Consider the following 49,957-nt stretch of genomic DNA (forward strand, 5'->3'; position numbering starts at 1 on the left):
GCGGGTTTGCGAATAAGGGAATGGACGTGCAGCGAGTGCGGAACGACACATGATCGGGACGTAAACGCGGCCAAAAACATTCTCGCGGCGGGGCATCGCCGTCTGGCAGCAGGAATCCCCGTCCTTTAGGGCGGGGAGGATGTCAACTGCTCTACAGCACGCTGCTGCTGCTGGTGCTGAGCTCGCTCTACGAGTTCAACCTGCGCTACTGGGGCCCGCGCCAGCGCCAGGCGCAGTGGAGCGCGGGGCTGGTCTTTGGCCTGATCTGCGTGGTGGGCATCTCGCTGCCGGTCTCGCCGGTGGAGGGCGTGCTGCAGTCCGGCCGCCACGACGCCGCCTTCTACCAGGCCCTGTGGCACAGCCTGCACACCCAGGACCGCTGGAGTGGCGAGCTGTGGAACCGGCGCAAGAACGGCGAGGTGTTCCCGGTGCTCAGCACCATCACCGCCGTGCGCGACGCCCACGGCCACGTCACGCACTACGTGGCCGCCATGAACGACATCACCGAACGCCAGCGCCAGGACGAGGAAATCCGCCACCTGGCCTTCTACGACCAGCTCACCGCCGTGCCCAACCGGCGCCTGCTGCTCGAGCGCCTGCAGCAGGCGCTGGCACGCGCGCGACGCCAGCCGCACGGGGGCGCGCTCATGTTCATCGACCTCGACGACTTCAAGCGCGTCAACGACGTGCTGGGCCACCAGGCGGGCGATGTGCTGCTGCAACAGGTGGCCAGCCGCCTGAGCCGCCTGGTGCGCGACAGCGACACCGTGGCCCGCCAGGGCGGCGACGAATTCGTGGTGCTGCTGGAGCAGCTCCACCCCGGCACCGCGCACCAAGAAGCGGCCCAGGTGGCCGACAAGATCCTGCACGCCCTCTCGCAGCCCTACGACCTCAACGGCGAGGTGGGCCACGTGGGCGCCAGCATCGGCGTGGCACTGTTCAATGGCGCCAGCGCGGATACCGACCCCGCCAGCGCCACCGACCGCCTCATGCGCCGCGCCGACCAGGCCATGTACGCCGCCAAGCAGGCGGGCAAGAACAGCGTCGTGTTTGCCAGCGCGCCCGCAGCAGCGCCCGGCGGCGCTACACCACCTGGCCCAGCTTGAAGATCGGCAGGTACATCGCCACCACAATGCCGCCAATCACGCTGCCCAGAAACACGATGATGATGGGCTCGAGCAGGCTGGAGAGTCCCGCCACCATATCGTCCACCTCCTGTTCGTAGAAGTCGGCCGCCTTGCCCAGCATGTGGTCGATCGAGCCCGCTTCCTCGCCAATGGCGCACATCTGCAGCACCATCGACGGAAACAGGTTGGCGTTGGTCATGGCTATCGTCAGGCTGGTGCCGGTCGATACCTCCTGCTGGATCTTCTCGGTCGCGTCGGCGTACAGCGTGTTGCCCGAGGCCCCGCCCACCGAATCCAGCGCCTCCACCAGTGGCACCCCGGCAGCAAACATGGTGGCCAGCGTGCGCGTCCAGCGCGCCACGGTCGATTTCTCGACCAGCGTGCCAAACACCGGGATTTTGAGCAGCACGCGGTCCATCACGCGCTGCACCGCCACGCTGCGCTGCCAGGCCTGGAAGAAGAAATACAGCCCGCCCCCGATCACGCCAAACAGCAGCCACCAGTACGCCACAAAAAACTCGCTTAGCGCGATCACGAACAGCGTGGGCGCGGGCAAGTCGGCGCCAAAGGACGAAAACACCTCCTTGAACGCCGGAATCACGAAAATCATGATCACCGTCACCACAATGAACGCCACCACCACCACCGCCGTGGGGTACATCAGCGCCGACTTGACCTTGCTCTTGATGGCCTCGGTCTTTTCCATGTAAGTGGCCAGGCGGTCGAGCAAATCCTCCAGAATCCCGGCCGCTTCGCCCGCTTCCACCAGGTTGCAGTACAGCGCGTTGAAGTACAGCGGGTGCTTGCGAAATGCCGTGCTCAGCGAGGTGCCGGTCTCCACGTCCGAGCGCACCTCGTTGAGCAGGCGCGCCACGCTGGGGTTGGGGTTGCCCCGGCCCACAATGTCAAACGCCTGCAGCAGCGGCACGCCCGCCTTCATCATGGTGGCCAGCTGGCGCGTGAAGATCGCAATGTCCTTGGGCCGGATCTTCTTGCCCGACAGCATGCGCCGCTTCCTGATCTTGAGCGGCGTGATGCCCTGGCGGCGCAGCGTCACGCCCACCACGTTCTCGCTCACGGCCCGGGTCTCGCCGCGCACGGTCTTGCCCTTGCGGTCCTTGCCCTCCCACTCGAACACCAGCTCCTTGACGTTGTTTTTGCTTGCGGTGGCCATAAGAATCCTGTGTTTCAGTCGTTGGTGCAGGCCAGCACCTCTTCGAGCGAGGTGATACCCAGTTTCACTTTGCGCAGCCCCGATTCACGCAGCGTCGGCACTCCCTCCAGGCGCGCCTGGGTGGCAATCTCCTGCGCACTGCCCCCGCGCAGGATGATGCCCTGCATCGCGTCGCTGATGGGCATGACCTGGTAGATGCCGATGCGGCCCTTGTAGCCATTGTTGCAGGCGTTGCAGCCCACGGCGCGGTAGGGCTGCCAGCTGCCGTCCAGCTCTGTGCTGCGGTAGCCCGCTTTCAGCAAGGCCTGCTCGGGGTATTCTGCCGCCGTCTTGCACTGCTTGCACAGCCGCCGCACCAGGCGCTGCGCCGTGATCAGGTTCACGCTCGACGCAATGTTGAACGGCGCCACCCCCATGTTGAGCAGGCGGCTCAGCGTGGAGGGCGCGTCGTTGGTGTGCAGCGTCGAGAGCACCATGTGCCCCGTCTGCGCCGCCTTGATGGCGATGTCGGCGGTCTCCAGGTCGCGGATCTCGCCCACCATGATGATGTCGGGGTCTTGCCGCAAAAACGAGCGCAGCGCCGACGCAAATGTCAGCCCGGCCTTCTCGTTCACGTTGACCTGGTTCACGCCCGGCAGGTTGATTTCCGAGGGATCCTCGGCGGTGCAGATGTTGACGCCCGGCTGGTTCAGCAGGTTCAAAAACGTGTACAGCGACACCGTCTTGCCCGAGCCGGTCGGGCCCGTCACCAGCACCATGCCGTAGGGCCGCATGATGGCTTGCAGCAACTTTTCCTGCTCGTCGGGCGCGTAGCCCAGCGCCTCGATGCCCATCTGCGCGCTGCTGGGATCCAGGATCCGTATCACGATCTTCTCGCCAAACAACGTCGGCAGCGTGCTGATGCGAAAGTCGATCACCTTCTCCGGCCCCACCTTGAGCTTCATGCGCCCGTCCTGCGGCAGGCGCCGCTCGGCAATGTCGAGCTTGGAGATGATCTTGATGCGCGAGGCCAGTTTCTCTTTCACCGCAATCGGCGGGCTGGCCACCTCGCGCAACTCGCCGTCGATGCGAAAGCGCACCCGGTACGTGTGTTCGTACGGTTCAAAGTGCAAATCCGAAGCCCGCATCGCGTACGCATCGAGCAGCATTTTTTGCAGAAAGCGCACGATGGGCGCATCCTCCACCTCGGGCGCCACCTTCTCGGCGGGCTCCGCAGGGCCCAGCTCGATGCTGCCTTCCTCGAACACGAACTCGCCGCCCACGATGTGGTCCAGCGTCTCGCTGGCTGTCTTGGCGCGCGTTTCCACGCAGCGCATCAGCTTGTCGTACTCCACCACCACCCAGTCCACGTTGCACTGGGTGGCGAACTTGATCTTTTCCGCCGCCTGCTGGTCGGACGGGTCGGCGGTGGCCACCGTGAGGCGGTTGCCGCGCCGCGCCAGCGGCACCAGCTGCTGCAGATCCACCGCGTCCAGATCCAGCAGTGGCGAAGCAAACGCTTGCGCCATGGTGTGCGCCAGTTCGGTGGCCGACACCGCGCCGCTGTCAATCAGCTCCACCATGAAGCTGCTGCGCTGGCTTTGCGCCTTGGCGTACAGGGTCTCGGCGGCCTTGGGGTCGAGCGTGCCGACCTGGATCAGCGCCTTGGCCAGCCCCGGCAGCGCCATGCTGGCCAGGTTCAGGTCGTCCTCAGCCATGCGGGCGCGGCCTGTGCAGCACGGCCCACGCTGGCCCCGGCACCAAACCCGCCACGGTGTCCGGGAGGTGGGGCATCGTGTATATTCCGTCCAAAATTTACATCGTTGTGGAAAGTTTGTGGGATTTTAGATGCACCACAGGCTGGAGAAAAAAATCATGGATCTGCGCAAACTCAAAACCCTGATCGACCTGGTGTCGGAATCGAACGTGTCCGAACTCGAGATCACCGAGGCCGAAGGCAAGGTGCGTATCGTCAAGGCCAGCGCCCAGGCCTACGCCGTGCCCGCACCGGTCGCGCCCGCCGTGGCCGTGTTGCCTGCCGAGCCCGCCCCCGCCGCTGCAGTGGCCGCCGCGCCCGCACCCGCCGCGCCGGTGGTGGAGGCGCCCAAGGGCCACATCCTCAAGTCGCCCATGGTCGGCACCTTCTACCGCGCCTCCAGCCCCGGCGCCAAGCCGTTTGTCGAAATCGGCCAGGGCATCAAGGAAGGCGACGCCATCTGCATCGTCGAGGCCATGAAGATCCTCAACGAGATCGAGGCCGACAAGTCCGGCATCGTCACCCAGGTGCTGGTGGAAAACGGCGCGGCGGTCGAGTACGGCCAGCCCCTGTTCGTGATCGAATAAACCGGCGCCTGTCCCACCCATGTTCAAGAAAATCCTGATCGCCAACCGGGGCGAAATTGCCTTGCGCGTGCAACGCGCCTGCCGCGAAATGGGCATCAAGGCCGTGATGGTGTACTCCGAGGCCGACCGCGAGGCCAAGTACGTCAAGCTCGCCGACGAGGCGGTGTGCATCGGCCCGGCCGCGTCCAACCTGAGCTACCTCAACATGCCGGCCATCATCTCGGCGGCCGAGGTCACCGATGCCGAGGCCATCCACCCCGGCTACGGCTTCCTGAGCGAGAACGCCGACTTTGCCGAGCGCGTCGAGCGCAGTGGTTTCAAGTTCATTGGCCCCTCGCCCGAGTCCATCCGCATGATGGGCGACAAGGTGTCGGCCAAGCAGGCCATGATCCGCGCCGGCGTGCCGTGCGTGCCCGGTTCTGAAGGCGCCTTGCCCGACGATCCGGTCGTCGTCAAGCGCATTGCCAAGAGCATCGGCTACCCGGTCATCATCAAGGCCGCAGGTGGCGGCGGTGGCCGTGGCATGCGCGTGGTGCACACCGAAGCGGCGCTGCTGCACGCGGTGCAGACCACCAAGGCCGAGGCCGGGGCCGCGTTCGGCAACCCCGAGGTCTACATGGAGAAGTTTCTCCAGAACCCGCGCCACATCGAGATCCAGGTGCTGGCCGACCAGCACCGCAACGCCGTGTACCTGCACGAGCGCGACTGCTCCATGCAGCGCCGCCACCAGAAGGTGATCGAGGAAGCGCCCGCGCCGGGCATTCCGCGCCGCCTGATCGAGCGCATTGGCGCGCGCTGCGCCGAGGCCTGCAAGAAGATCGGCTACCGGGGCGCGGGCACGTTCGAGTTCCTGTTCGAGAACAACGAGTTCTACTTCATCGAGATGAACACCCGCGTGCAGGTCGAGCACCCAGTGACCGAGATGATCACCGGCATCGACATCGTGCGCAGCCAGATTTTGGTGGCCGCAGGCGAGAAGCTGCCTTTCACCCAGCGCCAGGTGCAGCTCAACGGCCACGCCATCGAATGCCGCATCAACGCCGAAGACCCGTACAAGTTCACGCCGTCGCCGGGGCGCATCACCGCCTGGCACGCGCCGGGTGGGCCGGGGGTGCGCGTCGATTCGCACGCCTACGCCAACTACATGGTGCCGCCCAACTACGACTCCATGATCGGCAAGGTCATCGTCCACGCCGACACGCGCGAGCAGGCGCTGGCGCGCATGCGCTCGGCGCTGTCCGAGGTGGTGATCGAAGGCATCAAGACCAACGTGCCGCTGCACCGCGAGCTGATGGTCGATGCCAGCTTCGTCGCCGGGGGCACCAACATCCACTACCTGGAAGACTGGCTCTCCAAGCGTGAACGTTAACCGGTTGTCAACCCAAAGGCCTGCCCATGTTTGAACTCGTGTTGTTGGCGCCGGAAGAGCGCGTCGAAGACCTCAGCGACGCGCTGGAGGCGCTCGACGCCCTGAGCGTGTCGGTGGAAGACGCCGACGCCCAGACCCCCGCCGAGCAGGCCCTGTTTGGCGAGCCCGGCATGCCCGCGCCCAAGCCGGGCTGGCAGCGTTCGCGCGTGGTGGCGCTGTTCCCCGACGAAGCCCCGGCCCGCGAGGCCGCCGACCTGCTGGCGCTGCAAGACTTCTTTGCCGGTTGCGAGACCGTGGGCGTGCGCCCGGTGGCCGACCAAGACTGGGTGCGCCTGACGCAATCGCAATTTGCCCCGGTTGAGATCACCCCCACGTTCTGGATCGTGCCGAGCTGGCACGAGCCGCCCGCCGCCGCCCAGCAGATCATCCGCCTCGACCCCGGCCTGGCCTTTGGCACCGGCACCCACCCCACCACCCGCATGTGCTTGCGCTGGATCGCGCAGCGTGACCTCAGCGGCCAGCGCGTGCTGGACTACGGCTGTGGCTCCGGCATCCTGGCCATCGGCGCGGCCAAGTTTGGCGCGTCCGAGATCGTGGCGGTCGACATTGACCCGGCGGCGGTGGAATCCACCCACATCAACGCCGCCAACAACCACGTCACGCTGCAGGCCGGCTTGCCCGACCTGGTGCAGGGCAGCTTCAACGTGGTGCTGGCCAACATCCTGGCCACGCCGCTCAAGGTGCTGGCGCCGCTGCTGTGCAGCCACGTGGCCGCCGGTGGCCAGCTGGTGCTGGCGGGCATCCTGGAGCGCCAGGCCGAGGAATTGCAGGAAGCCTACGCGCCGTACCTCGCGCTCAACGTGGCCGACACCGAAGACGGCTGGATCCTGATGACCGCCGCGCGCTGAGCGCATGAGCACCCGCGTCGTCCGCTGCCCCGCCTGCCAGACCGCGTTCAAGGTCACGCCGGAACAACTGGCCGTGGCCAACGGCATGGTGCGCTGCGGGCACTGCCAGCAGGTGTTTGACGCCGGTGGCACCGGGCCGGGCACAGCGCCCGACGGTGCGCCCACCGCTTCAGCGGCCAAGCCCGTACCGGCCTCGGCGCCCAGCGCACCTGCCACCCAGGTGCTGTCCTTCCTGCGCGACAACACCCCGTCCGCCACCGCGCTGGACGCCTGGCTGCGCCGGCCCCGCGTGCAACTGGGCCTCAAGGTGGCGTTGGGCGTGCTGGTGCTGGCACTGGGCTTGCAATGGCTGCTCTACGCCCGCGACCGCCTGGCCGCCAACGACCCATCGTGGCAACCCGTGCTCAATGGCCTGTGCGCGCCCTTTGGTTGCGAAGTGGCGCCGCTGCGCGAGCTGCAGGCGCTGCGCATCGAAAGCACCGTGCTGCAACGTCGTGTGCCCGACCAGTTCGTGTTCGAGCTGGTGCTGAAAAACACCGCCCCGCGCGCCTTGGCCACGCCCGCCGTCGAACTGAGCCTCACCGATGCCAGCGGCCAGTTGCTGGTGCGCCGCGTGCTGTTGCCCAGCGACTGGCAGACGCCCGCTGCGCCCGCCTTGCCCGCCGGTGCCGAATCCCCGCTGCAGGTGGCGTGGACCCTGCCTCCAGCCACCGCACAGGCCATGAGCAACTACCGCGCCCTGCTGTTCTACCCCTAACCCGCCCAAAACCCCCCTGATACCATGTCCATCTATATCTGCGGCTCGCTGGCCTTCGACACCATCATGACCTTCGAGGGCCGCTTTGCCGAGCAAATTCTGCCCGACCAGCTGCATATCCTCAACGTCTCCTTTTTGGTGCCCGGCCTGCGGCGCGAGTACGGTGGCTGCGCCGGCAACATCGCCTACGGCCTGCGCCAGCTGGGCGCCAGCGCGCACCCGGTGGCCATGCTGGGCAACGACGGCCAGGACTACCTGGCCCGCCTGCAGGCGCTGGGGGTGGACACGCAACAGGTGCTGCTGGCACCCGACCACTACACCGCGCAGGCCATGATCATGACCGACCGCGACAACAACCAGATCACCGCCTTCCACCCCGGCGCGATGGCGCAGGCGCACCTCAACTCCATCCAGGCCGACGGGGCGGGGCCACACATCGGCATCATCTCGCCCGACGGGCGCGACGCCATGCTGCAGCACGCCGAGCAGTTCCACGCCGCAGGCATCCCGTTCGTGTTCGATCCGGGCCAGGGCCTGCCCATGTTCAACGGCGACGAGCTGCTGCGCTTTGTCGAGCTGGCCGACTGGGCCGCATTGAACGACTACGAAGCCCGCATGCTGAGCGACCGCACCGGGCTGGACTACGCCGCCTTGTCGCAGCGCCTGCGCGGGCTGGTCATCACGCTGGCCGACCAGGGCTGCGAGGTGTGGGAAAACGGCCAGCGCACCCACGTGCCGGGCGTGACCGCCAGCGCGGTGGTCGATCCGACCGGCTGCGGCGACGCCTTCCGCGCCGCTCTGCTGTTCGGGCTGATGCAGGGCTGGCCACTGCAACGCTGCGTAGCACTGGGCAACCGCATGGGGGCGGCCAAGATCGCCTGCCGGGGTGGCCAGAACTACCAGCTGGACGCCAGCGCGCTGCTGGCCGAAGTGGGCGCCAGCGCGGCCTGACGCAGCTTCAGCTCAAGGCTTGGGGCCGGTGGGGAAGGGCCACGCCGCCTTGGGCGTAATCTGCGTCTTCACGCTGGAGTCCGTGGGTAGCATGGCCGCCAGCTTGTCGCTGGCCGACACCGCCTTCTTGCGGGCCGGGGCCTTGGGCTTGGTGATGGGAGCAGCGCTGTCGGCCACCACCACAGCAGCGGCCTTGGTGCTGCTGCGCGGGGCACGGGGCTTGCTGGCAGCGGGTGGGGTAGTGGTGGGGGAGGCTTTGCGGGTCGTGGTCATGGCGTGTGTTGGCGGTTCCGGAATGTGTCAAGTATGCCGCACCTGCACCGCAAGCGGGCAGCGTCGGGGTGGGGCGGCCCGTAAAAAAAGGCCTCGTGCCGAGGCCTTTTCCGTTCAGTCCCAGGACAGTGCGCCGCCCGACTGGTATTCGATCACGCGCGTCTCGAAGAAGTTGCGCTCCTTTTTCAGGTCGATCATCTCGCTCATCCACGGGAACGGATTTTCCTCGTTCGGGAACAGCGGCTCCAGCCCGATCTGTGTGGCGCGCCGGTTCGCGATGTAGCGCAGGTAGCCCTTGAACATGCTGGCGTTCAAGCCCAGCACGCCGCGCGGCATGGTGTCCTCGGCGTAGCGGTACTCCAGATCCACGGCCTTCAGGAACAGGCCCTTGATCTCGTCCTTGAACTCCGCTGTCCACAGGTGCGGGTTTTCCAGCTTAAGTTGGTTGATGAGGTCGATGCCAAAATTGCAGTGCATCGATTCATCGCGCAGGATGTACTGGTACTGCTCGGCAGCTCCGGTCATTTTGTTTTGGCGGCCCAGCGCCAGGATCTGCGTGAAGCCGACGTAGAAGAACAGCCCTTCCATCAGACACGCAAACACGATCAGGCTTTTGAGCAGCGTCTGGTCGGTCTCGGGCGTGCCGGTCTTGAAAGCCGGATCCATGATCGCCTCGATGAACGGGATCAGGAACTCGTCCTTGTCGCGGATGGACTTGACCTCGTTGTAGGCGTTAAAAATCTCGCTTTCGTCCAGCCCCAGGCTTTCCACGATGTACTGGTAGGCGTGGGTGTGGATGGCTTCCTCGAACGCCTGGCGCAGCAGGAACTGGCGGCATTCCGGCGCCGTGATGTGGCGGTAGGTGCCCAGCACAATGTTGTTGGCGGCCAGCGAGTCGGCGGTCACAAAAAAGCCCAGATTGCGCTTGATGATGCGGCGCTCGTCCTCGGTCAGGCCGTTGGGGTCTTTCCAGAGCGCGATGTCGCGCGTCATGTTCACCTCCTGCGGCATCCAGTGGTTGGCGCAGGTGGCCAGGTACTTCTCCCACGCCCACTTGTACTTGAACGGCACCAACTGGTTCACGTCGGTTTGGCCGTTGATGATGCGCTTGTCGGCCGCGTTGACGCGGTGCTGCGTCAGCGTGGCGGGTTCCAGCGGGGTCTGGGTCTGGGTATCGTCGTCAAAGGTCAACATTGTTTTTTCCTTCGCTAGGCTGGTACAGAATGCTTACTGGCAGGCTTCGCAGCCCGGGTCGTCAATGGCGCAGAACTTCACGTCGGTGGCGGGCACCTCGGCGGGCACGCTGGGCGCCACTGTGGCCGGAGCCTGCGCGGCGGTGGGCACGGCGTTGAGCTGGCCCACACGGCCGGTGGATTTCTCGATCTGCGTGGCGCTGGTGGTGCGCAGGTAGTAGGTGGTTTTCAGGCCCCGCACCCACGCCAGCTTGTAGGTCTCGTCGAGCTTCTTGCCCGATGCGCCGGCCATGTAGATGTTGAGGCTTTGTGCCTGGTCGATCCACTTCTGGCGCCGGGCGGCGGCTTCCACCAGCCAGTGCGTGTCAATCTCGAACGCGGTGGCGTACAGCGCCTTCACGTCCTGCGGCACGCGGTCGATGGCGCGCAACGAACCGTCAAAGTGCTTCAGATCCATCACCATCACTTCGTCCCACAGGCCCAGGCGCTTGAGGTCGCGCACCAGGTAACCGTTGATGATGGTGAACTCGCCCGACAGGTTGGACTTGACCGACAGGTTGCCAAACGACGGCTCGATCGACGCATCCACCCCGATGATGTTGGAGATGGTGGCGGTGGGCGCAATGGCCACGCAGTTGGAGTTGCGCATGCCATCGCGGGCAATCTTGGCGCGCAGCGCGTCCCAGTCCAGCGTGCTGGAGCGGTCCACGTCCACATAACCACCACGTTGGCGCGCCAGCAAGTCCAGCGTGTCGGGCGGCAGAATCCCTTGGCTCCACAGCGAGCCGTCGTAGGTGGAGTAGCGGCCGCGCTCGGCGGCCAGTTCGGTGCTGGCCCAGTAGGCGTGGTAGCAGATGGCCTCCATGCTGCGGTCGGCAAACGCTACCGCCGCGTCCGAGGCGTAAGGCACGCGCAACTGGTACAGCGCGTCCTGGAAGCCCATCAGACCCAGGCCCACCGGGCGGTGCTTGAGGTTGGACTCGCGCGCCTTCTTGACCGCGTAGTAGTTGATGTCGATCACGTTGTCCAGCATGCGCATGGCCACCTTGATGGTCTTTTGCAGTTTGGCGTGGTCCAGTTCCTTGCCGTTGGGGCCATCCTTCAAGTGCTGCGCCAGATTGACCGAGCCGAGGTTGCACACGGCGGTCTCGGTGTCGCTGGTGTTCAAGGTAATTTCGGTGTTCTTGGTGATCAGGCCGTTGACCGTCCAGGCGTGGGTGTCCGAATCCACCGACAGGCAATAGGCGTCCTCGTTGGGCAAAGGTGTCAGCCCGGTAAAGGTGGCGTACAGCTTTTGCGCGTAGCCCGGCTTGTGCAAGTTGGCCAGGTAACGCTGGGCGGCTTCCGAACCCCGGTGTGCCGCCAGACCGGTGACGGCTTCAGCGATGCGGCAACCTTGGATGGAGGTGATCAGCAAGCGGTACAGCGGCTTGCTCCAGTAGGCTTTCTTGCCACCTTGGCCGTCGGGCAGCAGGTGCTCCTCATGGCCACGCATCTGGTTGATCGAGGACTTGACCCCAAAGTTGGCCCACAGAATTTGCAGCTCCTGAATCAGCTGCAAATCGACCGAGGCCAGCGCCAGCGTCGTTACATCGTCGCTGCTGACGATGTTGCCATCGGCCAGATACAAGCCCTTGAGGTAGGCGGCCACCGTCTCGCGGTCGCCTTGCCACACCAGTTCCGGCACACGGGTTTTGGTGTCTTCGGTAAAACCATGTTCGGCCAGCAAGCGGCGCAACGGGGCCGATGACAGACGGGCCTTGCCCACCTTGGGGTCGATGCGGAACACCGGTGTGTTCACCGAGGTGGTGCGCAGCACCGCGTTGCCGTCCAGCAGCTCATGCACCACTTGGGTGGTGGGTTCGAGCAAGTCGAAATCCTTTTCCCAGATGTCGATGAAAACGCTGTGGTCGCCAAAGGTGCCATCGCCCGCAATCAGGCCCATCAGGTAGCTCAACTCGGGTGCGCGACGCTGGCCCCACAACCCTTCCAGTTGCTGGATCAGCAAATGGTCGCCCGCCACCAGATGCTGGGCTTCTACCCAACCACGGTCTTTGACCCAGACTTTGTGGTCCGGTGTGACCTTGTGCTGGTAGCCCTCTTGGGTTTCGATGCGCACGATGGGCGCATCGGGCCGGGGCAGGAGCATCTCGGAAGCGTCATAGACACCGTCCAGCCCCACCACCTTGTTCTTGCCGCCTTGGCGGAACAGCTCGCCCACCGTGACCAAGCCCCGGTCGGTCACGACGCGCTGGTCGGCGGTCATGCAGCACAGGTTGGACGAATGCACCACACCGGCGTGTTGTTGCGGGCTGCGGATGTTGCACGGATCCTTGAAGGTGATCCAGGGATGGCCGGTCTCGAACAGCATGGTCAGCATCTTGCGCCACAGGTCGGTGGCGGCCACCTTCTTGTACGGCTTGAGCTCACCGCGCGCGGCTTGTGCCTCATAAGCCAGATAGGCTTGCTCGAACTCTGTGCCGTACTTGTCGTGCAGGTCGGGCACGTTGTTGGGGCTGAACAAGCTCCACTCGCCACGTTCCATCACACGCTTCATGAACAGGTCGGGAATCCAGTTGGCCGTGTTCATGTCGTGGGTGCGGCGGCGGTCGTCGCCCGTGTTCTTGCGCAGCTCCAGGAATTCCTCAATGTCCAGGTGCCAGGTTTCGAGGTAGGTACACACCGCGCCCTTGCGCTTGCCGCCGTTGTGCGCCAGTCCGGCCACGGTCTGGTACGACTCGTCCACGTCCACCTTCAAGTCCACCACCAGCGGCTTGGGGGTTATGGGGCGCACCGCACGCACGCGCGAGAACACCACGCCATCGCGCACCAGCCAGTTGCGCTTGCCCACCGCCTGGCAGCCCAGGCGCTCGGCCAAGGCCGCAATGGCGGGGATGCGCAGATCAATGCTGGTGCCGGTGTGGTTGAACGCCACGCTGGAGCCGTCGGAACGCTGCCCGGTGTGCTGGTGCAGGCGGGTGCCCTTCTGGCCCGCTACCGGCACGCCCAGGCGCAGCATCTGGTAGCGCACGCCGTGCGCCAAGGCTTCGGAGCTGGAGGTGAAGGTCAGTTCCTTGCCACGCGAGACGCAGCCGTCGGTTTCCAGCAACCCTTGCACCAGCGCCAGCGTTTGCGGCTGCGGCAGGTGGCTCAGGCGCGGCGCAATGCGCTTGTTGTGCGCGTCGTCGTACAAATCGTCGTAACCAAAGGGCAGGGTGGGCGCACCCGCGCCGGTGATGCGGCCCGTGGTGCCATCGCGCAACGCGCCCCGGCCAGCAGCCCAGTGGATTTGCACGTAGGTGGTGCCACGGCCCGTTTCCCAGCTGTGGATGCCGCGCGCTTGCAGGTAGCTGCGCACAAAGGCCAGGTGGGTGTCGGCCTGCGGGTTGCCCGACACGCCCCATTGCATGCCATCTTTGGACAAATGGCCATCGCCCAGCAAGATGCCGTACAGGCGCGCGTCGTCTTCTGTGAAGCCGGGCACTGCCACCACCTCGGTCGGGATGGCAAAGCCGATGTAGTCGCCCGCTTGCAGGTGGCCGGATTCGACCCACTGCGGCACGATCTTGCCCTTGTCCAGCCAGGCCTCGGTGCGGGCGTTGGCTTGCCCCACGGGCACGCCCTGGATGGCCCAGAACGGGTGCGCGTCGGTGACTTCCAGCGGCTCGATGCTGTGCTTCACGTCCAGCGCCACCATCGCCTCGTGCTGGTTGTACACCATGCGTTCGGTCACGGTGCGGTATTGGCCGCTGTGGCCCAGCACCAAGTCGCCGGGGCGGATGTCGCGGATGGGACGCAGGCCCTGCGGGGTGTACACGCCCGTGTCGGGGGCAAAGCACTGGTTCACGGCCACGGCGGTGTCGTTCACCACCTTGAGGAACGGCACAACACCTTGCGATTCACCATTGGTGCCCTTGATGTGGCTGCCCAAGGCGCGCACGCGCGTCCAGTCGTTGCCCAGGCCGCCGGCAAACTTGCTCAGCAGCGCGTTTTCCTTGATGGATTCGTAGATGCCGTCCAGGTCATCGGGCACGGTGGTGAGGTAGCAGCTCGACAATTGCGAGCGCAGCGTGCCGCTGTTGAACAGCGTGGGCGTGCTGCTCATGAAGTCGAAGCTGGACAGCACTTCGTAGAACTCGATGGCACGCGCTTCGCGGTCTTGTTCCTGCAGCGCCAGGCCCATGGCCACGCGCATGAAGAAAGCCTGCGGCAGCTCGATGCGCTGCTTGCGCACGTGCAGGAAGTAGCGGTCGTACAGGGTTTGCAGGCCCAGGTAGTCGAATTGCAGGTCGCGCTCGGCCTTGAGCGCCGCACCCAGGCGGGCTAGGTCGTAGTTCAGCAGCTCGGGGTTGAGCAACTCGTTGTCCACGCCTTTCTGGATGAAGGCGGGGAAGTAGTCGGCGTAGCACGCGCCCATGTCGGCCTGCACCACCTCGTGGCCCACCACTTCCTTGAAGATGGTGTGCAGCAGCAGGCGCGCGGTGGCGTAGGTGTAGTCGGGGTCGGTCTCGATCTTGGTGCGCGCGGCCAGGATGGCGGCCTTGTACACCTCTTCCAGCGGCACGCCGTCGTACAGGTTGCGCAGGGTCTCGGCCACGATGGGCTCGGCCTGCACGTCGGCGCTCAGGCCGGCGCAGGCGGCGGTGATCACGGTTTGCAGGCGGGCCACGTCCAGCACGGTGCGCTGGCCGTTGTCCAGCACGTGCAGGGTGGGGTGGGCCGGGGCAGCGGCCTGGGCCTTGTGCGCGGCGCGCTCCTGGGCGTGGCGTTCGCGGTACAGCACGTAGGCACGCGCCACCTCGTGGTGGCCACCGCGCATCAGCACCAGTTCCACTTGGTCTTGCACGTCCTCGATGTGGAAGGTGCCGCCCATCGGGCGCGAGCGCACCAGACCGCGCACCACGGCTTGGGTGAGCTGCTCCACCGTCTCGCGCACGCTGACCGAGGCCGAGCCCTGTGCGCCATGCACCGCCAGAAAGGCCTTCATCAGCGCGATGGCGATTTTGTTGGGCTCGAACGCCACCACGGCGCCGTTGCGGCGCGCGATCTGGTAGTGACTGAGCGCCTCGTCGGTGGCCGTGCTGGCTGGGGATTGGGCAACAGTCGGGGTAGCAAACGCTTGGGTTGGCATAGTCGGGATGTAGGGTGCGGCGGAAAAAAGCACCGTACCTTGCGCAGGCGCAAGACAGGTGCGTCGGGTGGGGCCCACAGCGAACACTGGGGCCCAGATTAGGCAATGCTTTTCACTACCTATGGTGTGTGGTGTGGCGTTTGGCCACTACCGATAGTGTAACGGAGCCGGGTGGCCAGTTGGGCTGGCCCGCCAAAAAAACCCCGTTGGTGGGCGCCGATGGTACACCGACTGCGCCGCGCTGGCATCAGCCCCAGGCAAAAAACCCGGCGGGCCAGCCCAGCTCGCGCTGCAGTTGCGCCCAGTCAAAACCGGGGCCGGGGTCTTGCTTGCGCCCGGGCGCAATGTGCTCGTGTCCGGCCACGTGGGCGATGGGGTAACGCTGTGCCAGGGCGTGGCACAAGGTGGCCAGCGTGGCGTACTGGGCGGGCTCGAAGGTGTCGCCTTCCAGCCCTTCGAGTTCGATGCCGATGGAGTCGTCGTTGCAGTTGCTGCGGCCGCGCCAGCAGGATTGGCCCGCGTGCCAGGCCCGGTCCTGGCACGACACGAACTGCACCAGCTCGCCCGTGCGCCGCACGAAGAAGTGCGCCGACACCTGCAGCCCGCGCAGGGCGTCAAAGTAGGGGTGCGCGCCGCAGTCCAGCGTGTTGGTGAAGAGCTGTTCCACCTGCGGGCCGCCGTACTGCCCCGGTGGCAGGCTGATGGAGTGCAGCACCAGCAAATCGATGTGGGCATGTGCCGGGCGCGGGCCAAAGTTGGGCGACGGCACCGCGCGCGCGTGCCGGTGCCAGCCATCGGGGCCGATGAGGGGAGTAGCGGGCATATGGGCCAACTCCGGGGCGCTCAAGACGCGGCAGAGGGCGGCGGCGTGCCTTCGGCCAGCTGCCGGTGCGCGGTGCCGCAGTACCAGCCGAGATGACCGCGCACGGCGTCGGGCTGTGGCAGGTGGATGCCACAGTGCTGGCAGCGCACCATGTGCTGCGGGTCGGCGGGCGGGGCCGCCTGTTGCGTGGCGCCCAGGTTGGGTGGCGGGGCGGCGGCGGGGGGCGGACGCTGGTCGCGCATGGCCTGGCGGCGCTGGTGGCGCCACAGCGCGTAGGCCGCCCACAGCACCAGCAGTAAAAGCACATATTTCATTCAAATATCTTTTTAAAAGCAATTCAGACGCTGCGGTGCAGCACCACTTCCAGCACAAAGCGCGAGCCCACGTAGCCCAGCAGCAGCAGGGCGGCGGCGGCGTAGAGCATGTGCGCCGCACGGCGGCCACGCCAGCCCCAGCGCCAGCGGCCCAGCAGCAGCGCGCCCAGCAGCAGCCACGACAGCAGCGTGAACAGCGTCTTGTGGCTCCACAGCCAGCCCTCGGGGTGCAGCTGGCCCACAAACCACCAGCCCGCCAGCAGCGTGCAGGTGAGCAGCACAAACGCCGCGTTGACCAGCTTGAAGGTCAGGCGCTCCAGCGCCAGCAGCGGCAGGTCGTGCGAATCGGGCAGGCCCAGGCGCATGGTGCGCTCGGCGCGCTGCATCAGCCAGGCGTGCAGCAACGCGGCGGCCAGCAAGCCGTACGAGGCCACGCCCAGCGCGCCGTGCAGCGGCAACCACGCCGAGCGCAGCATGGGGTACGACGCGCCCGGAAACAGCCACGCCAGCAGCACCGCCGCCGCGCCCAGCCCCCCCAGTTGCCAGCCCGGTTGCAGGCGCGGGTAGAGCCGCAGCTCCAGCGCGTACACCGTCAGCACCAGCCAGGCGGTGACCGACAGCGCCGGGGCAAAGCCAAAACGCAGCGGCTGCTGTGCCAGCGCACTGCCCAGTGCCAGCGTGTGCAGCAGCCACACGCCCGCCAACACCCAGCGTGCCGGGCCAGCACCGGGGGCGCGCTGCAGGCAGCAACGCATCCACCACACATAGCCCAACGCCGCCGCCACCGAGGGCGCGCTATTCCACCAATGGCTCGCAGCTAAAATCATGGGCACAGTTTAACGGCCCTGCCGGGTGGTTGACTGTCTTTTTGTTTTCGCACTTTTGCAATCTGCCGCCAGCGGGCACGCGCCCGGCGCCGCGCGGCGCACCGAGCACACCCATGGCCTCAGCCCTTACCGAAAAACTGTCCCGGCTCGTCAAGGAGATGCGTGGCCAGGCCCGCATCACCGAGAGCAACGTCACCGACATGCTGCGCGAGGTGCGGCTGGCCCTGCTGGAGGCCGACGTGGCGCTGCCCGTGGTGCGCGAGTTCATTGCCCGCGTCAAGGACAAGGCGCTGGGGCAGGAGGTGGTGGGTTCCCTCACGCCGGGGCAGGCGTTGGTGGGCATCATCCAGCGCGAACTGGCCGCCACCATGGGCGAGGGTGTGAGCGACATCAACTTGGCCCAGCAACCGCCCGCCATCATTTTGATGGCCGGTTTGCAAGGGGCGGGCAAGACCACCACCACCGCCAAACTGGCCAAGCTGCTGGTGGAAAAGCGCAAGAAGAAGGTGCTCACCGTCTCGGGCGACGTGTACCGCCCGGCGGCCATTGAACAGCTCAAAACCGTGACCAAACAGGCTGGGGCCGAATGGTTTCCCAGCTCGCCCGACCAGAAGCCGCTGGACATTGCCCACGCTGCGCTCGATTACGCCAAAAAACACCACTTTGACGTGCTGCTGGTTGATACCGCAGGCCGCCTGGCCATCGACGAAGCCCTGATGGCCGAAATCAAGGCCTTGCACGCGGCGCTCAACCCGGTGGAAACCCTGTTTGTGGTGGATGCCATGCAGGGGCAAGATGCGATCAACACCGCCAAGGCTTTCAAAGAGGCGCTGCCGCTGACCGGCATTGTGCTGACCAAGTTGGACGGCGACTCGCGTGGTGGTGCCGCGCTGTCGGTGCGTACCGTGACGGGTGCGCCCATCAAGTTTGCCGGTGTCAGCGAGAAGATTGACGGGCTGGAGGTGTTTGATGCCGAACGCCACGCGGGCCGCATCCTGGGCATGGGCGATATTTTGGCACTGGTGGAACAAGTCACCGCTGGCGTGGACATGGCGCAGGCCGAAAAACTGGCGGCCAAGGTCAAGAGCGGTGAAGGTTTTGACTTGGAAGACTTTCTTGACCAGATCCGCCAGATGAAAAAAATGGGGGGTTTGGGCAGCCTGATGGACAAGTTGCCGACCCAAATGGCCGCCAAGGCCACCGAAGCCGACCTCAGCCGCGCCGAAAAAGACATCAAGCGCAAAGAAGGCATCATTTGCAGCATGACCCCCCACGAGCGTCGCAAGCCCGAACTCATCAAGGCCACTCGCAAGCGCCGCATTGCCGCCGGTGCCGGGGTGCATGTGCAAGAGGTCAACCGCTTGCTCAAAGAATTTGAGCAGATGCAGGCTGTGATGAAAAAAATGAAGGGCGGTGGCCTGATGAAGATGATGAAAAAACTGGGTGGCATGAAAGGCATGGGCCTGCCCAAGTTCCCCGGCATGTGACCCCCGCCGCCGCCCTGCGCCCATGACCGCCATTGAAATCGGCCTGGCCTTGCCCGCCTTGATGCTGGCGCTGATGCTGCGCCCGTGGCGCATGTTTGCCGGGCCGGGGGCCACGCTGCTCAGCCCCACGGCGGCGGCGCTGGCGCTGCTGCCCTGGCTGTGGCTGCTGCCCCACCAGTTGCCACAGGGGCTGCAGTTGCAGTTTTCCGGGGCCAGTTTGTTGGTGCTGATGCTGGGTTGGCCCTTGGCGGTGTTAGTGCTGGCGCTGGTGGCCGTGGCGGTGTGGGCCATCGGCCCATCCGACGCGGTGGCGGTGCTGTCGCAATGGGTGTGGATTGGGCTGGTGCCCGCCACGCTGGCGCTGTTGTTGGGCGCGGCCATGCGGCGCTGGTTGCCGCCACACCTGTTCATCTACACCCTGGGCCGGGGTTTTTTGGGGACGGCGCTGGTGGTGTTTGGCTCGGGCGTGCTGTACGAGAACCTGCACGACCTGCTGGGCGGTGTCACCTTGCACGATGCGCTGGTGGCGCGCTGGCTTATGGCCTGGGGCGATGCGTTTTTGACCGGCATCATCACCGCCGTGTTTGTGGCCTTTGCCCCGCAGTGGCTGGCCACGTGGTCGGATGCGCGCTATTTGGTCAAGCCGCCTGCAAAATGAACATGTTGCCAGATACGCCCAATCCACCCGAAGCCACTGCGCCACCGCAGGAGTCGTTGCCAGACTTTGTACGCCGTTCCCCATTGTGGGGAGCCGACGATGTGTTGCTGGAGCGCGATGCCAGCACTTGGCGCGAGGTGCCGAGCCTGTGGAGCGAGGATGCCTCCGACTAAAAAAACCGGCGCAGGTTCCCTTGCAAAGTGGGGTAAGAGTGGCAGAATGGCACCATCAACCCGCGCACTGTGCGCCGGGCATTTTCAACTCTAGGAGTTTGTTCCATGAACACATTCAAGCAAAAAGCCCAGCGCGGCTTCACCCTGATCGAACTGATGATCGTGGTGGCGATTATTGGTATTTTGGCGGCGGTGGCGTTGCCGGCTTATCAGAATTACGTAAAAAAATCGGCAGATAACGCCTGTTTAGCTGAAGCTTCATCTTTTGTCAAATCGTATGCTTCATGGCATACAGCTCAGATGGCTGATGCGGATAAGCCTGCATTGACAACAGGAGCAGGCAAATCTTGCACTGCGAGTACAGTTGGAACGCCGCCTGCTCAAACTGCTGCATTGACTGGGACATTTACCGCCGGTACCTCGCGTGGGTCAACTACGACTGCTGTTTCCTGCAATTGGGCAACGGCATCCTGTTCTATTCCTAGCTAATAAATATTGCGATATTCTTAGTGGTATGCCATCTGGTTTGTTTGACATTTTTAATCAAATTTGGTTAGAGTTTTTGGTGTTAACATGAATTTTTTGGTGGTGTATTTGCTTTGAAATTGTTGTTTGTAAATAAGGCCTCGATTGAGGCCTTATTTAATGCCTGATGTCATCCAATATCTAGGATATCCTCCTGAAAAGTTGGTTGTGCTTATTTGGGTTGAATTTTTATCTGTTGCGTATAATATAAAAATATAAAATATAAAATATAAAATATAAAATATTTTTAATTTTATATTTTTCGTTTCGTAATAAATAAAACTATAAAAATTTGAGGCAATGTTCTTGCCAATGAATATCGATAATAATATTTGAGAATAAGGCGTCACAAGAACACCATCAACCATAGATTGAATAAGTCCACCAAATAATCCAAAAATTAATCCAAATTTAATAAAAAATTTATTACTTTCTTTGTATTGATATATTTCTTGAAAACTTTGATATATAAAATAAAATAAAATAATAATTAGAGTTATTGCTGCCAAAATCCCCCATTCAGCTGCGACTTGTAAAAATGCTTGGTGTGGATGAGCTGCAACCTTGTTGGGTATGTCTGCAAAGCCCATCGGCCCAATGCCTAACCAAGGGTTCTGTCGTATGGCGTCCAGCGCCAAGCCCCAAATGACCTCTCGACTACTGAGTCCTGTCAGGCTTTCAACACTGGTTCTTAGTCCTTTGGCCCCTCCAGGCAAAAACTCCATCAGGGCTGGGGCCAACAGTAGCCCTCCCATTACGCAAGCCACCATCCAAAGCGCAATCCGCCGTAAGTTCGGCCCCCCAAACGCAAACACTACAGAAGTGATTGCCCATGCTGCCAAGGTGCCCCGCGTGCCTGCAATCACCACCATGCAAACGCCACTCAGCACCACCCAGGTGTCCAGCGCGCGCAAGGAGTTGGAGTAACGGGTTGGTTCGCCCCATGTTGCCACCAGCAAAACCGGCAAGGCCATTGTAAAAAATTGGCCCTGAAACCGGACATTGGAAAACCCATCAATCAGCATCCAGGGGTGAAAGTACAAGTCTGGATGCGACAAGGCGGCCAAGTAGGTCAGCCAAAACTGTAGCACCAGCCCGTAGCACGTCAACCGCAACGCCAGCAGAAAGCAAAACCGGGTTTCGGTTGGCCAGCGCGAGTGCAGTGTGGCGATAAAGGTTGTCAGTCCTATGGAGCACACCAGCAAGCCTACCTCGGTGAATCCTGCCACTTTGTTGGCCGACAGCGCCGAAGACAGCATCCCCAGTGCAATCACCGCAGCCCATGCCCAGCCCCACTTGCCGAAAAAGATATAAGGCCCTCGGTACAACAAGAAAAATACCCCAACCAGAAAAAATATGAATATCTGCCCTATTCTGTGCTGGTCGTACCACGATATTTCATAAAAACGCACCAGCGGCAACAGTGCCGTCAACCCCAGCACTGCCACCAGCATGCCGAGCGACAGGTTTTTTTCATTAAAAAAGTTCATCACGCACGGCTTTTTTTCAAGCACCCAAGTTCTCACCCCCACACCGCACTCCCCACCGTGGCCACGGCCCCAGCCAGCAGGCTCAAGCCCACCCCCAGCACCACTTTCTGGCCGATGACGCGGCCCCCAGTCGTCCAGGCGATGCCCGCTTTTACCAGCGTGTTGGTCAGCGCGGCCACGCCCATGGCGGTGGCAGTGATGATGCCGGGTAGGGCGGTTTCAGCCGGTTGGCGCGCCAGCGAAATCACGATGGCATCCACATCGGCCACGCCCGATAAGGCGGCCAGCGCAAACACGCCCCGGTTGCCCAGCCATTCTTGCGCAGCGGGCACCAACACGCCCATCAGCGCCAAAAACAGGCCAAAGCCCAGCGCCGTGCCCAAGTCGAATGAGGCGTTATCCCCGGTTGGCGGGGCGGTGGTGCTTGTGGCGGTGTTGTTGGCGGCGGTTTGTCGCCAGCCGTTCAGGCCCAGCAGCACCAGCACCAGCCCCGGCACCAGCAGCGTGGTCGCCAGGTGTTGCAGCAAGCTGGGCTGCATCAGGCCAATCACGGCCACCATGCGAAAGAACATGATGCCGCAGGCGCTCAGCGTGCCCGCAGCGGCGGCGTTGGCCAGTGCAGGCTCTTGCTTAGCGTAACGCGACAGGGCCAAGGTGGTGGCGGTGGACGATGCCAGCCCGCCCAGCAATCCGGTCCACAGCAGGCCGCGTTGCGCGCCGGTCAGGCGCATAGCCCAGTGCCCGGTGAGCGACAGGGCGGCAATCAGAATCACCGCCCACCACAGTTCATAGGGGTTGAGGGCGTTGTAAGGGCCGTACCCTTGGTTGGGCAGGTTGGGCAGAATCACCACCGACAGCACCAGCAGTTGCAGTGCTGAACTCAATTCTCGTTCCGCAATCAGGCGCAGCCAGCCATGCAGGGTGGGCTTGAGCTGCAGCAGGATGGTGGCCAGCACCGCCACCGCAAACGCCAACGCGTAAGCCCCGGTGGCGGCGTAGGCCCCCAGCACCAGCGTCAGCAGCATGGCCATGGCGCTGGTGGCGCTGAGGTTGTTTTGGTCGTCGGCGCTTTGCCAGTAGGCGGCAGCGGCCAGCAGTCCCACCGCCAGCAGCCCCGCCACCAGCGGCCACGCGCCGTACTTGGGCAGCAGTGTGCCCAGCACGCCCCCCAGCAGGCCCGTCAGGGCAAAGGTGCGCAAGCCCGCCACACGCGCACCGCTGGGCAGGTCGCGCGTTTGCCAGCCGCGTTCCAGTCCAATCAACAGGCCAATCACCAGCGAGGCCCCCAGCCCCAGCGCATCGGGTGGAATTCCGAGTGTGTTCATGGCCCGCATATTACGCCGCACTTGCCCGACAATCGCCCCCATGCACCCCAAAGTTTTGCTGGACACCTGCGCCGACCTGATTGCGCAAACCCTGACCTTTCAACACCCCGCCGATGCCACTGTGGCCCGGTTTTTCCGGGAACACCGCCAGCTCGGGCCGCGTGAGCGGCACACGCTGTCCGACACGGTGTACGCCGTGCTGCGCGAGAAGCCGCGCCTGCAATGGTGGGCCAAGCGCGCCCCTGCGCCCGCCGATGCCAGCGCCGCGCCCAAACCGCCCAAGGGCACCAAACCCAGCCCGCGCCCACCGCACAGCGCGCGTTGCTTGGCGTTGTTGGTGTGGCGCGATCAACAGCCCGACCTGCTGCCCGCCGTGGCCACCGAAGCCGAATTGACTTGGCTCGCCACCTGCACCGCTGCCACGTGGCAAGCCCCCGACGCACCGCCCGATGTGCGCCACCTGTTGCCGTATTGGCTGGCCCAACCCTTGCAAGCCCAGTTGGGCGATGGTTTTGCCGCCTTGGCCGTTGCCGTGAACGAACCGGCACCGCTGGACGTGCGCATCAACCCGCTCAAGGTCAAGCGCCCGGCGGTGCTGCAGCAACTGCAGCAGGCGGGGCTGGAGGCGCAGGCCACGCCGTACTCGCCGTGGGGCGTGCGCCTGCACGGCAAGCCGTCGCTGGCACGCCTGCCGTTGTTCACCGAGGGCGCGATCGAGGTGCAGGACGAGGGCTCGCAGCTGCTGGCCCTGCTGCTGGACGCCAAGCGCAACGAGCTGGTGGTGGACTTTTGCGCCGGTGCAGGGGGCAAGACGTTGGCCATCGGCGCGGCCATGCGCAACACCGGGCGGCTGTACGCCATCGACACCTCGGCGCACCGGCTGGAAGGCCTGCAGCCGCGCCTGCAGCGCGCCGGTCTGGGCAACGTCCACACGCTGGTGATTGCGCACGAGCGCGATGAACGCCTCGACCGCATGCACGCCAAGGCCGACCGCGTGCTGGTGGACGCGCCGTGTTCGGGCCTGGGCACGCTGCGCCGCAGCCCGGACGTGAAGTGGCGCCAGAGCCCGCAGCAGGTGGCGGAGCTGGCCGACTTGCAAGGGCGCATCCTGGCCAGTGCGGCGCGGCTGGTCAAGCCCGGCGGGCGCCTGGTGTACGCCACCTGCAGCCTGCTGGAGCAGGAAAACGAGGCCGTGGCACAGGCCTTTTCCTTGGCGCACCGCGACTTTGAGGCTGTGCCGGTGCCGGAGCTGTTGCAGCAGGCCGGCCTTGAGCCCGAAACCGCTGCCAGCCTGTGCCAGGGCGATCATTTGCGCCTGTGGCCGCACCTGCACGGCACCGACGGCTTTTTTGCCGCCGTGTGGCGCCGCAAGTTTTGACGCAGCGCAAAACAGTGCAAAACCCCGCCCCATTTCCGACAAGGGGTAGGGTCAAGCCATTGCCCGCAGTGGCCCGGATGCCTAGAATGAACCGCTTGTTTGAACGGTTTTGTTAAAGGTTAGTACATGTCTGGACTGGAATCGGGCTTTGGCCTGATGGTGGATTTTGTGGCCCATGGCCTGAGTGGCCTGGTGTGGTGGCAGGTGTTGCTGGTGGCGCTGGTGCTCACGCACATCACCATTGTGAGTGTGACGCTGTACCTGCACCGCTGTCAGGCGCACCGCGCGCTGGAGCTGCACCCGCTGGTGTCGCATTTCTTCCGCTTCTGGCTGTGGTTGACCACTGGCATGGTGACCAAGGAGTGGGCCGCCATCCACCGCAAGCACCACGCCAAGTGCGAGCAGGAGGGCGACCCGCACAGCCCGCAGATCTTTGGCATCAAGAAAGTGTTCTGGGAGGGCGCCGAGCTCTACCGCGCCGAGGCCAACAACGCCGACACCGTGCAGCGTTTTGGCCACGGCACGCCCAACGACTGGGTGGAGCACAACGTCTACACCCGCCATTCGCGCTGGGGCATCGTCATCATGCTGGCGCTGGACGTGGCGCTGTTTGGTGGCCTGGGCCTGGCGGTGTGGGCGATGCAGATGGCGTGGATCCCGATCTGGGCCGCTGGGGTGGTCAATGGCATCGGCCACTACTGGGGCTACCGCAACTTCGAGGCCGCCGACGCCAGTACCAATCTGGTTCCTTGGGGCATCATCATTGGTGGCGAGGAATTGCACAACAACCACCACACTTACCCCACATCGGCCAAATTTTCGGTCAAGCCGTATGAGTTTGACATTGGCTGGCTCTACATCAGCGTGCTGGCCAAGTTGGGCCTGGCCCGCGCCAAAAAGACCCCGCCCAAACTGGCGTTTGGTGCCGTGCAGCCGGTGGCGGACGAAAAAACCCTCGAAGCCATCATCACCAACCGTTATGAGGTGATGGCACGTTACGCCCGCCAAATGCGTGTGACCGTGCAAGCCGAGCTGGATGCGCTGCAGGCCAAAAGCGCCGATGTATCGCGCCTGGAGGCTGTGCGCCGCTGGCTGCACCGCGACGACGACAAGGTGCCCGCCAAGTACAAGGCCAAGGTGGAGCAGGTGCGTGCCCAGCACCCGGCGCTGGCCCAGATGCACGCCATGCGCGAGGAGCTGCGCCAGTTGTGGTCCAACACCACCCTGACGCGCGAGCAACTGGCCAGGAACCTGCAGGCCTGGTGCCGCCGCGCCGAAGAAAGCGGTATTGCCGCCTTGCGCGACTACGCTGTGCAGTTGCGAGCGGTGCGGGCGTAAATATACCTGCGCCTGTATTGCTTAGCGTATTCTTGCTAATATATCGCTGTGGCCGCGCCCGGTCTGGGCGCGGCTTTTTTTCTGGTGCAAGGTCGCGCTTGTTGTTTGTGGTGGTCAAGTAAAAAAAGGAATTTGGGTATGCATTGGTTCAATAACCTCAAAATCGGCGCAAAGCTGATCGTCGGTTTTTTGGTGGTAGCTGCGATTGGCGCTGTGATTGGTGTCTTGGGGTTGGTTAACCTGTCCCGTATCAACGACATGGCCGACACCATGTACGAAAAAGAGGTGTTGGGTTTGCGTTATGCGTCTCAGGCCCAAGCCGAGATGATGGTGGCCGGGCGCACCTTGCGCGGTGCCATCTTGGCATCTGATATCGAATCTCGCAACCGTTTCATCGACAACGCCCTGCAGCGGGTGCAAAACGCCCAACAACGCCTGCAAAAAGCCGAATCCACCATTTACAGCCCAGAAGGCAAGGCGTTGTTCCAGCAGGCCACGCAGGCGGTGCAAGCGTATGAGCAGAACCTGAAGACGGCGATTGGAATCATCCGCAGTGAGCCGTTGCAGCCGATGCGGGAATCTACCGCGTACGTGGTCGGCCCGATGCGCGACAGCGCCTCCCGAATGGAGGAGTTCCTGGACAAGCTGGCCAGCCTGAAGGAAAGCAATGCCAGCCAGTTCAAAGACCTGAGCACGCAGGTGTATGAACAAGCCCGCTGGATGTTGGTGTTGGCGGTGCTGGTGGGCGCAGGTGCCGGTGGTGTGATTGGTGTGCTGTTGACCCGCCACCTGACCCGCCAGTTGGGAGGTGAGCCCACCGATGTAGCCCATCTGGCGGTGCAGATTGCCGCCGGCGACCTGACGGGCCGCATCGACGCCAGCCAGGCCCAGCCCGGCAGCGTGGTGTACGCCATGCGCGACATGCAGGCCGCGCTGGTGCAGCTGGTGGGCAGCGTGCGCAAGGCCAGCGACCACATTGCCACTGGTGCGCACCAGATTGCCACCGGCAACGCCGACCTGTCGCAGCGCACCGAAGAGCAGGCCAGCAACTTGCAGCAGACTTCGGCCTCGATGGAGGAGCTCACCAGCACCGTGCAGCAGAACACCGAGACCGCGCAGCAGGCCACGCAACTGGTACTGACCGCCACCGACGCCGCCACGCAGGGCGGGCAGGTCGTCAACCAGGTGGTTCACACCATGGCCGAGATCACCGAGTCGTCGCGCAAGATTGGCGACATCATTGGCGTGATCGACGGCATTGCGTTCCAGACCAACATCCTGGCGCTCAACGCGGCGGTGGAAGCGGCACGCGCGGGCGAGCAAGGCCGGGGCTTTGCCGTGGTGGCGGGCGAGGTGCGCACGCTGGCCCAGCGCAGCGCCGAAGCGGCCAAGGAGATCAAGGCCCTGATCGAGAACAGTGTCAGCAAGGTGCAGGTGGGCAACGAGCTGGTGGTGCAGGCCGGTGTGACGATCGACGGCGTGGTGGAGCAGGTCAAGCGCGTAGCCGATCTGATGGCCGAGATCAACGCGTCCTCGCGCGAGCAGGCCAGCGGCATCGGCCAGATTGGCAACGCGGTGGCGCAGCTTGATACCGTGACGCAGCAGAACGCTGCGCTGGTGGAGGAGGCCTCGGCCGCCGCCGACAGCCTCAACCAGCAGGCCCAGACGCTGGTGCAGCAGGTGGGGGCGTTCCGCGTCTGACCGCTGTTTGGCCCCGCCTTGCAGCAGGGCCAGCCCGGGAGCAGGCATGAAAAAACCGCCAGCCCGGCAATGGGTGTGGCGGTTTTTTTGAACTTGGAAGCAGGCTGAATTACTTCAGCTTGATTTCCTTGTAGTCCACGTGCTTGCGGGCCACCGGATCAAATTTCTTGATCAGCAGCTTTTCGGGCGTGGTCTTCTTGTTCTTGTCGGTGGTGTAGAAGTGACCGGTGCCGGCAGTGGATTCCAGCTTGATTTTTTCGCGTCCGCCTTTGGTTGCCATGGTTGCAGCTCCTTAAAAATTAGGCTTGGCCACGTGCGCGCAGGTCGGCGAGCACAGCGTCGATACCGTTCTTGTCGATCAGGCGCAGTGCAGCGCCCGAAACGCGCAGGCGCACCCAGCGGTTTTCGCTTTCGACCCAGAAACGGCGGGATTGCAGGTTCGGCAGGAACCGGCGCTTGGTTTTGTTGTTGGCGTGGGAAACGTTGTTCCCGACCATGGGCTTCTTGCCCGTGACTTCGCAGACGCGTGCCATGATTGGACACTCCAGTGAAATGTTAGCGGCGCTCGGGCCGCACCTCGCCCTTGTCCTGTGTTGTGCCGCCTGCCAAACGGGGTGTGGTCTGGACGGCTCCGGCTCAAGGGCGGTGAAAATTGCCGCAAATTGCAGCAAACCGCGCATTATAGCCGCATGGGCGCGGTGGCACGCAGGGCGCGCAGGGTGGCGTGCAGCTCGGGCACTTGCAGCGCCTCGGGCAGGTCCTGCAGCGCGGGGTGCTGCAGGTAGCCTTGCAGGTGGTACCACTCGGGGTCGGTGGCGTCGGCTATCTGCAGCAGGCTCTCGGGCGTCCAGTCGTCGTTGCGGGTAATGCGTTCGCCCAACCGGATGCACAGGTAGCACAGGGCCAGCCGCACGCCGCGTACTTCGTCAAGTTCACTGGCGGGGGTGAGCACGGTGCGGTCGATGTCGCGCACCTCTTGCACCAGCTCGGCCGGGATTTGCCATTCCTGCAGCAGCAGGGCACCGATTTCGGCGGCGCTCAGGCCCAGGTGCTCGATTTCGGCGGCCATGCGCTGCGGCAGCGGCAGCGCCCAGGTGTGGGCCGCGTTATCGGCGTCGGCGCTGCTGGTGCCGGGCCAGAAGCCGTAGCCCACCAGCTGGCCCAGGAAGTACAGCACCACTTGCGTGACGAGCGTGCCGGTGTCGGGCAGTTGCAGCTTCTGGCCCAGGCGCACGCACAGCTCGCTGGCCAGGGTGATGCTCTGGCCGATTTGGTCCAGCACCGCCTGCCCGCGCGCCCCCACGCCGCTGGTGGGCGCCATCAGCATGTACTGCAGGCACAGGTTGCGCACGGTGTTCAGGCCCAGGAAGGTGATGGCCTGCCCGGTGTTGGTGACGGGTTGCAGCAGGCCGTACAGCGGGCTGTTGACCGTGCTCAGCACCTTGGCGGTGATGGCGGACTGGCCCTTGATCATGATGCTGAGGTCGATGGAGTTGGTGGTCTCCACAAAATCGGGCGACAGCACCTGGTGTACAGCCAGCGGCGGGCGGGGCAGGGCGCGCAGCCTGTCCACCAAGGCTTGCCGTCCGGGCTCGGGCAGTGCCTCGTGCGGCAGCCAGCGCAGTTCGGCCAGGCCAGCGGGAAGGGTGTTGGTGGCTGCGTTTTCAGCCTCTGCGTTGGGCGCTGGGGTGGGTTCGGGGGCTGGTACCGGGGCGGATGCCAGCGCCTGCTCCACGCCTGGAGCTGCACCTGCCGGGGGCGTGATGGGGGCGGAGGTGGCAGGCGTGTCGGCGGCACTGCCGATGGCCGCATCGTTGGCGGCCACGGTGCTGGCTGGTGCCACCACCGCCAGTGGCACGCTGGTCGCATGGCTGGCCTTGGCAGCCGCCGCTGCGCGCAGGGCCTGTGCATGCGCTGTGACAGGGGGTGCTGGTGGCACGGCCGATCCGGCAGCCGGTGCGGGTGGCTGGGCGGTGTGCCAGTCCATCTGCTGATCGCGCGCCTGGCGCTGCTTTTCCTCGCTCAGCCACCACCACATCCCCAGCCCGACCAGCAACAGGCCGATGCTCCACAGCAGTGCCACGGCGCGTCAGCCTGCGGCCTGTTCCAGGAAGCGTTGCGCGTCCAGCGCCGCCATGCAGCCGGTGCCCGCGCTGGTGATGGCCTGGCGGTAGATGTGGTCTTGCACATCACCCGCGGCAAACACGCCGGGCACGCTGGTCTGCGTGGCAAAGCCGTTCTGGCCGCCGTGCGTGACGAGGTAGCCGTCCTTGAGCGCGAGCTGGCCCTCAAACAGGCTGGTGTTGGGGCTGTGGCCAATGGCAATGAAGCAGCCTTGCACCGCCACGTCCTCGGTGGTGCCGCTTTGCACGTTCTTCAGGCGCACGCCGGTCACGCCCTGGGCGTTGCCCAGCACTTCGTCCAGCACGCTGTGCAGCTTGAGTTCAATTTTGCCTTCCGCCACCTTGGCCATGAGCTTGTCGATCATGATGGCCTCGGCCTTGAAAGTGTCGCGGCGGTGCACCAGCGTGACCTTGCTGGCAATGTTGGACAGGTACAGTGCCTCTTCCACGGCGGTGTTGCCGCCGCCCACCACGGCCACGGGCTGGCCCCGGTAGAAGAAGCCGTCGCAGGTGGCGCAGGCGCTCACGCCCCGGCCCATGAAGGCTTCTTCAGACGGCAGGCCCAGGTACTTGGCCGACGCACCGGTGGCAATGATGAGCGCGTCGCAGCTGTACTGGCCGCTGTCGCCGGTCAGCATGAACGGGCGCTTGGACAGATCGACGGCGTTGATGTGGTCGAACACGATTTCGGTGTTGAAGCGCTCGGCGTGGGCCTGGAAGCGCGCCATCAGGTCGGGGCCTTGCACGCCGTCCACGTCGGCGGGCCAGTTGTCCACTTCGGTGGTGGTCATGAGCTGGCCGCCCTGCGCCATGCCGGTGACGAGCAGCGGCTTGAGGTTGGCGCGCGCGGCGTAGATGGCAGCGGTGTAGCCGGCGGGGCCGGAGCCGAGGATCAGGACTTGGGCGTGTTGCATGGTGCTGTGCGTCGGAAGTGGTGGGATGAGCCCCGATTGTAGAAAGCCTGGGCCGCGTGTGCTCGGTTAAGCTTGCGCCCTTGCTCTATGACGTACTCCCTTAAAACTTTGAACAAAAGCGCCAGCAGCCGCCGCGAACCGTCCGGCCTGGCCCGTTTTACCCAAGAGATCGGCCTGACCGTGGGCGCCCTGAGCCTGCTGTTCTGGTTTCTGGCGCTGTACAGCTACGCGCGTACCGATCCGGCCTGGTCCACCTCGGGCACGGGCGAGCCGCTGCACAACTGGGGCGGCCACCTGGGCGCGCTGCTGGCCGATGGCAGTTATGTGCTGTTTGGCGCGTCGGTGTGGTGGTGTCTGCTGGTGGCTGCGCGTGCGTGGTGGGCGGCGCTGCTGCGCTGGTCGCGCCTGGAAAGCGCCAGCGCCAGCGACGAGGAAGGCCCGTGGTGGCAGCGGTTGGACCAGCGCCGCATCAAGTTCTGGTCTGGCCTGGCATTGCTGTTGTCGGCCAGCGCGATGATGGAGTGGACGCGCCTGTACCCGTGGGACGACAGCCTCCCTGCTCTGGCCGGTGGTGTGTGGGGCGGCTGGCTGGGTGGCGTGGCGCTGCGCTGGCTGGGCGACATTGGCTCGGCCATCATGGGCGCGTCGCTGATGGGGCTGGGGCTGGGCTGGGTGTTCCGCTTTTCGTGGGGGCAGGTGTGCGAGGTGGTTGGCCAGCGCCTGATGCTGCTGCTGGACGCCTGGCGTGGCCGCTGGAGCGCGCATCTGGACCACCGCATCGGGCTGCGTGCCGCACGTGAGCGCGAGGAGGCGCTGCACCCGGCGCCCGCCGCAACCCGGCGCCCGCGCCAGACCGCCGCCAAGGAAACCGGCAAGGAGGCTGCATCCACGGCGGCCGCCTCTGCGCCACCGCCCGCCGCCGCCCCCACGCCCGAGGAGGAGGCACAGCAGGCCCGCCGCCAGCGCCGCGAGAACCTGTTGCGCCGCGCCAAGGCCGTGGTCGGGCTGGACAAGGGCGAAGCCGTGCCCGAACCCGAACCGCCAGCGGCGGCAGAGCCTGCATCGGCCAGCGCGCCCGCCAGCCCCAAGCGTGCGCCCAAGACCCGGGCCGCCGGTGCCCAGCCGGAGGCGGACGGCCAGCTGGCGCTGTCCGACTCGCCATTGCCGCAGGTGGACTTGCTGGATGGGATCGGGCCACAGCAAAGCACGGTGTCGGCCGACACGCTGGAGATGACCAGCCGCCTGATCGAGAAGCGCCTGCGCGACTTTGGCGTGCAGGTGACGGTGGTGGCGGCGTTTCCGGGGCCCGTGATTACCCGCTACGAAATTGAGCCTGCCACCGGGGTCAAGGGCTCGCAGGTGGTCAATCTGGCCAAAGATTTGGCGCGCTCGCTGTCGCTGGTGTCGATCCGCGTGATCGAGACCATTCCGGGCAAGAACCTGATGGCGCTGGAGCTGCCCAACGCGCGGCGTCAGACCATCAAGCTCAGCGAAATTCTGGGCTCGCCGGTGTACCACGACGCGCGCAGCCTGCTGACCATGGGCCTGGGCAAGGACATTGCCGGGCAGCCGGTGGTGGCCGATTTGGCCAAAATGCCGCACTGTTTGGTGGCGGGCACCACGGGCTCTGGCAAATCGGTGGGCATCAACGCCATGATCCTGAGCCTGCTCTACAAGGCCGAGCCCAAGGACGTGCGCTTGCTGATGATTGACCCCAAGATGCTGGAACTCAGCGTGTACGAGGGCATTCCGCACCTGCTGTGCCCGGTGGTCACCGACATGAAGCAAGCTGCCAACGGTTTGAGCTGGTGCGTGGGCGAAATGGAAAAACGCTACAAGCTCATGAGCAAGGTGGGCGTGCGCAACCTGGCGGGCTACAACACCAAGATTGACGAGGCCAAGGCGCGCGGCGAGTCCATCGCCAACCCGTTCAGCCTGACGCCGGAGGCGCCCGAGCCGCTGCAGCGCCTGCCGCACATTGTGGTGGTGATTGATGAACTGGCCGACCTGATGATGGTGGTGGGCAAGAAGATCGAGGAACTGATCGCGCGGCTGGCGCAGAAGGCGCGCGCGGCCGGCATCCACCTGATTCTGGCCACCCAGCGCCCGAGCGTGGATGTGATCACCGGGCTGATCAAGGCCAATATCCCGACGCGCATCAGCTTCCAGGTCAGCAGCAAGATCGACAGCCGCACCATCCTGGATCAGATGGGCGCCGAGGCGCTGCTGGGCATGGGCGACATGCTCTACATGCCCAGTGGCACCGGCTACCCGACGCGGGTCCACGGTGCCTTCGTCAGCGACGAGGAAGTCCACCGCGTGGTGACGTACCTTAAGGCCAAGGGCGGCGAGCCCGACTACATCGAAGGCGTGCTCGAAGGCGGTGCCGACGGCGAGGGCGGCGACCTGTTGGGCAACGATGGCGAAGGCGCCGGCGAGAAAGACCCGCTGTACGACCAGGCGGTGGCGATTGTGCTGAAAGACCGCAAGGCCAGCATCAGCTATGTGCAGCGCAAGCTGCAGATCGGCTACAACCGCTCCGCGCGCCTGCTGGAGCAGATGGAAAAGGCAGGTCTGGTGAGTTCGCTCACCGCCAGCGGCCAGCGCGAGATTCTGGTCGCAGCGCGCGGGAGCGAGTGATGGCCGCAGCACAAGTTTTTACAACTGGTACCGTCCACACCGGAAACCTGGCCCCTGCGGCCAGAGTCCCAGATGCCATGACGACATCTTCACGTTTCATGCACCGCACGCTGCGCTGGCTGGGCATGCTGGCGCTGCCGTACGCCGCCGCCCACGCCGATGGCCTGACCGACCTGGCCACCTTCCTGCGCACCACGCAGCAAGGCCAAGCCAGCTTCACCCAGACCGTGACCGCGCCCCAGAAAGACGGTGCCGCCGCGCCGCGCAGCAAGACCAGCAGCGGCACATTCGAGTTCCAGCGCCCCAGCCGCTTCCGCTTTCAGTACACCCAGCCGTTTGCACAGACCATCGTTGCCGACGGCCAGCAGCTGTGGCTGTTTGACGCCGACCTGAACCAGGCCACCGTGCGCCGCCAGCAGGACGTGCTGGGCAACACCCCGGCGGCGCTGATTGCCGCCGCGCCGGACTTGCGCGGCCTGCACAGCGTGTTCACCTTGAGCAACGCCCCCGACGCCGACGGCCAGCAATGGGTGCGCGCCACGCCCAAGGGCAAGGACGGGCAGTTGCAGTCCATGCAGCTGGGTTTTAAGCAAGGCCAGCTGGCCACGCTGGAGATGCTGGACAGCTTTGGCCAGCGTTCGGTGCTGCGCTTTGGCCCCATGAATCTGCAGCCCGGCTTTGGGTCTGGGCATTTCGTGTTCGAGCCACCGCCGGGGGCGGACGTGGTGCGGCAGTGACGCCGCCCAACGTACCCCTGGCCGAGCGCCTGCGCCCGCGCACGCTGGCCGACGTGGTGGGCCAGGCGCACCTGCTGGGGCCAGGGCGGCCGTTGCGGGTGGCGTTTGAATCCGGCCAGCCGCACAGCTGCATTCTGTGGGGGCCGCCGGGGGTGGGCAAGACCACGCTGGCGCGCCTGATGGCGCAGGCGTTCGACGCGCAGTTCATCGCCATCAGCGCGGTGCTGGGCGGTGTCAAGGACATCCGCGATGCGGTGGAGCGCGCCCAGGCGGCTCGTTCCGGTTTGCAGCCGCAGGGCAGCGTGCTGTTTGTGGATGAAATCCACCGCTTCAACAAAAGCCAGCAGGACGCGCTGCTGCCGCACCTGGAAAGCGGCTTGTTCCACCTGGTGGGCGCCACCACCGAGAACCCCAGCTTCGAGCTGAACGCCGCCTTGCTCTCGCGCGCGGCGGTGTACGTGTTGCAACCGCTGACGCCGGACGAGCTGGCGCAGCTGGTGGCCCGGGCACAGGCGCTGGGCGATGTGCCCGCCCTGACGCCCGACGCGCTGCAGGCGCTGCTGGGCTACGCCGATGGCGACGCGCGCCGCCTGCTCAACACGCTGGAGACCCTGGCCACGGTGGCCCGGGTGCAAGGCGCGGCACTGATCGACGCCGACGGCATGCAGCACGTGCTGGGCGAACAACTGCGCCGCTTCGACAAAGGGGGCGACCAGCACTACGACCAGCTTTCGGCCTTCCATAAATCGATCCGGGGCTCGCAGCCGGATGCGGCGCTGTACTGGCTGGCGCGCCTGCTCGACGGTGGGGCCGACCCGCAACACATCACGCGCCGCCTGGTGGCCATTGCCAGCGAGGACATCGGCAACGCCGACCCGCGCGCCTTGCCGCTGGCCATGGCGGCGGCGCAGGCGCTGGAGCGCCAGGGCCTGCCCGAGGGTGAACTGGCGCTGGCGCAGGCCACCACCTACCTGGCGGTGGCGCCTAAGTCCAACGCGGCGTATGTGGCGTGGCAGCAGGCCAAGGCCTTTGTGCGGCAGGATGGCAGCCGCCCGGTGCCCGCGCACCTGCGCAACGCCCCCACCGCCTTGCTGCGCCAGTTGGGCCACGGCGCGGCCTACCGTTATCCGCACGATGAAACCGAGGGCTACGCCGCTGGCGAGCGTTACTGGCCCGACGGCGTGGCGCCGCCACCGTGGTACCAGCCGGTGCCGCGCGGGCTGGAAATCAAGATGGCCGACAAATTGGCCCGTCTGCGTGCGCTCGATGAGGTCGCAGCCACGTCGGCAAAACTAAAATAACGCCTTTGCGTGCCGGTTCGTGGTGCGCAGCCCCTGTCCAACCGATCCTCTTATGACCCAACACGCCGCTCCCGACGCCAAGACCCCGGCTGCCCCGCACGCCGACGACAACCAGCTCATCACCGAGCGGCGCGAAAAACTCAAGGCCCTGCGCGCGGCCCAGCAAGCCGGCCAGGGCGTGGCCTTCCCCAACGACGTCAAGCCCCAGCACCGCGCCGAGGAGCTGTTTGCCGAGTACGCCAGCATGAGCAACGAGCTGCTGGAACCCATGAAGATCAAGGTCAGTGTGGCCGGGCGCATGATGCTCAAGCGCGTGATGGGCAAGGCCAGCTTTGCCACGCTGCAGGACGCATCGTTTGGCCCCAGCGGTGGCCGCATCCAGCTCTACATCAACAACGACGGTGTGGGCGCCGAGGTGCACGGTGCCTTCAAGCACTGGGATTTGGGCGACATCGTGTTTGCCGAAGGCACGCTGTTCAAGACCCGCACCGGCGAGTTGTCCATCCACACCAGCAGCATCCGCTTGATTACCAAGAGCTTGCGCCCGTTGCCCGACAAGTTCCACGGCATTCACGACCAGGAAATCAAGTACCGCCAGCGTTACGTGGATTTGATGACCGATGGGCAGGCGCGCCAGCGTTTCATGGCACGCAGCCAAGCCGTCACCAGCATCCGCGAATTCATGGTGCAGCACAACTTCCTGGAAGTCGAGACCCCGATGCTGCACCCGATTGCGGGCGGCGCCAACGCGCGCCCGTTCGTGACGCACCACAACGCGCTGGAGCAGGACATGTACCTGCGCATTGCGCCCGAGTTGTACCTCAAGCGCCTGATTGTGGGGGGCTTTGAGCGTGTGTTCGAGATCAACCGCAACTTCCGCAACGAAGGCATCTCGGTGCGCCACAACCCCGAGTTCACCATGATGGAGTTCTACGCGGCGTACTGGAACTACCTCGACCTGATGGCCTTCACCGAGCAGCTGATCCGCCATGCGGCACACCGCATCTGCGGTGGCGCACGCCTGACCTACCAAGGCCGTGATGTGGATCTGGAGTCGCCGTTCGAGCGTTTGACCATCCGCGAGGCCATCCTCAAGCACACCGAGGCTGGTGACAACGTGGACAACCGCGACTGGCTGATCCAGCAACTGCGCAAGCTGGGCATGGACTTGGTGAAAGACCGATTGGAAAGCCGCAGCTTGGCCGGTTTGCAGGTGATGTACTTCGAGGAAACGGTGGAAGACAAGCTCTGGAACCCGACCTTCATCTGCAACCACCCGACCGAAATCTCGCCGCTGGCGCGTGCCAACGACAACGACCCGACCATCACCGAGCGTTTTGAGCTGTACATCACTGGGCGCGAAGTGGGCAACGGTTTCAGCGAGTTGAACGATGCCGAAGACCAAGCCGCGCGTTTCCACGCTCAGGTCGAAAACAAGCACGCCGGCGACGACGAAGCCATGTTCTACGATGCCGACTACGTGCGCGCATTGGAGTACGGCATGCCCCCGGCAGGCGGCTGCGGCATCGGTATCGACCGTTTGATCATGCTGCTGACCGACAGCCCCAGCATCCGCGACGTGATCCTGTTCCCCGCACTGCGCCGCGAGTGAGCGCGCGTTGAACTGGGCACTGGCGTAGCAGCATGGTACGGCGCAACTGGCAAGCCCAACTGCCCGAATGGGCACAGGACTGGCTGGAGGTCATCATTCCGGGTGGGCAGATCCTGCTCATCCTGGTGGTAGCGTGGGCGCTGCAGCGGCTGGTGGTGCGCGTTGTCGACCGGGCCGGTACGCACTACCAGATGCCGCTGGAACTGGTGGTGCCCATCAAGGGCCTGCTGCGCTGGACGCTGCTGGCCAGCGCGCTGCTGCTGGTGCTGGAGCGGCTGGGCGTGTCGGCAATGGTGCTGTGGACGGCCTTCACCGGCTTTGCCACGGTGGGGGCGGTGGCGTTCTTTGCCGCGTGGAGCGTGCTGTCCAACCTGTTCTGTGCGCTGCTGATCTTTACCGTCGGGCCTTTCAGCCTGGGCGATACGATCGAGCTGCTGGATACCGCTGAAAAGCCCGGCGCCAAGGGCCGGGTGGTCGACATCAATCTGCTCTATACCACGCTGGAGGACAGCGACGCTCCCGGCGCGCTGTTGCAGATTCCCAATGCGCTGGTGTTCCAGCGCGTGCTGCGACGCTGGAAGAGTGGCCAACCCGTGGGGGCTGGCCCTGTGGCCCCCAGGCCGACGCCAGCGCCCATGGCGGCACCCGCCAATGCCGAGGCACCGGCCCCAGTGCCACCGGCTCAGGCGTAGGCTTCGAGCGCCTTGCGCATCTTCTTCATTGCGGCCACTTCAATTTGGCGGATGCGTTCGGCGCTGACGCTGTATTCGGCGGCCAGCTCGTGCAGGGTCATGCCGCCGCTGCCGTCGTCGTTGACCTTGAGCCAGCGTTCGGCCACGATGCGACGCGAGCGTTCATCCAGACTGTTGAGGGCGTGGGTGATGCCTTCGCTGGCCAGCAGGTCGCGTTGGGTGGCCTCGATCACGGCGGTCGGCTCGTGGCGCGCATCGGCCAGGTAGGCGATGGGGCCGTAGGCTTCCTCGCCGTCGTCGTGCGGGCTGGGGTCGAGCACCACGTCGCCGCCCGACATGCGGGTTTCCATCTCCAGCACCTCTTCACGCTTGACGTTGAGCTCACGCGCCACCACGTCGATCTCGTGCTCGGTCAGGGTGTTGCGGTGCGCGTCGGCGTCGGTGGTGTCGGCCTTGAAGCCTTGCTTCATGCTGCGCAGGTTGAAAAACAATTTGCGCTGTGCTTTGGTGGTGGCCACCTTGACCATGCGCCAGTTTTTCAAGATGTATTCGTGGATTTCGGCCTTGATCCAGTGCATGGCGTAGCTCACCAAGCGTACGCCCTGTTCGGGGTCAAAGCGTTTGACGGCTTTCATCAGACCAACGTTGCCTTCTTGGATCAAATCGCCGTGCGGTAGGCCGTAGCCCAAGTACTGGCGTGAGATAGACACCACCAGCCGCAGGTGCGACATCACCAGTTTGCCAGCGGCTTCCAAGTCGCTGTGGTCGCGCAGGCGTTGGGCAAAAGTGCGTTCTTCTTCGGGGGTCAACAGGGGCAAGCGGTTGACGGCGCTGATGTAAGCGTCCAAATTGCCCAGCGGCGGCAGTACCAGCGAGGTATTAGACCAGCTGGCGGCGGGGCTGGGGCTTAAGGCGTAGGTAGCGGATGTCATGGTGTTCTGGTGTCCTCGGTCTGTAAGTCTGGTGTGGGACGGTCTTGATATTAGCACTCCGTTGGAGGGAGTGCCAACGCCAAAAGTTCCAGCCGGGACACGCTTTTCACACGCTGGCGGGTGGTGCGGCGGCAGCGGGCAGGGCGGCGCCGCAGTGCTGGCAAAAGGCGGCGTGCGCGCTGTGGTCGCCGCCACCGCAGGCGGGGCAGACACGGCCCGGGTGCAGTGCTTCGGGCAGGCGCACCGGTGGCACATGGAAGGCGTGTGGCCCGGTCTGGGTCTGGTCGCGCCGTTGCCACGACATTTCCGCTGTCACGATGCCAGTGGGCACCGCCAGCGTGCCCCAGCCCAGTAGCATCATCAGCGAGGCGATGAAGCGCCCGAGTTCGGTCTTGGGTGTGATGTCGCCAAAGCCGACCGTGGTCATGGTGGTGATGGCCCAGTACACGGCGGTCGGGATGCTGGTGTAGCCGTTGGCCGGGCCTTCGACCACGTACATCACGGTGCCCATCACGATCACGATCATGACCACCACCGACAGGAACACCATGATCTTGCGCCAGCTCGCGGTCAGGGCGGTGCCCAGCATCTGGTATTCGGAAATGAACGCGGTGAGCTTGAAGATACGGAACACGCGCAGCAGGCGCAGCACCCGCACGTCGATCAGCGCGTGCAGCTCCGGAAACAGCAGCGCCAGGTAGGTGGGCAGCACCGCCAGCAAATCGACCAGGCCAAAGAAGCTCAGCGCGTAGCGCAGCGGCTGGCGGATGCAGACCAGGCGCAGCACGTATTCGAGCGTGAACAGCAGCGTAAAGCCCCATTCCACCGCCGTGAATGTGCCCGCCCAATGCGCGTGCAGCGACTCCACGCTGTCGGCCATCACCACCAGCAGGCTGGCGATGATGAGGCCCATCAGGACCTTGTCGAACAGCACGCCCGCCGGGGTGTCGGACTCGAACACCACCTGGTACAGCCGCCCGCGCCAGCCTGGCCACGGCTCGCCCCAGCGGCTGAGCTGGGCTTCGGCCAGGGTACGTTCGGGGGTGGGGCGGGGCGTGGGATGTTGCGTTGAGGTGCGTGACATGGTCGGTGCCGTGGCAACAAAAAAGCCCTTGCGCGGACACAAGGGCTTTTTGAATGTATGTGGCGGAAAGAGAGGGATTCGAACCCTCGATACAGCAAAAACTGTATACCGGATTTCGAGTCCGGCGCATTCGACCACTCTGCCATCTTTCCGCAGCCGAAGCCGGGATTCTAGCAGATGTCAGGTGGCATCCCGCAAGGTTTGCAGGGCGGTGTCGGCATCGGTGGCGCTGGTGCCATCGCTCAGCTGGCATTGCGGGTGCAGCGCGGGGCTGGCGCTGTAGCCGTGGGTTTTGAGTTGGGCAATGGCCTGGCCGCACTCTTTGGGAGCGGCAAAGCCGCTGCTTTGCAGCAGGACGTGGCCTTGGGCGCTGGCGAGCTTGAAGTAGAACAGGCCATCCTTCTCGCGGTATTGCTTGAAGGTGGGCAACGCGGCTTTGTCGGCCTTGGCGGTGGTGCTGGCGCTGGCGGCTTGCAACGGGCGCAGGCCCACGGCGTGCTTGACCCGTGCCGCCAGTGGCGTGGCAATGGCGCGGGCCTTGGCGGCACCGGCTTGCAACAGGGCTTCCACGCGTTCTGGGTGGCCCATCAGGTCGTCGTAGGTGGCGCGCAGCGGGGCAATTTCGCGGTCGATGCGGTCGAACAGTTGCTGCTTGGCCTCGCCCCAGGCAATGCCATCAGCAAACGCTTGCGCAAAAGCGGCGGTTTCTGCCGGGGTGGCAAAGGCTTGGTAGAGCTGGAACAGCGCCGAGCCTTCGGTGGCTTTGGCTTCGCCCGGCATTTTGGAGTCGGTGACGATGCCCAGGATGAGCTTTTTGAGCTGCTCGCGCGGCGCAAACAACGGGATGGTGTTGTCGTAGCTTTTGCTCATTTTTCGGCCATCCAAACCGGGCAGGGTGGCCACGTGGTCGTCCACCAAGGCCTCGGGCAGAGTGAAGTGCTCGCCGTAGAGGTGGTTGAAGCTGCTGGCCATGTCGCGCGCCATCTCGATGTGCTGGATTTGGTCGCGGCCCACGGGCACTTGGTGCGCGTTGAACATGAGGATGTCGGCGGCCATCAGCACCGGGTACATGAACAGGCCGGCGGTCACGCCGTCGTCGGGTTCGGCACCGCTGGCGGCATTTTTGTCCAGCATGGCTTTGTAGGCGTGGGCGCGGTTGAGCAGGCCTTTGCCGCAGATGCAGGTCAGGAACCACGTCAGTTCCGGGATTTCGGGGATGTCGGACTGGCGGTAGAAGGTGACCTTGGCCGGATCGAGGCCACAGGCGATCCAGGTGGCGGCAATTTCCAGCGTGGAACGCTGGATGCGGGCTGGGTCGCCGCTGGTTTTGATGAGGGCGTGGTAATCGGCCAGGAAGTAGAAGCTCTCGACGTTGGCCTGCTGGCTGGCCCGCACGGCGGGGCGGATGGCACCGACGTAGTTGCCCAAGTGCGGGGTGCCCGAGGTGGTGATGCCGGTGAGAACGCGCAAGGTGCTCATAAGGGGGACAAAGAATCAGCGGAAAGGTTGCAAGAAAGGGGTATGGCAGCCACGGATGGGTTCACAGCAGCAGCCAGCGCAACGGGGCCAGCAAGGTGTGGATCAGGCCAGCGGTCAACGCCATCAGCGGGCGCAGCCACAGGTTGCCCACCACGCCGGTGATGACCAGCGCCATGACGATGAAAAAGCCCCACGGTTCCACGCGCGACACCAGCAGCGCCTGCCGCATGGGCAGCAGCCCCACCAGAATGCGACCACCGTCCAGCGGCGGCAGCGGAAACAGGTTGAATGCGAACATGACCAAGTTCACCATCAGGCCTGCGCGGGTCATTTCGAGAAAGAAGCGTTCTTCCACTCCCAACGCCACCAGCAGGTAGCCCAGCACCACCCATGCGATGGCCTGAGCCAAGTTGGAACCCGGCCCGGCCAGTGCCACCCACACCATGTCGCGCTTGGGGTGGCGCAAGCGGCCAAAGTTGACCGGCACTGGCTTGGCGTAACCAAACAGGAACGCCCCTGAGGTGGCAAAGTACAGCAGCAGTGGCATCAGCACCGTGCCCACGGGGTCGATGTGCTTGAGCGGGTTGAGCGTGATGCGGCCTTGCAGCTCGGCGGTGCGGTCGCCAAAGTGGCGCGCGGCGTAGCCGTGGGCCGCTTCGTGTACGGTGATGGCGAACAGCACCGGCAGCGCGTACAGCGCCACGGTCTGGATGATCTGGGCTAAGTCCATCGTCACAGGCCCAGTGCGCTCAGGGGCCCTTGGCCTTCGCGCAGCACTTCGGGTTCGTCACCGTGGCCCATGGGGGTCAGGTCGACCACCGTGGTGGGCTGGATGGAACAGGCCCCTGCGTCCACCACAGCGGCCAGCTCGTGTTCAAAGCGTTCGCGGATGTCTTGCGCATCGTTCAGCGGTTCGGTGTCGCCCGGTGCGATCAAGGTGGTGGCCAGCAGCGGTGCGCCGTGCAGGGCCAGCAGTTCTTGCAAGGTGGTGTGTGCAGGCACGCGCAGGCCGATGGTCTTGCGCGAGGGGTGGCTGACGCGGCGCGGCACTTCCTTGCTGGCTTCGAGCACAAAGGTGTAGGGGCCGGGGGTGCCGAGCTTGAGCAGGCGGTACTGGCGGTTGTCCACCCGCGCGTAGCTGGCCAGTTCGCTCAGGTCGCGGCACAGCAGCGTGAGGTGGTGCTTGTCGTCCACACCCCGGATGCGGCGCAGCCGGTCGGCGGCGGCCTTGTCGTCGAGGTGGCACACCAGCGCGTAGCTTGAATCGGTGGGCACGGCCAGCACGCCGCCTTTGTGCAGCAGTTGCACGGCCTGCTTGAGCAGCCGGGGTTGCGGGTTGTCGGGGTGGACTTCAAAAAATTGCGACATGGTGGGCTACGGAACCAAACAACACGGACGGGAGGACGGGCGGTCAGCCCGGCGGCGGGGTTTTGCTGCGGGCGGCCAGCCATGCCCCGCTGGCACCGCACACCACAATCAGCGCAATGCCCAGCAGCTCCAGCGGGCCGGGTACGTGGTCAAACACCAGCCAGCCCGCCAGCATGGCAAAGCCAATTTGGGCGTACAGGTAAGGTGCCAGTGTAGCGGCTGGGGCGCGTGCAAAGGCCAAGATCAGCACAAAGTGGCCCACGCTGCCCATCAGGCCGGCCACAAACAGCCACAGGCCCATGCCGTCGGGGATGGGGTGCCACAGCCAGGGCAGGGCGGCGGTCATGATGAGGGTGCCCACCCAGCCCGTGTAAAGGTGCATGGTAATGGGGTCTTCGGTGCGGGCCATGCGGCTGGTCAGGATTTGGAACAGCGCGTACACCGCCACCCCAGACAGTGGCAGCAACACTTTCCAGTCCATGTCGGAGTTGCCCGGCTGCACCACCAGCAGCGCGCCGGTAAAGCCACCCGCCACTAGCAGCCAGCGCAAAGGGCTGACCTGTTCGTGCAAGAAGATGGCCGCCAGCAGCGTCACCGCCAGCGGTGTGAGCATGATGATGGCGGTGAATTCGCCCACCGGCATAAATTTGAGGCTCAGCACGCCAATGGCACTGGTCAACAGCAGCAACAGGCCACGCAGTAGGTGCTGCCACGGGTGGGCGGTGCGCCAGACGCTGCGGCCCCGGGTCGGCAACACCACGGCGGTGGTGGCCACGGCCTGGAACAGGTAGCGGAACCACACCGCCAGCAGCACCGACACGCTGGCGCTCAGGTATTTGATGCTGCTGTCGAGCACCACAAAGCAGGCGGTGGCCAGAATCAGCAGCAGCACGCCTTGCAGTTGGCGTGCTTGCGCGGCCAGGGCCGTGTTCACCGCAAGACGCGCCCGTGCAACAGTTCCCACACCGGGGTCAGGCGGCCTTCGAGGTGGGGCAGGGCACCGAGGTCGGTGTAGCTTTCGTCCGGGCTGTGGAAGTCGCTGCCGCGCGAGGCGGCAAAGCCGAATTCGAGCGCCATGTCGGCGTACTTGACGTATTCGCTGGCACTGTGGCTGCCGGTGACGACTTCGATCGCCTGACCGCCGTGGGCCTGGAATTCGGTGAACAGCGCGTATTCTTGCGTGGGGCTGTGGTCGTAGCGTGCGGGGTGGGCGATGACGGCCACGCCACCGGCATCGCGGATCCAGCGCACCGCGTCGCCCAAGCTGGCCCAGCGGTGGGGCACAAAACCGGGCTTGCCCTCGGTCAGGTATTTGCGGAACACTTCGTTGGTGTCTTTGCAGATGCGGTTTTCGACCAAAAAGCGCGCAAAGTGGGTGCGCGAGATCAATTCCGGGTTGCCCGCGTGGTGCAGCGCGCCTTCGTAGGCGCCCTGGATGCCGACCTTGGCCAGGCCGTCGCTCATTTCCTGCGCGCGTTGGCCGCGTCCGCCCCGGGTCTGGCGCAGGCCCTGTTGCAGCTGGGCGTTGGTGTGGTCAAACCCCAGCCCGACGATGTGTACCGTGACGTGGGCAAAGGTAACGGAGATCTCAACCCCGGTCAGGTAAGGCAGGCCCAGCGCGCGGGCGGCGTCGATGGCGCGTTGCTGGCCGCCCACCTCGTCGTGGTCGGTCAGGGCCCAGAGCTCGACCCCGTTGGCGTGGGCGCGCTCGGCCAAGGCTTCGGGCGTCAGGGTGCCGTCGGAGACGGTGGAGTGGCAGTGCAGGTCGGCGTTGAGGATGGAAGTCACCAAACCATTGTAGTGGCGCGGCTAAACTCGCGCCGTGTCACTGTTCAAATCCGCCTCCCTTGTTTCCCTCCTCACGCTGGCCTCGCGCATCACCGGGCTGGCGCGGGAGTTGCTGATCGCGTCCAGCTTTGGCGCCAGTGCGTTGACCGATGCGTTCAACGTCGCGTTTCGCATTCCCAACCTGTTGCGGCGGCTGTTTGCCGAAGGTGCGTTCAGCCAGGCCTTTGTGCCGGTGCTGGCGGCCAGCCGTGAAAAGCACGGCGATAACGACACCAAGGTGCTGATCGACCAGGTGGCCACGGTGTTGGCTTGGGCACTCACGGCCACGTGCATTCTGGGTGTGGCGGCAGCGCCGGTGTTGGTGTGGCTGATGGCCTCGGGCTTGCAGCAGAACCCGCAGGGCTTTGAGGTGGCGGTGGTGCTGACGCGCTGGATGTTTCCGTACATCGCGTTCATGTCGCTGGTGGCGCTGGCGGCGGGGGTGCTCAACACCTGGAAGCGGTTTGCGGTGCCAGCGGCCACGCCGGTGTTGCTGAACGTGGCCATGATTCTGGCGGCGGGTGTGGGTGCGCCGTGGTTCAAGAGCTTGGGGGTGGAGCCGATCTACGCCCTGGCCGGTGGCGTGATGCTGGGGGGGCTGCTGCAACTGGGGGTGCAGGTGCCCGCGCTGTGGCGGCTGGGGCTGTTGCCGCGCATCAGCTTGCGCTGGGCGGGCGTGCAGGCGGCGTGGCAGCACCCGGGCACGCGGCGCATCACCACGCTGATGGTGCCCGCCTTGCTGGGGGTGAGTGTGGCGCAAATTTCGTTGCTCATCAACACGCAGATTGCCTCGCATCTGGGCACGGGCAGCGTGAGCTGGCTGACCTACGCCGACCGGCTGATGGAGTTCCCGACCGCGTTGCTGGGCGTGGCGTTGGGCGTGGTGCTGTTGCCGCAACTGTCGGCGGCCAAGGCGGCCAACGATGCCGCCCGTTACAGCGAGTTGCTGGACTGGGGCCTGCGCTGGGTGGTGCTGCTGGCGATGCCGTGTGCCGTGGGTTTGCTGGCGTTTGCCCAGCCGCTGGTGGCGGCGCTGTACCACTACGGCGCCTTCACCCAGGCCGACGTGCAGCAGACTTCCATCGCGCTGATGGGTTACGGCGTGGGCCTGCTGGGGTTGATCGCGATCAAGGTGCTGGCGCCGGGTTTCTACGCCAGCCAGAACATCAAGACCCCGGTCAAGATCGCGGTGGTGGTGCTGCTGTGTACCCAAGGGTTCAATCTGTTGCTGGTGCCGCTACTGGCGCACGCCGGGCTGGCGCTGGCGATTGGGTTGGGCGCGTTGCTTAACGCATCGTGGCTGCTGTGGGGCTTGCTGCGGCGCCAGATCTACCAGCCGCTGCCAGGCTGGGGCCGTTTTGTGGCGCAGGTGGTGGCGGCCAGCGCCTTGCTGGCGGTGTACTTGCTGGCGTGGGTGCGCTACATCGACTGGCTGGCGCCCAGCCACTGGGCGCTGCGCCTGGGCTGGCTGGCGCTGGCGCTGCTGGGTGCGGCGGTGCTGTACTTGGGCCTGTTGCACCTGACGGGCTTGAACTTGCGCCGTTTTGTGCGAAAGTAGGGCATGGCGCTCACTTTTTCTTCCCCCTCACCGCTGGACTACTTTGCCACCCTGGTGGCCAGTGATACGGAGTTTCCGCTGCTGGAAGCCATCGCGGCGGTGGCGCTGGACGACCACCCCGACCTGGACGTGCAGCAGGTGCAAGACCAGCTCGACGAGTGGCTGGAGCGCCTGCGCCGCCGTTTGGCCCCCGACGCCTCGCCGTTGCAGCGGCTGCGGCTGCTCAACCGCTTCTTCTTCATTGATCTGGGCTTTGGCGGCGACGTCAACCACCAGGTCAACGACCCCAGCTACAGCCACCTGCACGTGGTGCTGCGCACGCGCCGTGGCGTGGCGGTGGTGCTGGCGGCGTTGTGGCTGGAGCTGGCGCGCGGCATTGGCCTCAAGGCGCAGGGCATCAATTTTCCGCTGCACTTCATGCTCAAGGTGACGCTGCCGCAGGGGCAGGTGATCATGGATCCGCTCACGGGCCAGTCGCTGGCGCGCGACGACCTCAACGAGCGGCTGGAGCCGTTCAAGCGCCACCACGGCCTGGTGGGGGAGTTTGATGTGCCGGTGGACTTGTACCTGGTGCCTTGCACACCGCGCGAGATGGTGGCATCGCTGCTGCTGCACCTGAAGATTTTGTACCACCAGCACCGCGACTGGCCGCGTCTGCTGGGTGTGACGCAGCGCCTGGTACTGCTGCTGCCCGAGGCCTGGGACGAGCGCCGCGACCGGGGCTTGACGTGGGCCGAATTGGATCGGCCCGAATTTGCCTTGGCCGACTTGACTGCCTACCTGGAGCACACCGAGGATCCGCCCGACCTGGACGTGATCACCACCCTGGTGGCGGAGCTGCGCCGGGTGTCCCGCATCCGCTGAACACCTGACCGAACAACACTTGCGGGCCAAATGAAAAACGGGGCAGGGGCTTATGGCCCCGTGCCCCGTTGTGCTGCTGGTGAAAGCGGTGCGGCTTACGCCACCACCACCTGCGCGCCGTCGCCCTGCGGGGCAATCACGCCGATGTCGTACACGGTCTCTCCCAGCTCGTGCAGGGTGGCGGCGGTGGCCGCAGCGTGGGCGGCATCGACCACCACCACCATGCCGATGCCGTTGTTGAAGGTGCGGTTCATTTCGATGTCGTCAATGCCAGCGGTGGCTTGCAGCCACGCGAACAGTTCGCTTTGCGGCCAGCTGCCTTTGGTCAGGTGCGCGGCGGTGCCTTCAGGCAGCACGCGCGGGATGTTTTCGAGCAAACCACCGCCCGTGATGTGGGCCAGCGCCTTGATGGGGTGCTGGGCCAGCGCGGCCAGCACGTTCTTCACGTACAGGCGGGTCGGGCGCATCACCGCTTCTTTGAAGGGCATGCCGTCCAGCGTGGCGGGCAGGGTACCGGCGGCCTCGGCACGTTCGATGCACTTGCGCACCAGGCTGAAGCCATTGGAGTGCACGCCGTGGCTGGCCAGGCCCAGCACCACGTCGCCCGCTTGCACGTTCTGGCCGGTCAGGATCTTGGATTTCTCGACCGCGCCGACGGCAAAACCGGCCAGGTCGTACTCGCCCGCCGGGTACATGCCGGGCATTTCGGCGGTTTCACCACCGATCAACGCACAGCCCGACAGCTCGCAACCCTTGGCAATGCCGCCCACCACGGCGGCGGCGGTGTCCACGTCCAGCTTGCCGCAGGCAAAGTAGTCGAGGAAGAACAGCGGTTCGGCGCCCTGCACCAGCACGTCGTTCACGCTCATGGCCACCAGGTCGATGCCCACGGTGTCGTGCATGTTCCACTCGAACGCCAGCTTGAGCTTGGTGCCCACGCCGTCGGTGCCGCTCACCAGCACTGGCTCTTGGTAGCGCTTGGGCACCTCGAACAGCGCGCCAAAGCCGCCAATGCCGGCCAGCACGCCTTCGCGCATGGTCTTTTTGGCCAGCGGCTTGATGCGTTCAACCAGCGCGTCGCCTGCGACGATGTCCACGCCGGCGTCTTTGTAGGAGAGGGGAGTCGTTGTCATAAATGGGTAGAAAGTGGAAGCCCGATAAAATTTGCCCCATTTTAAGGCTCCTGCGTGCCTGCCCACCCACTTGCGCCTGCGCCAGCACTGGCCCACACGCCCGGGCCACCTTCCCCGAAAGACCGATCTGCCCATGAAACTGGCCCTGTTTGACCTCGACCACACCCTGTTGCCGCTGGACTCCGATTACGCCTGGGGCCAGTTCACCACGCGCATCGGCTGGACCGACCCCGACGCCTTCACGCGCCGCAACGACGAATTCTTTGCCCACTACCAGGCCGGTACGCTGGACGTACACGACTACGTGCGCTTTGCCATCGACGCCGTGCGCCAGCAAGGCCCGCAGGCGGCAGCGCAGGCCCACGAGCGCTTCATGGCCGAGGTGATCCGCCCCGCCATCCTGCCGCCGGCGCTGGACTTGATTGCCCAGCACCGCGACGCGGGCGACCAGGTGGTGATCGTGACCGCCACCAACGAATTTGTGACACGCCCGATTGCCCAGGCCTTGGGCGTGACCGAGCTGATTGCGGTGGAGCTGGAACGCGGCGCCGACGGCTGGTTCACCGGCGAGATCCGGGGCACGCCGTCGTTCCGCGACGGCAAGGTCACGCGCGTGCAGCAGTGGCTGGCCGAACGCGGCCACGGCTGGGACGACGTGGACATGACCTTCTATTCCGACTCCACCAACGACCTGCCGCTGCTGGAGCGCGCCCACACCCCCGTGGCCACCAACCCCGGCGCGGGCCTGCGCGCCATTGCCCAGCAACGCGGCTGGCGCATCCTGGATCTGTTTCCCGAACACACATGATCAAGAAATTCATCGACAAACTGCTGGGCAAGAACGACGCCCCGACTTCCTTCTTTGGCCAGCGCGAGGACGTGCCCGTGGAGGTGCACGGCATCGACCGCACGCTGGTGGACGATTGCGCGCTCGACACCGTCTACACCTTGCAGGACGCTGGTTTTGAGGCCTACATCGTGGGCGGCGCGGTGCGCGACCTGCTGCTGGGCCTGCGCCCCAAGGATTTTGACGTCGCCACCAACGCCACGCCCGAGCAGGTCAAGCGGCTGTTCCGCAAGGCGTTCATCATCGGGCGGCGTTTCCGCATCGTGCACGTGATCCACAGCGAAGGCCGGCGCAGCGAGGTGATCGAGGTCTCGACCTTCCGCGCCCACCTCGACAGCGCCGACGCGACGCAGATCTCGGGCAACGAGCGCAGCCAGCGCCACCAGCTGGAGCAGACCGCGCACGCCGTGGACGCCAGTGGCCGCGTGCTGCGCGACAACGTGTGGGGCAGCATCGAGCACGACGCGGCGCGGCGCGACTTCACCATCAACGCCATGTACTACGACCCGGACACCGAGGTGGTGGTCGATTTCCACCACGGCATCCGCGACGCGCGCAACCGCGTGCTGCGCATGATTGGCGACCCGGCCACGCGCTACCGCGAGGATCCGGTGCGCATCGTGCGGGCGGTGCGCTTTGCGGCCAAGCTCAGCGGGCTGGGCTTTGCCTTCGAGGCCAAGACCCGCGCCGCCATTGCGCCGTGCCGCCACCTGCTGGCCGACATTCCGCCCAGCCGCCTGTTCGACGAGATGATGAAGCTGCTGCAGACTGGGCACGCCATCGACAGCATCGCCCAGCTGCACGCCACCGGCCTGTCGCGCGGCATCTACCCGCTGCTGGAGGTGGTGGTGCAGCGCGCCGAGGAGCCGCTGGTGCGCAACGCGCTGGAGGACACCGACCGCCGCGTGCAGGCGGGCAAGCCCGTGGTGCCGAGCTTCTTGCTGGCGTGCGTGCTGTGGCGCGACGTGCAGGAGGGGTGGCAGCGCAACCTGCAAGCGGGCCAGGCCAGCTCCGAGGCGCTGGAAAACGCCGTCGATGACGTGTTCGAGTCCCGCATCGGCGACGTGTCGGGCCGGGGCCGTCTGGCGGTGGACATGCGTGAGGTCTGGGCCATGCAGCCGCGCTTTGAGCGCCGCACCGGGCAGGGGCCGATGTCGCTGGTGCAGCAGCCGCGCTTTCGCGCTGGGTTTGACTTCTTGCTGCTGCGCTCCAGGATCGGCGAAGTGCCCGAGGAGCTGGTGGACTGGTGGGAGACCTTTCACCTGGCCAACCCGGCCATCCGCCGCGACATGCTGGAAACCATGCGCCTGGAGCAGCAGCGCGCCCGCAACGAGGCCGCCGCCCAGGCCCGTGCCGCCGCGCGCGCTGGCCGTCCTGGGCGACCGCGCCGTGCGCCTGCTCAGCCGCCAGGCGCTGGCCGGGGTGATCGAGCCGCGCGTGGAGGAGATCTTTTTGCTGGTGCAGCAAGTCATCCGCGACTCGGGCTTCGAGGACCGCCTGTCCTCGGGCGTGGTGCTCACGGGCGGCAGTTCCCTGATGGCGGGCATGGTGGAACTGGGCGAGGACATCTTCCTCAAGCCGGTGCGCCGAGCTGCAGCGGCT

At 65.1% G+C, this 49,957-nt stretch carries 43 protein-coding genes, 1 tRNA gene and 5 pseudogenes; 24 read left to right on the forward strand and 25 right to left on the reverse strand.

Annotated elements, in window-relative coordinates:
• Window positions 1–6 precede the first annotated feature (6 nt).
• Entirely contained in the window at window positions 7–129 is a 123-nt protein-coding gene (locus CON76_RS05025; protein WP_420812910.1) for a zinc ribbon domain-containing protein, read from the forward strand.
• Window positions 130–173: 44 nt separating this feature from the next.
• Window positions 174–1,106 (forward strand): GGDEF domain-containing protein, encoded by a 933-nt coding sequence (locus CON76_RS05030; protein ID WP_101102277.1) that lies wholly within the window; start codon window positions 174–176, stop codon window positions 1,104–1,106.
• On the opposite strand, the gene CON76_RS05035 is transcribed toward CON76_RS05030, so the two are convergent.
• Window positions 1,084–2,301 carry a type II secretion system F family protein gene (locus CON76_RS05035; RefSeq protein WP_101102279.1) on the reverse strand — a complete coding sequence of 406 codons (1,218 nt, stop codon included), beginning with the start codon at window positions 2,299–2,301 and terminating at the stop codon, window positions 1,084–1,086. The two genes, CON76_RS05030 and CON76_RS05035, sit on opposite strands and share 23 nt — an antisense overlap.
• A gap of 14 nt (window positions 2,302–2,315) precedes the next feature.
• The gene (gene pilB / locus CON76_RS05040) at window positions 2,316–3,998 is read right to left on the reverse strand and encodes a type IV-A pilus assembly ATPase PilB (protein WP_240592771.1); all 1,683 of its coding nucleotides are present in this window, start codon (window positions 3,996–3,998) and stop codon (window positions 2,316–2,318) included.
• Window positions 3,999–4,155: 157 nt separating this feature from the next.
• Here pilB and accB point away from each other — a divergent pair, with 157 nt between their 5' ends.
• The 5 genes from accB to CON76_RS05065 are packed head-to-tail and all read left to right on the forward strand — an operon-like array spanning window position 4,156 to window position 8,608.
• The gene (gene accB, locus CON76_RS05045) at window positions 4,156–4,623 is read left to right on the forward strand and encodes an acetyl-CoA carboxylase biotin carboxyl carrier protein (protein WP_101102333.1); all 468 of its coding nucleotides are present in this window, start codon (window positions 4,156–4,158) and stop codon (window positions 4,621–4,623) included.
• Between the two features lie 19 nt (window positions 4,624–4,642).
• On the forward strand, window positions 4,643–5,992 hold the full coding sequence (gene accC, locus CON76_RS05050; RefSeq protein ID WP_101102280.1) for an acetyl-CoA carboxylase biotin carboxylase subunit: 1,350 nt from the start codon (window positions 4,643–4,645) through the stop codon (window positions 5,990–5,992).
• Window positions 5,993–6,018: 26 nt separating this feature from the next.
• On the forward strand, window positions 6,019–6,900 hold the full coding sequence (gene prmA / locus CON76_RS05055; RefSeq protein ID WP_101102282.1) for a 50S ribosomal protein L11 methyltransferase: 882 nt from the start codon (window positions 6,019–6,021) through the stop codon (window positions 6,898–6,900).
• Between the two features lie 4 nt (window positions 6,901–6,904).
• Entirely contained in the window at window positions 6,905–7,657 is a 753-nt protein-coding gene (locus CON76_RS05060; protein ID WP_101102284.1) for a DUF3426 domain-containing protein, read from the forward strand.
• A gap of 24 nt (window positions 7,658–7,681) precedes the next feature.
• The gene (locus tag CON76_RS05065) at window positions 7,682–8,608 is read left to right on the forward strand and encodes a carbohydrate kinase family protein (protein WP_101102286.1); all 927 of its coding nucleotides are present in this window, start codon (window positions 7,682–7,684) and stop codon (window positions 8,606–8,608) included.
• Between the two features lie 12 nt (window positions 8,609–8,620).
• Here the strand turns inward: CON76_RS05065 and CON76_RS05070 are convergent, their stop codons facing one another.
• The 8 genes and pseudogenes from CON76_RS05070 to ccsA all read right to left on the reverse strand — a co-directional run bounded on the left by CON76_RS05070 (window position 8,621) and on the right by ccsA (window position 17,169).
• Window positions 8,621–8,881: a hypothetical protein gene (locus tag CON76_RS05070; RefSeq protein ID WP_101102288.1), complete on the reverse strand. Its 261-nt coding sequence runs from the start codon at window positions 8,879–8,881 to the stop codon at window positions 8,621–8,623.
• Window positions 8,882–8,995: 114 nt separating this feature from the next.
• The gene (locus tag CON76_RS05075) at window positions 8,996–10,075 is read right to left on the reverse strand and encodes a ribonucleotide-diphosphate reductase subunit beta (RefSeq protein WP_101102290.1); all 1,080 of its coding nucleotides are present in this window, start codon (window positions 10,073–10,075) and stop codon (window positions 8,996–8,998) included.
• A 33-nt stretch (window positions 10,076–10,108) separates the two neighbouring features.
• Window positions 10,109–13,093 (reverse strand): LAGLIDADG family homing endonuclease, encoded by a 2,985-nt coding sequence (locus tag CON76_RS13750; protein ID WP_338063677.1) that lies wholly within the window; start codon window positions 13,091–13,093, stop codon window positions 10,109–10,111.
• Window positions 13,067–13,795: pseudogene (locus tag CON76_RS13755) on the reverse strand (LAGLIDADG family homing endonuclease); the annotation flags it as partial. The pseudogene CON76_RS13755 and the gene CON76_RS13750, both read right to left, overlap by 27 nt.
• A 117-nt stretch (window positions 13,796–13,912) precedes the next feature.
• Window positions 13,913–15,205, reverse strand: a pseudogene (locus CON76_RS13760) (ribonucleotide reductase N-terminal alpha domain-containing protein); the annotation flags it as partial.
• A gap of 247 nt (window positions 15,206–15,452) precedes the next feature.
• Entirely contained in the window at window positions 15,453–16,028 is a 576-nt protein-coding gene (gene ampD, locus CON76_RS05100) for a 1,6-anhydro-N-acetylmuramyl-L-alanine amidase AmpD (RefSeq protein WP_101102292.1), read from the reverse strand.
• A 20-nt stretch (window positions 16,029–16,048) separates the two neighbouring features.
• On the reverse strand, window positions 16,049–16,342 hold the full coding sequence (locus CON76_RS05105; RefSeq protein ID WP_101102294.1) for a PP0621 family protein: 294 nt from the start codon (window positions 16,340–16,342) through the stop codon (window positions 16,049–16,051).
• 23 nt (window positions 16,343–16,365) lie between these two features.
• Window positions 16,366–17,169 (reverse strand): cytochrome c biogenesis protein CcsA, encoded by an 804-nt coding sequence (gene ccsA / locus CON76_RS05110; protein WP_101102296.1) that lies wholly within the window; start codon window positions 17,167–17,169, stop codon window positions 16,366–16,368.
• A 113-nt stretch (window positions 17,170–17,282) separates the two neighbouring features.
• On the opposite strand from ccsA, the gene ffh reads away from it, so the two are divergent.
• From ffh to CON76_RS13825, 4 genes and pseudogenes are all read left to right on the forward strand, one after another.
• Window positions 17,283–18,656, forward strand: a complete 1,374-nt coding sequence (gene ffh, locus CON76_RS05115) for a signal recognition particle protein (protein ID WP_101102334.1) — start codon at window positions 17,283–17,285, stop codon at window positions 18,654–18,656.
• Between the two features lie 22 nt (window positions 18,657–18,678).
• Window positions 18,679–19,314 (forward strand): hypothetical protein, encoded by a 636-nt coding sequence (locus CON76_RS05120; RefSeq protein ID WP_101102298.1) that lies wholly within the window; start codon window positions 18,679–18,681, stop codon window positions 19,312–19,314.
• Window positions 19,311–19,487, forward strand: coding sequence for a hypothetical protein (locus CON76_RS13055; RefSeq protein ID WP_169928986.1), 177 nt, complete (start codon window positions 19,311–19,313; stop codon window positions 19,485–19,487). The genes CON76_RS05120 and CON76_RS13055 overlap by 4 nt, the downstream gene beginning before the upstream one ends.
• 105 nt (window positions 19,488–19,592) lie before the next feature.
• Window positions 19,593–19,707, forward strand: a pseudogene (locus tag CON76_RS13825) (pilin); the annotation flags it as partial.
• A gap of 418 nt (window positions 19,708–20,125) precedes the next feature.
• Here CON76_RS13825 and CON76_RS05130 read toward each other — a convergent pair.
• A complete protein-coding gene (locus tag CON76_RS05130) occupies window positions 20,126–21,502 on the reverse strand; it encodes an O-antigen ligase family protein (RefSeq protein WP_101102302.1) in 1,377 nt (458 codons plus the stop codon).
• A gap of 32 nt (window positions 21,503–21,534) precedes the next feature.
• Window positions 21,535–22,827 (reverse strand): MgtC/SapB family protein, encoded by a 1,293-nt coding sequence (locus tag CON76_RS05135; RefSeq protein WP_101102304.1) that lies wholly within the window; start codon window positions 22,825–22,827, stop codon window positions 21,535–21,537.
• A gap of 40 nt (window positions 22,828–22,867) precedes the next feature.
• On the opposite strand from CON76_RS05135, the gene CON76_RS05140 reads away from it, so the two are divergent.
• The 3 genes from CON76_RS05140 (at window position 22,868) to CON76_RS13695 (ending at window position 27,244) form a co-directional block, all read left to right on the forward strand.
• The gene (locus tag CON76_RS05140) at window positions 22,868–24,205 is read left to right on the forward strand and encodes an RsmB/NOP family class I SAM-dependent RNA methyltransferase (RefSeq protein ID WP_101102306.1); all 1,338 of its coding nucleotides are present in this window, start codon (window positions 22,868–22,870) and stop codon (window positions 24,203–24,205) included.
• Between the two features lie 126 nt (window positions 24,206–24,331).
• Window positions 24,332–25,543 carry a DesA family fatty acid desaturase gene (locus tag CON76_RS05145; RefSeq protein WP_101102308.1) on the forward strand — a complete coding sequence of 404 codons (1,212 nt, stop codon included), beginning with the start codon at window positions 24,332–24,334 and terminating at the stop codon, window positions 25,541–25,543.
• A 138-nt stretch (window positions 25,544–25,681) separates the two neighbouring features.
• Entirely contained in the window at window positions 25,682–27,244 is a 1,563-nt protein-coding gene (locus CON76_RS13695; protein WP_101102310.1) for a methyl-accepting chemotaxis protein, read from the forward strand.
• Between the two features lie 109 nt (window positions 27,245–27,353).
• Here CON76_RS13695 and rpmG read toward each other — a convergent pair whose 3' ends face one another.
• From rpmG to trxB, 4 genes are all read right to left on the reverse strand, one after another.
• Window positions 27,354–27,524 (reverse strand): 50S ribosomal protein L33, encoded by a 171-nt coding sequence (gene rpmG, locus CON76_RS05155; RefSeq protein ID WP_101102312.1) that lies wholly within the window; start codon window positions 27,522–27,524, stop codon window positions 27,354–27,356.
• A gap of 19 nt (window positions 27,525–27,543) precedes the next feature.
• Complete coding sequence (gene rpmB / locus CON76_RS05160; RefSeq protein WP_101048611.1) at window positions 27,544–27,777, reverse strand: 50S ribosomal protein L28; 234 nt, start codon at window positions 27,775–27,777, stop codon at window positions 27,544–27,546.
• A gap of 146 nt (window positions 27,778–27,923) precedes the next feature.
• Entirely contained in the window at window positions 27,924–29,327 is a 1,404-nt protein-coding gene (locus CON76_RS05165; RefSeq protein ID WP_101102314.1) for an HDOD domain-containing protein, read from the reverse strand.
• Window positions 29,328–29,333: 6 nt separating this feature from the next.
• Entirely contained in the window at window positions 29,334–30,281 is a 948-nt protein-coding gene (trxB, locus tag CON76_RS05170; protein WP_101102316.1) for a thioredoxin-disulfide reductase, read from the reverse strand.
• 87 nt (window positions 30,282–30,368) lie between these two features.
• Here trxB and CON76_RS05175 point away from each other — a divergent pair, with 87 nt between their 5' ends.
• The 5 genes from CON76_RS05175 to CON76_RS05195 all read left to right on the forward strand — a co-directional run bounded on the left by CON76_RS05175 (window position 30,369) and on the right by CON76_RS05195 (window position 37,263).
• Window positions 30,369–32,921 carry a DNA translocase FtsK gene (locus tag CON76_RS05175; RefSeq protein WP_101102317.1) on the forward strand — a complete coding sequence of 851 codons (2,553 nt, stop codon included), beginning with the start codon at window positions 30,369–30,371 and terminating at the stop codon, window positions 32,919–32,921.
• 77 nt (window positions 32,922–32,998) lie between these two features.
• Window positions 32,999–33,658 carry an outer membrane lipoprotein periplasmic chaperone LolA gene (lolA, locus tag CON76_RS05180; RefSeq protein ID WP_420812909.1) on the forward strand — a complete coding sequence of 220 codons (660 nt, stop codon included), beginning with the start codon at window positions 32,999–33,001 and terminating at the stop codon, window positions 33,656–33,658.
• The gene (locus CON76_RS05185; RefSeq protein ID WP_101102319.1) at window positions 33,655–34,959 is read left to right on the forward strand and encodes a replication-associated recombination protein A; all 1,305 of its coding nucleotides are present in this window, start codon (window positions 33,655–33,657) and stop codon (window positions 34,957–34,959) included. Before lolA ends, CON76_RS05185 begins: the two co-directional genes overlap by 4 nt.
• A gap of 52 nt (window positions 34,960–35,011) precedes the next feature.
• The gene (gene lysS, locus CON76_RS05190) at window positions 35,012–36,571 is read left to right on the forward strand and encodes a lysine--tRNA ligase (protein WP_101102320.1); all 1,560 of its coding nucleotides are present in this window, start codon (window positions 35,012–35,014) and stop codon (window positions 36,569–36,571) included.
• A gap of 32 nt (window positions 36,572–36,603) precedes the next feature.
• Window positions 36,604–37,263, forward strand: a complete 660-nt coding sequence (locus CON76_RS05195; RefSeq protein ID WP_101102321.1) for a mechanosensitive ion channel family protein — start codon at window positions 36,604–36,606, stop codon at window positions 37,261–37,263.
• Here the strand turns inward: CON76_RS05195 and rpoH are convergent.
• From rpoH to CON76_RS05235, 8 genes are all read right to left on the reverse strand, one after another.
• The gene (rpoH, locus tag CON76_RS05200; protein ID WP_101102322.1) at window positions 37,254–38,195 is read right to left on the reverse strand and encodes an RNA polymerase sigma factor RpoH; all 942 of its coding nucleotides are present in this window, start codon (window positions 38,193–38,195) and stop codon (window positions 37,254–37,256) included. The genes CON76_RS05195 and rpoH overlap by 10 nt on opposite strands.
• Window positions 38,196–38,301: 106 nt before the next feature.
• On the reverse strand, window positions 38,302–39,279 hold the full coding sequence (locus CON76_RS05205; RefSeq protein ID WP_101102323.1) for an ion transporter: 978 nt from the start codon (window positions 39,277–39,279) through the stop codon (window positions 38,302–38,304).
• A gap of 60 nt (window positions 39,280–39,339) precedes the next feature.
• A tRNA-Ser gene (locus CON76_RS05210) sits at window positions 39,340–39,431 on the reverse strand.
• Window positions 39,432–39,459: 28 nt separating this feature from the next.
• Window positions 39,460–40,758: a tryptophan--tRNA ligase gene (locus CON76_RS05215; RefSeq protein WP_101102324.1), complete on the reverse strand. Its 1,299-nt coding sequence runs from the start codon at window positions 40,756–40,758 to the stop codon at window positions 39,460–39,462.
• Between the two features lie 61 nt (window positions 40,759–40,819).
• Window positions 40,820–41,488 (reverse strand): site-2 protease family protein, encoded by a 669-nt coding sequence (locus tag CON76_RS05220; RefSeq protein ID WP_101102325.1) that lies wholly within the window; start codon window positions 41,486–41,488, stop codon window positions 40,820–40,822.
• Window positions 41,489–41,490: 2 nt separating this feature from the next.
• Window positions 41,491–42,126: an L-threonylcarbamoyladenylate synthase gene (locus CON76_RS05225; RefSeq protein WP_101102326.1), complete on the reverse strand. Its 636-nt coding sequence runs from the start codon at window positions 42,124–42,126 to the stop codon at window positions 41,491–41,493.
• 43 nt (window positions 42,127–42,169) lie between these two features.
• Window positions 42,170–43,060, reverse strand: a complete 891-nt coding sequence (locus tag CON76_RS05230) for a DMT family transporter (RefSeq protein ID WP_205758182.1) — start codon at window positions 43,058–43,060, stop codon at window positions 42,170–42,172.
• Window positions 43,057–43,914, reverse strand: coding sequence for a 3',5'-nucleoside bisphosphate phosphatase (locus tag CON76_RS05235; RefSeq protein WP_101102335.1), 858 nt, complete (start codon window positions 43,912–43,914; stop codon window positions 43,057–43,059). Before CON76_RS05235 ends, CON76_RS05230 begins: the two co-directional genes overlap by 4 nt.
• A 34-nt stretch (window positions 43,915–43,948) precedes the next feature.
• Here CON76_RS05235 and murJ point away from each other — a divergent pair, with 34 nt between their 5' ends.
• On the forward strand, window positions 43,949–45,511 hold the full coding sequence (gene murJ / locus CON76_RS05240) for a murein biosynthesis integral membrane protein MurJ (RefSeq protein ID WP_101102328.1): 1,563 nt from the start codon (window positions 43,949–43,951) through the stop codon (window positions 45,509–45,511).
• A 3-nt stretch (window positions 45,512–45,514) separates the two neighbouring features.
• Window positions 45,515–46,375: a SirB1 family protein gene (locus CON76_RS05245; RefSeq protein ID WP_101102329.1), complete on the forward strand. Its 861-nt coding sequence runs from the start codon at window positions 45,515–45,517 to the stop codon at window positions 46,373–46,375.
• A 95-nt stretch (window positions 46,376–46,470) separates the two neighbouring features.
• Here CON76_RS05245 and purM read toward each other — a convergent pair whose 3' ends face one another.
• Window positions 46,471–47,508 carry a phosphoribosylformylglycinamidine cyclo-ligase gene (purM, locus tag CON76_RS05250; RefSeq protein ID WP_101102330.1) on the reverse strand — a complete coding sequence of 346 codons (1,038 nt, stop codon included), beginning with the start codon at window positions 47,506–47,508 and terminating at the stop codon, window positions 46,471–46,473.
• A gap of 133 nt (window positions 47,509–47,641) precedes the next feature.
• Here purM and CON76_RS05255 point away from each other — a divergent pair, with 133 nt between their 5' ends.
• The 3 genes and pseudogenes from CON76_RS05255 to CON76_RS13765 form a co-directional block, all read left to right on the forward strand.
• On the forward strand, window positions 47,642–48,316 hold the full coding sequence (locus tag CON76_RS05255) for a histidinol-phosphatase (RefSeq protein WP_101102336.1): 675 nt from the start codon (window positions 47,642–47,644) through the stop codon (window positions 48,314–48,316).
• Window positions 48,313–49,647: pseudogene (pcnB, locus tag CON76_RS05260) on the forward strand (polynucleotide adenylyltransferase PcnB); the annotation flags it as partial. The gene CON76_RS05255 and the pseudogene pcnB, both read left to right, overlap by 4 nt.
• An 82-nt stretch (window positions 49,648–49,729) precedes the next feature.
• A pseudogene (locus CON76_RS13765) lies at window positions 49,730–49,957 on the forward strand (cell division protein FtsA); the annotation flags it as partial.

Origin of the sequence: Macromonas bipunctata, assembly GCF_002837135.1 — a bacterium.
Taxonomy (GTDB): Bacteria; Pseudomonadota; Gammaproteobacteria; order Burkholderiales; family Burkholderiaceae_C; genus Macromonas_A; species Macromonas_A bipunctata.

Coding starts and splice junctions, on each gene's coding strand:
- CON76_RS05070 (WP_101102288.1), bottom strand. CDS start 8,881: ATGACCACGACCCGCAAAGCCTCCCCCACCACTACCCCACCCGCTGCC.
- CON76_RS05255 (WP_101102336.1), top strand. CDS start 47,642: ATGAAACTGGCCCTGTTTGACCTCGACCACACCCTGTTGCCGCTGGAC.
- lolA (WP_420812909.1), top strand. CDS start 32,999: ATGACGACATCTTCACGTTTCATGCACCGCACGCTGCGCTGGCTGGGC.
- ampD (WP_101102292.1), bottom strand. CDS start 16,028: ATGCCCGCTACTCCCCTCATCGGCCCCGATGGCTGGCACCGGCACGCG.
- accC (WP_101102280.1), top strand. CDS start 4,643: ATGTTCAAGAAAATCCTGATCGCCAACCGGGGCGAAATTGCCTTGCGC.
- CON76_RS13055 (WP_169928986.1), top strand. CDS start 19,311: ATGAACATGTTGCCAGATACGCCCAATCCACCCGAAGCCACTGCGCCA.
- pilB (WP_240592771.1), bottom strand. CDS start 3,998: ATGGCTGAGGACGACCTGAACCTGGCCAGCATGGCGCTGCCGGGGCTG.
- prmA (WP_101102282.1), top strand. CDS start 6,019: ATGTTTGAACTCGTGTTGTTGGCGCCGGAAGAGCGCGTCGAAGACCTC.
- CON76_RS05130 (WP_101102302.1), bottom strand. CDS start 21,502: ATGAACTTTTTTAATGAAAAAAACCTGTCGCTCGGCATGCTGGTGGCA.
- rpmG (WP_101102312.1), bottom strand. CDS start 27,524: ATGGCAACCAAAGGCGGACGCGAAAAAATCAAGCTGGAATCCACTGCC.
- CON76_RS05075 (WP_101102290.1), bottom strand. CDS start 10,075: ATGTTGACCTTTGACGACGATACCCAGACCCAGACCCCGCTGGAACCC.
- CON76_RS05105 (WP_101102294.1), bottom strand. CDS start 16,342: ATGAAATATGTGCTTTTACTGCTGGTGCTGTGGGCGGCCTACGCGCTG.
- CON76_RS05145 (WP_101102308.1), top strand. CDS start 24,332: ATGTCTGGACTGGAATCGGGCTTTGGCCTGATGGTGGATTTTGTGGCC.
- ffh (WP_101102334.1), top strand. CDS start 17,283: ATGGCCTCAGCCCTTACCGAAAAACTGTCCCGGCTCGTCAAGGAGATG.
- CON76_RS05215 (WP_101102324.1), bottom strand. CDS start 40,758: ATGAGCACCTTGCGCGTTCTCACCGGCATCACCACCTCGGGCACCCCG.
- CON76_RS13750 (WP_338063677.1), bottom strand. CDS start 13,093: ATGCTGCGCCTGGGCGTGCCGGTAGCGGGCCAGAAGGGCACCCGCCTG.
- CON76_RS05065 (WP_101102286.1), top strand. CDS start 7,682: ATGTCCATCTATATCTGCGGCTCGCTGGCCTTCGACACCATCATGACC.
- purM (WP_101102330.1), bottom strand. CDS start 47,508: ATGACAACGACTCCCCTCTCCTACAAAGACGCCGGCGTGGACATCGTC.
- rpmB (WP_101048611.1), bottom strand. CDS start 27,777: ATGGCACGCGTCTGCGAAGTCACGGGCAAGAAGCCCATGGTCGGGAAC.
- CON76_RS05225 (WP_101102326.1), bottom strand. CDS start 42,126: ATGTCGCAATTTTTTGAAGTCCACCCCGACAACCCGCAACCCCGGCTG.
- CON76_RS05135 (WP_101102304.1), bottom strand. CDS start 22,827: ATGAACACACTCGGAATTCCACCCGATGCGCTGGGGCTGGGGGCCTCG.
- lysS (WP_101102320.1), top strand. CDS start 35,012: ATGACCCAACACGCCGCTCCCGACGCCAAGACCCCGGCTGCCCCGCAC.
- CON76_RS05220 (WP_101102325.1), bottom strand. CDS start 41,488: ATGGACTTAGCCCAGATCATCCAGACCGTGGCGCTGTACGCGCTGCCG.
- CON76_RS05175 (WP_101102317.1), top strand. CDS start 30,369: ATGACGTACTCCCTTAAAACTTTGAACAAAAGCGCCAGCAGCCGCCGC.
- CON76_RS05060 (WP_101102284.1), top strand. CDS start 6,905: ATGAGCACCCGCGTCGTCCGCTGCCCCGCCTGCCAGACCGCGTTCAAG.
- CON76_RS05140 (WP_101102306.1), top strand. CDS start 22,868: ATGCACCCCAAAGTTTTGCTGGACACCTGCGCCGACCTGATTGCGCAA.
- trxB (WP_101102316.1), bottom strand. CDS start 30,281: ATGCAACACGCCCAAGTCCTGATCCTCGGCTCCGGCCCCGCCGGCTAC.
- CON76_RS05035 (WP_101102279.1), bottom strand. CDS start 2,301: ATGGCCACCGCAAGCAAAAACAACGTCAAGGAGCTGGTGTTCGAGTGG.
- CON76_RS05120 (WP_101102298.1), top strand. CDS start 18,679: ATGACCGCCATTGAAATCGGCCTGGCCTTGCCCGCCTTGATGCTGGCG.
- CON76_RS13695 (WP_101102310.1), top strand. CDS start 25,682: ATGCATTGGTTCAATAACCTCAAAATCGGCGCAAAGCTGATCGTCGGT.
- CON76_RS05195 (WP_101102321.1), top strand. CDS start 36,604: ATGGTACGGCGCAACTGGCAAGCCCAACTGCCCGAATGGGCACAGGAC.
- rpoH (WP_101102322.1), bottom strand. CDS start 38,195: ATGACATCCGCTACCTACGCCTTAAGCCCCAGCCCCGCCGCCAGCTGG.
- CON76_RS05245 (WP_101102329.1), top strand. CDS start 45,515: ATGGCGCTCACTTTTTCTTCCCCCTCACCGCTGGACTACTTTGCCACC.
- accB (WP_101102333.1), top strand. CDS start 4,156: ATGGATCTGCGCAAACTCAAAACCCTGATCGACCTGGTGTCGGAATCG.
- CON76_RS05205 (WP_101102323.1), bottom strand. CDS start 39,279: ATGTCACGCACCTCAACGCAACATCCCACGCCCCGCCCCACCCCCGAA.
- ccsA (WP_101102296.1), bottom strand. CDS start 17,169: ATGATTTTAGCTGCGAGCCATTGGTGGAATAGCGCGCCCTCGGTGGCG.